The organism is Paenibacillus sp. P32E, from assembly GCF_001909085.1.
GTDB lineage: Bacteria > Bacillota > Bacilli > Paenibacillales > Paenibacillaceae > Paenibacillus_AQ > Paenibacillus_AQ helianthi.
This window is the reverse complement of the sequence record NZ_LVYY01000020.1, coordinates 1-57,671: the sequence shown is the minus strand read 5'-3', so window position 1 is coordinate 57,671 and position 57,671 is coordinate 1. Positions and strand designations below refer to the sequence as shown.

At 49.9% G+C, this 57,671-nt stretch carries 36 protein-coding genes and 2 rRNA genes (1 of these 38 running past the window's edge); 8 read left to right on the top strand and 30 right to left on the bottom strand.

Annotation, left to right across the window (positions count from 1 at the left end):
* Positions 1–843, bottom strand: partial view of an amino acid permease gene (locus tag A3848_RS18730; protein ID WP_074086426.1) — the 5' portion only. Its footprint begins 615 nt before the window's first position; the window shows 843 of its 1,458 coding nt (coding positions 1–843); its start codon is at positions 841–843; its stop codon lies beyond the left edge, outside the window.
* A 141-nt stretch (positions 844–984) separates the two neighbouring features.
* Between A3848_RS18730 and A3848_RS18725 the strand changes: the two genes are divergently transcribed.
* Positions 985–1,764, top strand: a complete 780-nt coding sequence (locus A3848_RS18725) for an AraC family transcriptional regulator (RefSeq protein ID WP_074086425.1) — start codon at positions 985–987, stop codon at positions 1,762–1,764.
* Between the two features lie 56 nt (positions 1,765–1,820).
* Here A3848_RS18725 and A3848_RS18720 read toward each other — a convergent pair whose 3' ends face one another.
* The 5 genes from A3848_RS18720 to A3848_RS18705 all read right to left on the bottom strand — a co-directional run bounded on the left by A3848_RS18720 (position 1,821) and on the right by A3848_RS18705 (position 7,591).
* Positions 1,821–4,682, bottom strand: coding sequence for a glycosyl hydrolase 115 family protein (locus A3848_RS18720; protein ID WP_074086424.1), 2,862 nt, complete (start codon positions 4,680–4,682; stop codon positions 1,821–1,823).
* Positions 4,683–4,879: 197 nt separating this feature from the next.
* The gene (locus tag A3848_RS32410) at positions 4,880–5,062 is read right to left on the bottom strand and encodes a hypothetical protein (RefSeq protein ID WP_178382040.1); all 183 of its coding nucleotides are present in this window, start codon (positions 5,060–5,062) and stop codon (positions 4,880–4,882) included.
* A gap of 259 nt (positions 5,063–5,321) precedes the next feature.
* Positions 5,322–6,002 (bottom strand): helix-turn-helix domain-containing protein, encoded by a 681-nt coding sequence (locus tag A3848_RS18715; protein ID WP_074086423.1) that lies wholly within the window; start codon positions 6,000–6,002, stop codon positions 5,322–5,324.
* A 146-nt stretch (positions 6,003–6,148) separates the two neighbouring features.
* Entirely contained in the window at positions 6,149–6,964 is an 816-nt protein-coding gene (locus A3848_RS18710; protein WP_074086422.1) for a DegV family protein, read from the bottom strand.
* Positions 6,965–7,006: 42 nt separating this feature from the next.
* On the bottom strand, positions 7,007–7,591 hold the full coding sequence (locus A3848_RS18705; protein ID WP_074086421.1) for a TetR/AcrR family transcriptional regulator: 585 nt from the start codon (positions 7,589–7,591) through the stop codon (positions 7,007–7,009).
* A 233-nt stretch (positions 7,592–7,824) separates the two neighbouring features.
* Here A3848_RS18705 and A3848_RS18700 point away from each other — a divergent pair, with 233 nt between their 5' ends.
* The gene (locus A3848_RS18700; RefSeq protein WP_074086420.1) at positions 7,825–9,318 is read left to right on the top strand and encodes a DHA2 family efflux MFS transporter permease subunit; all 1,494 of its coding nucleotides are present in this window, start codon (positions 7,825–7,827) and stop codon (positions 9,316–9,318) included.
* A 119-nt stretch (positions 9,319–9,437) separates the two neighbouring features.
* On the opposite strand, the gene A3848_RS18695 is transcribed toward A3848_RS18700, so the two are convergent.
* The 6 genes from A3848_RS18695 to A3848_RS18670 form a co-directional block, all read right to left on the bottom strand.
* Positions 9,438–13,247: a GH32 C-terminal domain-containing protein gene (locus tag A3848_RS18695; protein WP_074086419.1), complete on the bottom strand. Its 3,810-nt coding sequence runs from the start codon at positions 13,245–13,247 to the stop codon at positions 9,438–9,440.
* A gap of 103 nt (positions 13,248–13,350) precedes the next feature.
* Positions 13,351–14,241, bottom strand: coding sequence for an ROK family protein (locus A3848_RS18690; protein WP_074086418.1), 891 nt, complete (start codon positions 14,239–14,241; stop codon positions 13,351–13,353).
* Between the two features lie 4 nt (positions 14,242–14,245).
* Positions 14,246–15,742: a glycoside hydrolase family 32 protein gene (locus A3848_RS18685; protein WP_074086417.1), complete on the bottom strand. Its 1,497-nt coding sequence runs from the start codon at positions 15,740–15,742 to the stop codon at positions 14,246–14,248.
* Between the two features lie 33 nt (positions 15,743–15,775).
* Positions 15,776–17,389 (bottom strand): ABC transporter substrate-binding protein, encoded by a 1,614-nt coding sequence (locus tag A3848_RS18680; protein WP_074086416.1) that lies wholly within the window; start codon positions 17,387–17,389, stop codon positions 15,776–15,778.
* 60 nt (positions 17,390–17,449) lie between these two features.
* Entirely contained in the window at positions 17,450–18,331 is an 882-nt protein-coding gene (locus tag A3848_RS18675) for a carbohydrate ABC transporter permease (protein WP_074086415.1), read from the bottom strand.
* Between the two features lie 17 nt (positions 18,332–18,348).
* Entirely contained in the window at positions 18,349–19,290 is a 942-nt protein-coding gene (locus A3848_RS18670; RefSeq protein ID WP_143186272.1) for an ABC transporter permease, read from the bottom strand.
* Between the two features lie 424 nt (positions 19,291–19,714).
* Between A3848_RS18670 and A3848_RS18665 the strand changes: the two genes are divergently transcribed.
* Positions 19,715–20,755 carry a LacI family DNA-binding transcriptional regulator gene (locus A3848_RS18665; RefSeq protein WP_074086413.1) on the top strand — a complete coding sequence of 347 codons (1,041 nt, stop codon included), beginning with the start codon at positions 19,715–19,717 and terminating at the stop codon, positions 20,753–20,755.
* 147 nt (positions 20,756–20,902) lie between these two features.
* Here the strand turns inward: A3848_RS18665 and A3848_RS18660 are convergent, their stop codons facing one another.
* Together A3848_RS18660 and A3848_RS18655 are read right to left on the bottom strand one after the other, a co-directional pair.
* Positions 20,903–22,036, bottom strand: a complete 1,134-nt coding sequence (locus tag A3848_RS18660) for a serine hydrolase domain-containing protein (RefSeq protein WP_074086441.1) — start codon at positions 22,034–22,036, stop codon at positions 20,903–20,905.
* Positions 22,037–22,055: 19 nt separating this feature from the next.
* Positions 22,056–24,035 (bottom strand): alpha-amylase family protein, encoded by a 1,980-nt coding sequence (locus tag A3848_RS18655; RefSeq protein WP_074086412.1) that lies wholly within the window; start codon positions 24,033–24,035, stop codon positions 22,056–22,058.
* A 159-nt stretch (positions 24,036–24,194) separates the two neighbouring features.
* On the opposite strand from A3848_RS18655, the gene A3848_RS18650 reads away from it, so the two are divergent.
* The gene (locus tag A3848_RS18650; protein WP_074086411.1) at positions 24,195–25,064 is read left to right on the top strand and encodes an AraC family transcriptional regulator; all 870 of its coding nucleotides are present in this window, start codon (positions 24,195–24,197) and stop codon (positions 25,062–25,064) included.
* A gap of 74 nt (positions 25,065–25,138) precedes the next feature.
* Here A3848_RS18650 and A3848_RS18645 read toward each other — a convergent pair whose 3' ends face one another.
* On the bottom strand, positions 25,139–26,023 hold the full coding sequence (locus A3848_RS18645; RefSeq protein WP_074086410.1) for a helix-turn-helix transcriptional regulator: 885 nt from the start codon (positions 26,021–26,023) through the stop codon (positions 25,139–25,141).
* A 109-nt stretch (positions 26,024–26,132) separates the two neighbouring features.
* Here A3848_RS18645 and A3848_RS18640 point away from each other — a divergent pair, with 109 nt between their 5' ends.
* Both A3848_RS18640 and A3848_RS18635 read left to right on the top strand, forming a co-directional pair.
* Complete coding sequence (locus A3848_RS18640) at positions 26,133–27,266, top strand: glycoside hydrolase family 88 protein (protein ID WP_074086409.1); 1,134 nt, start codon at positions 26,133–26,135, stop codon at positions 27,264–27,266.
* 32 nt (positions 27,267–27,298) lie between these two features.
* Complete coding sequence (locus A3848_RS18635; protein ID WP_074086408.1) at positions 27,299–28,267, top strand: alginate lyase family protein; 969 nt, start codon at positions 27,299–27,301, stop codon at positions 28,265–28,267.
* Between the two features lie 378 nt (positions 28,268–28,645).
* Here the strand turns inward: A3848_RS18635 and A3848_RS18630 are convergent, their stop codons facing one another.
* From A3848_RS18630 to A3848_RS18615, 4 genes are all read right to left on the bottom strand, one after another.
* On the bottom strand, positions 28,646–33,169 hold the full coding sequence (locus A3848_RS18630; protein WP_074086407.1) for an OmpL47-type beta-barrel domain-containing protein: 4,524 nt from the start codon (positions 33,167–33,169) through the stop codon (positions 28,646–28,648).
* 67 nt (positions 33,170–33,236) lie between these two features.
* Positions 33,237–34,106: a carbohydrate ABC transporter permease gene (locus A3848_RS18625; RefSeq protein WP_074086406.1), complete on the bottom strand. Its 870-nt coding sequence runs from the start codon at positions 34,104–34,106 to the stop codon at positions 33,237–33,239.
* Positions 34,107–34,125: 19 nt separating this feature from the next.
* The gene (locus A3848_RS18620) at positions 34,126–35,025 is read right to left on the bottom strand and encodes an ABC transporter permease (RefSeq protein WP_074086405.1); all 900 of its coding nucleotides are present in this window, start codon (positions 35,023–35,025) and stop codon (positions 34,126–34,128) included.
* Positions 35,026–35,048: 23 nt separating this feature from the next.
* Positions 35,049–36,623: an extracellular solute-binding protein gene (locus A3848_RS18615; protein WP_178382039.1), complete on the bottom strand. Its 1,575-nt coding sequence runs from the start codon at positions 36,621–36,623 to the stop codon at positions 35,049–35,051.
* 321 nt (positions 36,624–36,944) lie between these two features.
* Here A3848_RS18615 and A3848_RS18610 point away from each other — a divergent pair, with 321 nt between their 5' ends.
* Positions 36,945–39,266: a helix-turn-helix domain-containing protein gene (locus A3848_RS18610; protein WP_074086403.1), complete on the top strand. Its 2,322-nt coding sequence runs from the start codon at positions 36,945–36,947 to the stop codon at positions 39,264–39,266.
* A gap of 63 nt (positions 39,267–39,329) precedes the next feature.
* Here A3848_RS18610 and A3848_RS18605 read toward each other — a convergent pair whose 3' ends face one another.
* The 7 genes from A3848_RS18605 to A3848_RS18575 all read right to left on the bottom strand — a co-directional run bounded on the left by A3848_RS18605 (position 39,330) and on the right by A3848_RS18575 (position 51,641).
* A complete protein-coding gene (locus A3848_RS18605) occupies positions 39,330–40,997 on the bottom strand; it encodes a response regulator transcription factor (RefSeq protein WP_074086402.1) in 1,668 nt (555 codons plus the stop codon).
* The gene (locus tag A3848_RS18600; protein ID WP_074086401.1) at positions 40,975–42,741 is read right to left on the bottom strand and encodes a sensor histidine kinase; all 1,767 of its coding nucleotides are present in this window, start codon (positions 42,739–42,741) and stop codon (positions 40,975–40,977) included. The genes A3848_RS18605 and A3848_RS18600 overlap by 23 nt, the downstream gene beginning before the upstream one ends.
* Positions 42,742–42,837: 96 nt before the next feature.
* Positions 42,838–43,725, bottom strand: a complete 888-nt coding sequence (locus A3848_RS18595; protein ID WP_074086400.1) for a carbohydrate ABC transporter permease — start codon at positions 43,723–43,725, stop codon at positions 42,838–42,840.
* Between the two features lie 17 nt (positions 43,726–43,742).
* The gene (locus tag A3848_RS18590) at positions 43,743–44,648 is read right to left on the bottom strand and encodes an ABC transporter permease (RefSeq protein ID WP_074086399.1); all 906 of its coding nucleotides are present in this window, start codon (positions 44,646–44,648) and stop codon (positions 43,743–43,745) included.
* Positions 44,649–44,850: 202 nt separating this feature from the next.
* Positions 44,851–46,512, bottom strand: a complete 1,662-nt coding sequence (locus A3848_RS18585; protein WP_074086398.1) for an extracellular solute-binding protein — start codon at positions 46,510–46,512, stop codon at positions 44,851–44,853.
* A gap of 196 nt (positions 46,513–46,708) precedes the next feature.
* Positions 46,709–50,449 carry an alpha-L-arabinofuranosidase C-terminal domain-containing protein gene (locus A3848_RS18580; protein ID WP_074086397.1) on the bottom strand — a complete coding sequence of 1,247 codons (3,741 nt, stop codon included), beginning with the start codon at positions 50,447–50,449 and terminating at the stop codon, positions 46,709–46,711.
* A gap of 229 nt (positions 50,450–50,678) precedes the next feature.
* Positions 50,679–51,641, bottom strand: coding sequence for a glycoside hydrolase family 43 protein (locus A3848_RS18575; protein ID WP_074086396.1), 963 nt, complete (start codon positions 51,639–51,641; stop codon positions 50,679–50,681).
* A gap of 425 nt (positions 51,642–52,066) precedes the next feature.
* On the opposite strand from A3848_RS18575, the gene A3848_RS18570 reads away from it, so the two are divergent.
* On the top strand, positions 52,067–54,655 hold the full coding sequence (locus tag A3848_RS18570; protein WP_074086395.1) for a beta-L-arabinofuranosidase domain-containing protein: 2,589 nt from the start codon (positions 52,067–52,069) through the stop codon (positions 54,653–54,655).
* A gap of 364 nt (positions 54,656–55,019) precedes the next feature.
* On the opposite strand, the gene A3848_RS18565 is transcribed toward A3848_RS18570, so the two are convergent.
* The 4 genes from A3848_RS18565 to A3848_RS18550 all read right to left on the bottom strand — a co-directional run.
* Complete coding sequence (locus tag A3848_RS18565; RefSeq protein WP_074086394.1) at positions 55,020–55,511, bottom strand: pyridoxamine 5'-phosphate oxidase family protein; 492 nt, start codon at positions 55,509–55,511, stop codon at positions 55,020–55,022.
* 133 nt (positions 55,512–55,644) lie between these two features.
* A complete protein-coding gene (locus A3848_RS18560) occupies positions 55,645–56,997 on the bottom strand; it encodes a sodium-dependent transporter (RefSeq protein ID WP_074086393.1) in 1,353 nt (450 codons plus the stop codon).
* A 187-nt stretch (positions 56,998–57,184) separates the two neighbouring features.
* Positions 57,185–57,301: ribosomal RNA gene (gene rrf, locus A3848_RS18555) — 5S ribosomal RNA — on the bottom strand.
* Between the two features lie 145 nt (positions 57,302–57,446).
* A 23S ribosomal RNA gene (locus tag A3848_RS18550) occupies positions 57,447–57,671 on the bottom strand; the annotation flags it as partial.

Here is a 57,671-nt window from a genome sequence, read left to right as displayed (position 1 = left end):
AAAAGCCAGATGATCACTGGCCAAGGCAAGCACAAACGGACTTTCCTTGGGATTAAAAGCATTTAGGGGCACCATGGTCACTACGAGGCCAATCGATACAACATATACCGCAGTCAGCAGCAGCAGCATCACTTTTCCTGCTTTTGGCGCTTCTTCAGGCTTGTTCAACCGGTAAGACATAATACCCAGTACCTCAATACCGCCGTAAGCATAGAAAGCAAAGATAAAAGCAGACCACAGGCCAATGCCCCCGGCCGGAAACAATGCCGCGTACGTAAGCGGAAGTTTAGGTGTATATTTACCGCCCCCGATCCATCCCGCCAGCAAAGCCGCCGCCAGCACCATAAACATCAGAATGGCGGCCACCTTGATGACAGCCAGCACATTTTCAACACGGTCAAAGCCCTTATTTCCGAAGAAAACAATTAGCAGACCCGTTAAACCAAAACCTGCAGCAAAGATCCACATCGGCACGTCCGGAAACCAGAACCGGGCAAAGATCGACAAAGCCGTAAGCTGGCTCCCCATAATCAGCAGCTCCGAGAACCAGTATACCCAGCCGCTGGCAAAACCCGCCCAGCCTCCAAAGGCTTTTTTGGCATAGGAACGGAATGATCCTTGCTCTGGATGATCTGCCGTCATGCGTGATAACGCATCAAAGACTACATAAGTTCCGGCAGCAGCTAGAAGGTAAGCCAGTAAAACTGCGGGTCCTCCTATGGAGATTGCCAGACCGGAACCCAGAAAGTAACCGGTACCAATGGTACCCGCAACGCCGAGCAGGCTAAGCTGCCACCATTTCAGTTTTTTGTCGTCTTTAGCATCACCGGAAGCTTTGTCCAAATGAATTCAGTCCTCACCTGTTTGGAATTTTGAGACGCTTACCGTCTTTAGGCTACCCACACCTTTTCAATTTCATTAGGTGGACAGGCATTTATCATTCCAAACCATGATGCTATGATGTACGCAGGAGGAATAGCTCTAATGGACACTAGCAAATATGAGAACCTTGTTCCGAAAGTCTTTCTGTTCGTTGACCGGAGATGCTTCCCGGACTGGGAGATTGGCCGCAGCCTAATTGATTTTCATGATCTGACATTCATTCTGGAAGGCCAGGCAGATTATTATATCAACGGAGAGAAATTCACTGTAAAAGCGGGCGACATGCTCTATGCACCTCCCGGCAGTATCCGGGAAGCCCGAACCAGTAAGGAATCTCCGATGCATTCCTATGCCTTTAATTTTTTCTGGGAAGGCCCGGATAATCCTATCCGGCTTCCCTTTGAGACGGTAACCAGGAACTGGAGGACCAAAGAGATCCTGGAAGATATCAGGGAATTCTCGCATGTGTGGATGGGCAAGCAGCCTTTGTACCGGATGAAAAGCCGGGCTATCTTCCAGCTGATCGTATACCGGCTGCTCAGCATCGCCCACCATCATCAGACGCCAATTCTTGATCCTAGAGTACATAAAGTAATGGCCTATATCATGGATCACTATGCTGAGGATGTGACGATTGCAGATTTGGCTCAGGGGGTCGGCCTCAATCCTGTCTACCTGGGCAAGCTGTTCAAGCAGAACACGGGCTTAACCTGCAAAGAATTTATGAATAAGGTGCGGGTGAATAACGCGGAGATGATATTGTCGGCAGGTGGTTTTAATGTGTCGGAAGTTGCGGAGCATTGCGGATATCATGATGTCGCTTATTTCAGCAATGTCTTCAAGAACATCAAGGGCTATCCTCCGTCATCCGCCTTAAAATAACGGAGGACCCCGGGCCGGCCGGGTATCCTCCCATGGCTCCGGTCAGCCCTGCAAGACTAATGTCTGCGCTGTCCTGTATAAAAGCTCTCTTCCGGCCCCAGATACGAATAGGGCAGCGGAGAAGCGGACAACACCAGCTTTTGCAGCACCAGACCGGCATCCAGTCCGTAGAAACGGAGGGTATGCATGCCTTTTGACAAGGTATGACGGGTGGCTGTGGTATGAATGTTATCCATCACGGCGCGGCACCACGGCTCATTATCATGATTGCCGCCCTCATAGCCCACCGGCAGGGTATCTGCAATCACCGGCTTTTCCCCATCAAAGCCTGCCGCATATGTCAGTCTGCTGGTCATGGACAGGTTGTTCGTCGGCGCGGTATAGGCGGTCAGGGTGTACTCCCCGTCCTGACAGAGCAGAATCCGGTACTCCAGATAAGGTGCCTGCTCCGGCTGGGCAAAAGATATACCGTCCGGATACATTTTTACCGAAGATAAAGTGCGTCCGTAGTTCCCGATAATCTTCCACTCGGCCCCGGACTTCGATACGCGGCTTATCGCATGCTCCGCTTCTATCGACACGACATGATGGGCTTCAATAAAAGTCATGGGCGGCACATCCTGAATGTCGGTCCACTCCGTGGATGCCTTCACCTTCACGGTTTCTCCGGCACCTGAAAGAGTGATTTCACCGGAGGCTGCCCCGTTTACCCGGTCCCAGTCCACAGAAATTCTAAGTGTCTCCCCGGTAACAATCCAACCTTCGGTCTTCTCCAGCCTGATCCAGTCCGCGCTGCTCTTTGCTTCAAAGGCAAAGCCTTCTGCTCCGCCATTACTGATAGTAATGTCATAGCTCTCTTGCAGCAGATTTGTAAATACCGGAAGGCTGGCCATCCCCGAAACATAGGCCCGCTCAGTACCCTCCACATCAACGATCATCTGAGGTCCAGTAGCAGGAACGATGGTGCTCACATCCGGGTACTTCCACCCTTCCGCATCCCAGTTGACATATCCCACATGAGCCGAGCTCATCATCCCCTGCCATTTCCCGCTTGCCATACCGCTGTTATAGGCCCGTTCCAGCTCCTTGTCCCGCCCGGTCGCTTCATGAACGAGCTTCGCATAGATATTGGCAAGCACACTGCCCCGCTTAAGGTAAAGGCTGTTCAGTCCCGCATAAATGTTCATCTTCACCACATTAGCCGATGCTGCAGCAGGATAATAGACAAGCTGATAGTACGCATCCTTATGCGGTTCCGGGATCCGTTCATAAATGGCTTCTGCCGCCTGCTCAAGCTCTATGGCCTGTTTCAGGACCCGCCCGGCCTCATGGTAATGGTGCAGACTAAAGGTTGCAGGGGTTATGATTTCCGGTTTGCGCCGGCCGTTCATCCGGGTGTAATCCGATAATATCTGCGTAATTCCTTCCACCGTTTCTGCTTCCAGGGCATGGCCGAACTGCTGCTTCACCCACCGCCCTGTGTATTCTGCAGTTCGGTTGATTGCCCCGGTTCCCCAAGCGTCGAAGTCATACGCCAAATCCAGAAAGTACGATATCGGCAGCTCCATAGGCTTCAAATCCCCAACATTGACGATCCACACCTCACGGATGCCGTAATCGAATGCCATGGACATTTGCTCCCAGACCTTATCCAGCGGAGTCGTATTCACCCACTCATAGGAATGGGGACCCCCGTGATAGTCGAAATGGTAGTACATGCCCCAGCCTGCACTGCGGTGATGCTCGTGTACCGCAGGGATTTTGCGGAGATTGCCGAAATTATCGTCAGCCAGTAGAATTGTAACACCCTTCAGAACATCCCAGTCCTTCAGGCCTTCCACATCGGGTGTACCGTACCAATATTTTTCCACTTCTTTGTAGACCGCCAGAATTTGCGGGGCATACTCCAGATGATATTTCTTCAATAATCCTTTCTGCGTACGGATAATGTCCTTAAGCAACTCGATATTCTCCGCATCGGAGCCCTCTAGCGCAGAGTCGCTCTCCCCCCGCATGCCTAGCGTGATCAGGTTATGAAAGTTTTGGTTGCGCTTGATTCCGTCTTCCCAGAAATCTGTGATGGCCTGTCTATTCCGGGCAAAATCCCACAGGTTACTTGTTCCGTACTCCTTGTATACCTTCTGCCATTCACTGCCTGCCCGGAACAGCGGTTCATGATGGGAGGTTCCCATGATGATGCCGTATTCTTCGGCATGCAGGGCACTCGCGATTGGGCTGCTTTTACCGTTCAGGCTGAATTCAGCGCTCCACATGGCCGGCCATAGATAATTCCCCTTCAGCCGGAGGATCAGCTCAAATACCTTGTCGTAGAACTCTTCATTAAAGTCGCCAAAAGCCTGAGTCACCCAGGAACCCAGAGACGGCCAGTCGTCATTCAAAAAGATGCCTCTGTATTTTACAGAGGGTTCCTTGGAGGTAGTATGGAGCAGACGGGTTGAAAGCGCCAGCAGCGGCTTCTTCTCCGGGACCACATCTGCCCAGTATACCCACGGACTGACACCTATCTTTTCAGAAACCGAGTAGATGCCGTAGATCGTCCCCCGCTTATCGCTGCCCGCAATAACGAGCGCCTGCTCCACGCCCTGAACCGGGTGTTCTATCACCTGAATCCGGTAGCATTCCCGCTTGCCCTGAATGGAGGATACATCCAAGGTTCCGTCTGCAATCAACTGGTCAATCAGCCCATTTGTGCCGATCGATCCAGCGATGATGGCGGTTCCAGCCAGCTCTCTGATTTCTGTACAGATGTCCGGCTCCAGTCCGCACACCAGTGCAATATCAGCGGCAAAAGACCCGGCCACCCGGCGCAATCCGGCATAATCCTCTCCGCTGGGGTCAAGGTATATCTTGGCTGCGTTCCCCTCCTTCACAAAGGTAAATTCCTCAACAGTTATCATTACAATGTCTCCCCTTTTATCATGAGCTATCGCTTCCATTTTTATATAGGCACATTATATAGGGAAAGCGATTTCAGGCTCCATGGGCAAACTAGCAACTTTTTGTAATTACTAGACAGAAGTTTACACAAAAAAACGGAGAACCCCCACAAGCACATCTCTCTTGTCAGGGTTCCCCGTATAGCTGAGCTTCACGCCTATATATCCATATCTTTGCCTGTATAATCCACGAACATGAAGCGGCCTTGCGGTGCAACGCGCTGCTCGATCAGGCGGATAATCGCCCGGATACGCATGAGTGAGGCTGCCCGCTTCAGATGAAATATTGATAATGGAAGGCTGACATACCTCAACCCTCCCTGTGTTTGTAATGTTTCCACCATAGTTTGTGACCAGTCTACCATACCCGTACTGTGAAAAGGCTGTCAAGCGTGAGAGGGTAACGCTATCAGAGGTATTTATACCTCTCATTCCGACTGGTAGCCCATTTTTGGCCAGATCAGAGGTATTTATACCTCTCATTCCGACTGGTAGCCCATTTTTGGCCAGATCAGAGGTATTTATACCTCTCATTCCGGCCGGTAGCCCATTTTTGGCCAGATCAGAGGTAGTTATACCTCTCATTCCGACTGGCAGCCATTACCATAGCTCGTTATCTATAAATGAATGAATATATTCGTAACGGCAAACTCTATTGCTGCCATGGGCCACCACGGGTCTGAACTTCCCTTTTTCACATAAAGAATTCATGTGTTTTTTGACTGTGCGCGGATTCACTCCAAGTTCATTCACCAAGTCAACGGGTCGCAAGAAACCGTTCCAACGGCTTGCCAACCGCAGAATCTCCCTCTCCAGCCTAGTATACTGGCGGCCTTCCTCATCAGTACTCTTCAATAAACATGGAGTAAGCAACGATTTGAATAAAGAGATAGTCAGCTCCGGCATCGATTCCAAATCATCGTAGGGAACCGCGACTACACGATAACCCGCAATTTGCAGATAAGTCTCTCTATTTATTTCCTGCCGGTATCGGGTACGGTCCGTATTTTGCACATGAGGCCCGTACCCTTTTATCTCAATGGCAAACTTCACCTGCCCCGGCTTCCATACCAGATCAACAAAATAAGGCCGGCCGCGCCAATCCAAGACCTCATACTCCGGATGAAGATTATCCATATGACCAAATATGGGCCACCATACCCTCTCCACAAACATTTGCTCTCCATGCCGATGCCCGCGCTCCAACCGGTCCAGACGTTCCCCTGTTCTCCGGTTTTTATGGTACTCCAGCCATTTATGATGTTCTTCGGCAAATCCCATTTTCTGACCTCCACCTCTGCACAAAAAAATCCCGCACCCCAATATGCCATGGAGTACGGGACGTTCTTCGTCCGTTTTTTTAGATTATAGCGTTTCGTGTTTTCCCTCGTCAATGACCTCCAACGTTGTGCTATTTTTTATTTTATTTACTTTTTCAGCAAATAGCTCAGCTCTATACTTCGCGGGGTAGTGCGGCATAATAATCCATTAATATTGGAGAGGAGTATCACCTTTTTGAACCCATAGCTTTCATACAATATGTTCTTCATATACTCCGCCGGTTCTCTGGCCATTGTCTGTGAGATCACTATGAATTCGCGGTCAATTTGTGGATGGTGCCGCAAGTTGCCGAGAAGGGTGTCCTCCAGATTACTGGATATTCCATTCTGGATATGGAGCTTGGGTTTGAGCTTCAGCGGACTTATGATCCTGTTAGGCAAACCATATATATTCCCGGTTGGATTGACTTTTTTCATCCGATCCAGAATCAGCTCTTCCCTGACTGCAGCGCGGTGTTCGTCCAGCTTCTGCCCGAAGGAAGCCCACGTTCTCACCTTCTTGGCAATCCTTGCTGCCTGCACCGTCATCATTGCTGTTCCTGAAGAAAAACATCCGGAATCCACCACAGTGACCTTTCCCTTGGGGAAATGTTTGGCCGCCGCTTCAGCATTTCTATAAGAAGGAGAAATTTCAGCAGACATGCTTATATACACCACCTGATCAATCCCGCCAACGGATGGAGTAAAGAGCTGTATGAAATCTTCTACCGCTGGAGCGGCAATACCCGGCACTTTCCCTGTCTCCATGACGAGACTGAGAATATCTTCGGTCTGAATATCCACAGTATGCCTATAAATCTGAGCGTTGTTAAAAACAACATAAACCGGAGCGATGCCTATATTCAATTGTTCGATCATGCCTGGTGGTAGTGTGGTCAGACTATCCGTGAAAAGATGTAACATGTTTCCCCTGCAATCCCCTTCTCATGTCTATATTTGTCCGCCTTATTGAGCGCGGAGTGAGGTAATCTGTCTCGCTAAATAGGCAGGCGTATACGGCATATCATTGCGCAGCCAGGCAACGATAGTACCAATCAAGGCAGCTGAGCCATACCAGACGGCGATATCCTTTTGAATCGTTACATTCGTTTGGCTGACACCGATCTCTTTTTCGTTCACACGTGCTGAAATCATTTCGGCCATCAGACTGAACAGGCGGTCCGTAAAAATCGTACTCCGCCTTGATGTAAAGACCACTTTGTAGAATTTTGCATTCTCCGCGATATGCTTCAGAAGACTTTCCAGAACCGGCCAATCCTCCTGGATTCCCGTCTCCGATTTCCTCTTGTAGTTGCTGTGCACTACCTGATTAATGTCCTCGACCATATCATCTGCCAGCTTTTCCAGCATGTCCGGAATATCCCGATAATGCAGATAAAAAGTAACACGATTAATTTTGGCCCGCTCTGCAATGCGGTTTACCGAGATTTTCTGGACATCCATCTCTTCCAGAAGTTCAATAAGGGCATTTCTAAGCAATTCACGGGTGCGGAGTACACGGGGATCTGTCCGGGGGGTTGTATTTTCCATCTGCTAATCTCCATCCTTTACCTTTGAATAGGCAAACTACACTTTTTAATAAACTGTAGTTTTTCATTCCGAAAAGCTACAGTTGGCTCGAAATCGTAAACTAATGAACACTTTTCCGGAAATCGTTGCTTGCTTGCATGAAAATTTCATCTATAATCATCTTTATACACTGTAAACTATACAACACTTTGTAAATTTAGTCTATGACCGGCGATTTGAAAGGATGGAGTAAAATGAGTAGAGCGACAGAAGCAATAGGCAGTTCCGTGAAAAAAGGACCCATTTTATTCATTATGATCTTGGGTGCCTTTCTCGCGACACTGAACCAGACGATCATGAGCGTTGCTGTGCCCGAATTGATGCATGATTTCAATATCACAGCTGCAACGGCTCAGTGGCTAACCACCGGTTATATGCTCGTTAATGGTGTTTTGATTCCGATTACGGCCTATTTGATGCAGCGGTTCACGACCCGTGAGCTTTTCCAGGCCTCGATGTTTATATTCTTAGCCGGAACGGTCGTATCCGCCCTCGCGACGAGCTTCCCGGTTCTGCTGACCGGGCGTATGATTCAGGCAGCCGGTGCCGGCATTATAATGCCGCTGCTCACCAATGTTATTTTAGCCCTTTTCCCGCGTGAAAAGCGGGGAGCTGCCATGGGAATGGTGGGATTGGCGATTATTTTCGCTCCAGCGATAGGCCCCACTCTGGCCGGATATATCCTGGAGCACTACTCCTGGGAAACCATGTTCTACGGAATGCTGCCGCTCACAGCAATTGTCATCATCTGCGGGTTCATTTATTTGAAGAATGTATCGACACGCTCGTATCCCAAAATTGACATGGTCAGTGTCATTCTCTCCACCATCGGCTTCGGAACCTTACTGTACGGCTTCAGCCGTGCCGCCAGCGCTGGATGGTCAAGCGTGGAAGTCCTCCTGTCTTTAGCTGCAGGCGTCATATCGCTGGGCTTGTTCACCTGGCGCCAGCTGGCTTCGAAGGACCCGCTGCTTGATCTGCGGGCTTTCAAATACAACATGTTCTCCTTGACTACGGTTATTAGTATCGCGGTTACTATCATCATGTATGCGGATATGATGCTGCTGCCTCTGTATCTGCAGAATGCACGCGGCTACACAGCGATGGAGTCCGGTTTGCTGCTGCTTCCCGGCGCACTTATCATGGGACTGCTTATGCCGGTCACCGGCAAGCTGTTCGACCGGTTCGGGGCCAAATGGCTTGCCGTCATCGGTCTGCTGATCACCATTCTGACAACCTTGAGCTTTGTGAACCTGACGGATTCGACCAGTTACATGTACCTGGTGTTCATGTCCACCGGACGCCGGATCGGGATGGCGCTGCTGCTCATGCCTATCCAAACTTTAGGGTTGAATCAATTGCCATCCAAGCTTAACGCGCACGGCACCGCTATCTCCAATACCGTAAGACAAGTGGCCGGCGCTGTCGGGACTTCACTACTCGTCACCGTGATGACCAGCCGAACCACAACACACATGATGGATATGATGGCCGCTGGTGGTAAAGGCGCCACTAAGGAGCAAATGATTACTGAAGCTTCCATCCAGGGTATCAATGATGCCTATCTCGTCATTGTGGGCATTGGTATCATCGGCTTACTGCTCGCCTTCTTCATCAAACGTGTGGGGCAGGAATCCGGTCAAGAACCTGAAGTACAGCGGAACAAGGCTGTTGCCGGGAAAGCCTGAGCAGAGTAGATATCGATCAAATCTGTACGCCTCAATTTTAAGCGGATTCGATCCGCCCATTCGCAAAAACCCCTTCCGCCATGCTTGGCGGAAGGGGTTTTTGCTACAGAATTGTACTGTTAAAAGCCAGAGCTTAATTTCCACTTTTGACGCATTTTATCCGTTTGAAAATCCTCCAATGTAAGTTTAGAGCCATCCTCGGATATAGCCAAAGCCATATTATGACGGACAGAGAGTATGGCAACCGATCCATCCTCATTCTTGTTGACTATCCAGCGCTGATTATTATAGCCCAGATAAGGATAGAGCTGTAACGTATTATGCTCCGTGTCCAGATCAAGCGCCTGTCCCGAGGTCGTACGGATGGAATAGGAGCCTGCTTCATCTCCGGTTGGCACAAATACCCATTTCTGGTCTAAGGCTTCATTTGCACCCTGTACATTCACTGCTTCTCCATTCACCAGATTCGCTGTATAAATAGATTTCTGGAATGCTGCATTCACCAGGCTTGATGTCATCAGGTTCGCCGGTTCTCCCCCGGTCATATTCACATTCTGATATGATGCATATCCGCCAAACACATGAAGTCCAAAATGGCCTTCCGCAAATGTTCCGTCCTTCAGATCCATTATTTTCAGCCCTCCCACATATACCACGATATGGGGACCTTCTGCCTGTATCTTTATTTTATAGGTTTGACCCGGCTGGATGAATGTCGGAACTTTCGCCAGTACCTGCCGCTCTTCGAATCGTCCATCGATTTTGTAGAACAGGCGGACAGCTTTCATGTTAGGGTCCAGATTCAAGTAATAGCCACTGCGGCCATCCTCACTGGCACGGAACAGAAGTGAGCCTGCACCACCGGATTCGCCAAGCTTCATGTCGGCTTCATACGTAAAATTACCCGCCTGCTCTTGGGCAATATCATTCGCATCGCTGGAATATTTGCCGCGGATTCCATCCCGGCCTACGATCCATGACGCCATGGACATGTCCTTGCTCCAGCCACTGAGATTGGTATGAAACTCGCCGCCGAAGACTTTTACCACAAGGCTGGCAGATGCCTTTCCATTCGGAGTGGATACCGTAATGACGGCCTCCCCTTCTTTCTTCGCCTGAAGGGTTGCTTGGGAATAGCCTGCTGCATGAATGCCAGCCACCTCTTCATTGCTCGACATCCACTTCAGCGGGTGAACACCGTTGCCCGGCCCGTTCTCTACTGTCGCCTGCAGCATCCTGTTTTGCCCGATCTCCATTTCAAGGTCACCCGTATCCATTGCAATCCGAGTAGCCGAAACGCTGTCTGAATTCCATACCGATCCAAGCTTATTCACTTTCAGCGAAACCACCTTCACCATGCCGCCATGGGTATAGAAGCTCATTGCCCTGCTGGCCGGATCAGGAAAAATGACTTCAGAGAAAACCACCTTTCCCCCATTAGCAAAAACCTCAATAGAGGATTCATCCACCAAAATCCGCAGCTTGATCCGCTTGTTCTCCGGTGTCATTGCCGCTTGATGCCTTGTACTAAAGAGACTGGAGAAATCCGTTACCCCGGAGGCCGACCGGTCAACGAATAATTGGCCTTCACCCACCCTGTAGCCGACAATCGTCTTCTGATTTGCCCCCTCGCGCACGTTAAAACCAAACTCCGATACTTCACTGCCGTCCGGAATCTCCAGTTCAGCTTCAATTTCATACGCACCTGACACCAAGCCTTTCAGCAGGTTGGGAGAAGAAGAACTGACCATCTTATCAGCTGTAGTGAACAGACCGCTGCGCAGAAGCTCCATTTCCTTGACCGGACTCTGGGCGAGGCGAAGCCCCTCATGAGTCATGACCAGGGTAACCTCTCTTGGAACCGTCAGCTCTCCCTTCCAGCCTGAAGTCGGGAAAGCGAACGGATAATCCCAGTTGGACATCCACGCCAGCATCACTCTGCGTCCATCCGGCATGTCCGAGAAAGACATGGATGCATAATACTCTTTGCCAAAGTCTGTCCTCAGCACTTTTCCTGCCGGATTATCATTCACGAATTTACCCTCAGCAGTCAGATTCCCTACAAAATATTCCGAATCCGAACCTCCTGTTGCCGGATTTGCACCTGTACTGATCATGAGAACCCATTTCTTCTCTGACGTTCCCTGTACGGTCAGCGGGAATAAGTCAGGGCATTCCCATACACCGCCGCGAACATAATTCCCATAACCCCAATTATCGGTCAAGGTCCAGTCCAGCAGGTTGGTTGATGTGAAAAAACGGATATGATCGCCACCGGACACCACCATCACCCAGCGATTATTCCCGTCATCTCGGATCACCTTGGGATCGCGGAAATCCCAGCCTCCCGGGTCCTCTCCGTTCTTGCCGGGGTTCTCAATCACAATCGGCCGGTCCTTGGCATATTCCCACGTGCGTCCCTGATCCATGCTGTAGGCAAGACCAATACGCTGGTTGCCATTCGGGCCATCCGGATTATAGGAGGTATAAAAGGCAATCAAGCCTTTACCGCCCGAATCCGTGAACAAGCCTGATGCATTGGTTACATCCGCTATTGCAGCTCCCGACCAGACATGCCCGTAATCATTCCATGGAAGTGCAACCGGCAGGCGTTTCCAGTTCAGCATATCCTTGCTGACGGCGTGAGCCCATGTGCCTCCATCCTGATGGAAAAGATGGTATTCCCCTTCGAAGTAGACCAGCCCGTTCGGGTCGCTGGCGGAACCGCGGTTCGGCGAATAATGATATTGGGGACGGTAGGTTTCATTATAATAACTGTTAGCCTCCGTAAGATACGTATTCTGAAAGTAAGCGCTTCCCATTCGTACAGTAAGTCCGGCGTTTCCGGTTGAATACGAATTATCCGATATATCGATTGCTGCCGGAGTATATCCGTCCAGGAAAATTTGAATCCGGCTGCCCTTTGCCTTGACTTCCACTTCATGCTTCGCGCCCGTTTGGCTCGAATAAGCACGATCTGAGCTTGCAATTGCAGTTCCGTCAGCTTTCGTCAGCTTTACACGGACCTGATTTCCTTCCTTCACAAGTGTGGCTTCATAGCCACGGGTTCCATCGGCAGAGGAGCGGAAAGCAAGCGCTGCAACCGCATCAGAACCCAAAGAGATTGTTCCTTCGTATACAAAATCAGCGGCTTGGTTGCTATAGATTCGCTGTGCCTTGCCTTGGTCCATAGACGTTCCTTTTAAGCCTCTAAGGTCAGGCTGCCACTGTCCTTTATTTACAAGCACTGTACCCAGGTTTCCTTTCAGATCGCTAACGGTTATATTTTGGAACAAGGCAGACCCATTCCGGACGTGCAGTCCAAGACGGCCTGTATGGTATGCACTGTCCTGAATATCAATCACAGGCTTGTACTGATCCCCCCAATACACCTTTAGCGAGGTCCCTTCGGCCTTTACCTTGAGATGATAAATCTCTCCTTCCTTGCGGGAAACCTGATGTTCTTCATTTAATCTGCCTGCCCCACCCGCCGCATCTTTTATACGGATCGTACCGGACTCTGGTGCAATTTGCAGCATATATGAATTCGATCCATCTTCATTCGAACGGAAGATCAAACTAGCCTCCGCTTTCATATCCTTGATCATGACGTCGGCTTCATACAGAAAATCATCTGCCACCGTTTCAGAGATGGCCATCACGTTTTCCTGCGGATCAGATGTCAGCAGAAGTCCATCTGCGGGTTCTTCCCACTTACCGGTTCCTTTTACTTGCCAACCCGTCAGATTTGTATTTACATTGGTAGCGTTCTCAAAAATAGCAAGACCCCCCTTTTCCGCTTTTCCTGTGCCACTCTCTGCCAGTGCAGCCCCGCCTATATCAGGACTAGCAGCGTAAACTTCGGATGAAGTCATAATGATTCCTATAACCATCAGAATGCATAGAAATGCTCTGGGTTTCTTCTTCATCTGTTGCCCTCCATTTCTACTCTACGTATTCTTCCACCTTCCATTCATAAGTAAAAAGCTGGCCAGCTACAGAGCATAACTGGCCAGGATACCTATTGAGTTGTTATAAAGTGGAAGCCTCATTATTCCATGCTGCAAACCCCAAGGCCAGAGCCCCGCATAATCCCGCCTGCTGGCCAAGACCCGGTGACACAATATACTCATCGATGTGTTGCAGAATAGTACTTGAACTGACATAACCGTTCAGATTGCGGAGCACAGCCTGCCGGATCAGCGGGAGCAGCTGCAGCTGCTGCATCACGCCGCCGCCCAAAATAATTTTGTGGGGAGACAGAAGTAAAATGGCATTGGTTATCGACTGGGCGATATAGAAGGCTTCCATTTCCCAAGCGATATGGCCGGGAGGCAGCTCGTGGCCCTTTTTCCCCCATCTGGCTTCTATGGCAGGACCTGCCGCCATCCCTTCGAGGCAGTCCCCATGGTAAGGGCACACGCCTGCGAATTCATCTTCAGGATGCCGTCTGGTCAGTACATGCCCTCCCTCAGGATGTACAAGACCATGTATGGTTTTACCTTCCGAATACACGCCGACACCGACACCCGTGCCCACGGTATAGTACAAACAGCTGGATAATCCTTGCGCAGCACCCCATTTAGCCTCACCATATGCGGCTGCATTGACATCGGTATCCCAGCCGTACGGAACTGGAAAGGCCCGCCGTAAAGTCCCCAGCATATCGTAATTCTCCCAACCCCGTTTAGGGGTTGTCGTAACGTAGCCGTAAGTCGGACTCTCCGGGTTGATATCGATCGGACCAAAGGACCCAACCCCGATCGCCTCTACCTGTTTGTCTTGAAAATATTGAATCACCTGAGGGAGGGTTTGATCTGGATGCCCGGTTGGAAGGCTGAGCCGGTTCAGAATTTTCCCGCTTTCATCCCCAATCCCGCACACGAATTTGGTTCCACCTGCTTCAATTGCTCCTATACGCATCCTGTTAACCCTCCGATTGCTGGTTATCGCCATCCGCGGCAGGCAGATTCAACTTGTAGATTTCCAGTGAAAGGAACGGGGTCTCTTCATTTTCTGCAAATGCAGCAACGCCCGCTGATTCAGGCTTAGGAAAAATAAGATCCGTAATGACCGCCTGACCTCCATTACTGAACACTTCAACCGAAGTACGGTCCACAAAAATGCGCAGATCATTGATCTCACCCGGTGCCTGTAGTTCCGCCGAATGACGTCCGGGGAACCACTCATGGAAATCTAGCCGTCCTGAAGTCTGACGGTCTACATAAAGCTCTTCTGCCTTCGCATCAATTCCGATAACGGTTTGTTCTCCAACCCCGGCTCTTACCTTGAAGCCTGCAGACATACCGCGGGTGAACCTCGCAGCGATCTCGTAAGCATCAAGCTGGAGATCGGCTAATGAAGCGTTGATTTCCTGCACAGTAACATCTTTGAGTGAAAGAACAGGGGTACGGACCACCTCCAGTTCTTTGACCGGCTTCTGAACGAGCAGGATTTTTCCTTCTCTGGATTCAAGGTACAACTCTCTTGGAAGGGTCATCGCCCCACGGAACTCTTCTGCGGGTGTCTGTCTGGCATACATCCAGTTGCTCATCCAGCCGATAAACAGACGTCTTCCGTCTTCTTCAGGCACATCCGACCAGCTTACCCCTGCGTAATTGTCCCTTCCATAATCAAGCCAGCGGACATGCTCGGAATCCTCATCCGGAGTAAACACTGCTCCATCGAAATCGCCGGTGAAGTATTGTGTTCTTGAGCCTTCCACAAAAGCGGGGTCTGCTCCAATACTCACAAGCATCACCCATTTGGTGTTCGCTGTGTCTCCATCCACGTGCAGCGGGAACAAGTCAGGGCATTCCCACACACCGTCATGTGACCCGGTGCCCTCACCGAATTCACTGGCAAAGGTCCAATGGATCAGATCTGGAGAATGATACAGGCAGACCGTTTGACCGCAAGCGACGATCATTACCCATTGCTTAGTCTCCTGGTGCCAGAACACTTTTGGATCACGGAAATCAATGAAAGTAGCATGTTCAATCACCGGATTGCCTTCGTATTTGGTCCAGGTTCTGCCGTTGTCATGGCTGTAAGCGAGGCTTTGACGCTGAACGGCCGGTTTCCCTTCCGGCATGTCAAGGTGATGCGTAAAGATGGCTACCAGCCCTGGCTTATCTTCAAAAAATCCGGTCGTATTGTTCCAGTCCACAACAGCACTTCCCGAGAAAATCATGCCCAGCTCATCCGGAAAGAGTGCGATAGGCAGCTCCTCCCAAGTAATAAGGTCCTTGCTGACGGCATGGCCCCAGTGCATGCTACCCATGGTCATTCCACCCGGATGGTGTTGGAAGAACAAATGATATTCTCCTTCAAAAAAGACCATTCCGTTCGGGTCGTTCATCCATTTGGCTTGGGGCGAGAAATGATAGACACCCCGGTATTTTTGTTTTGTAATAGCTGACATTATGGCTCTCTCCTCTACTCCACTATCTATTTTTTATTTCTTCGTTGCTCTGTCATAACCGCCTTGTTTAATTTTCAGCCATTCCTGCAGGCCAAGTCGGTCCAATTCCTTCAGATAATCATTCCACTGCGCATCCACTTTGCCGTTCTGGTACCACTCTGTACGCATTCTGAGAACGTAGGCGAACAGATCCGTTTCAATCGTCGTCAGGCGGTCCAGCTCTTCAATCGAATTAAATACGCTTGGCATTACGTTCTCTGCCTTCATCTTCGGCGCCATGATGTTTTTGATAATATCCAATCTGCCCTTGGCATCATCCGGCATGGTTGTATATTTGCCATAGTAGGAATCAAGAACGGCCAGAGGCCCGCCGATACTTGTTTTCTCGCGAAGCTCAACAGGAGCGGCACCTTCGAGCGGCAGATGCGTCAGCATGCCTTTGGCTTCATCAAATTTGAAGATGTTCTGCTGTGTTTTATCCCCATAGGTGCCCCAGTTGTCCTGCACGGACTGGACCGGATCATACAGCTGATCCACCCATTTCGCCGTCGTTTCCAGGTTTTTATTGGAGCTCGTAAGGACCATTTTACCGCGGCCAAGGCCAAGACCATTGGTTCTCGTTACATTCACTTCGCCATCCGGGCCAGCGAGCGGCGGCATCACTTCATAGGTATCGTTGGCCCCAGAGATGTTAGCCTTATCCCAGGAGAAGTACAATCCGTATCGTTGATCCTTCCCTTTGGCAAGATACGTACTCCAGTCCTGCGTATAAGCCTCAATATCAATAAGTCCTTCCTTATACAGCTCATTGATAAAAGAAACAGCCTTCTTGTAGCCTTCATCCGCCGCTGTAAATATCACTTTTCCTTCATTGCTTACCACCGCATGATCGGGATTCTCCCCCAGTCCGAAGGAAGCAAAGAGGAAGGCCAGATCTTCCGCGCCCGGCTTGTTAATAAAGGACAGCGGGATTTCATCCGCCTGGCCGTTGCCATTCGGGTCCTGCGTCTTGAACGCGATCAGCACTTTTTTCAGCTCATCCGTCGTTTTTGGCATCTCAAGGCCCAGCTTTTTCAGCCATTTGACATTGATCCAGGGCATGCTGTCTACAGCCTGAATTCTTTCTTTTCCGTTACCAAGCTCTTCAATCCAGGGAAAGGCATAAATATTGCCGTCCGGCGCCGTGATCATGCTCTTGTATTCAGGAGCTTGTTCCAACACCTTTTTAAAATTGGGCATATTCTTCTCGATCAGATCGTTCAATGGAATAATGGTACCGTCTTTAGCAAGTTTGAGCAGCTCATAATCACTATAGTCAGCATTGAAGATAGCATCAGGGAGATCACCGCTTGCAACAGCCAGGTTTCTTTTTTCCACAAACACGTCTTTGGTGAAGTTTTTCCAGTTGATATGAACATTTGTTTTTTCTTCGAGACGTTTATTGATCAGCTTTTCGTTCGGGTCGGCCGGTGCCAGGGGGGAGCTTTGCGTAATAAAGTTCAGGGTAACTTTGCCGCTTGGGTCCTGTTCTTTACTAGCCGCATTTCCTCCGCCGCCACCGCTGCATGCCGTAAGCAACAGGATAGAGGCAAGTACAGAGGCAGAAGCTGCTTGGGTTACCACTTTTGATTTTGTCAGTTTTTTCATGGGAACATGACCTCCTGAGTAGGATGAATGCAAATCTGTATCTATGTTCAAGTCCATCCCCTATTTCAGGGAACCGAGCATGACACCTTTTTCAAAGTACTTCTGGAAGAAAGGATACATAATGATGAGCGGCAAACTGGAAACAACGATTGCAGCATATTTGATGATTTCAGACAACCGTTTCATTTCTGCCATCGCCAGCTGATCACTGATCATACCAGGATCTACCTGGTTCTGAATCAGGATGGAACGCAGAACGAGCTGCAGCGGATGAAGGTTCGGATTATCCAGATAAATCATGGCATCAAAGTAGGAATTCCACTGGCCCACAAAGGCATAAAGAGCAAGCACAAAGATAATGGGTTTCGAGAGCGGCAATACAATCCCGATGAAAATTCTCATCTCCGATGCCCCGTCCACATTGGCCGCCTCCCTCAATTCATTGGGTACGCTCTTGAAAAAGGTTCTGGAAAGGATAATGTTCCATACGTTGACTGCTCCGGGAATGATCACTGCCCATACCGTGTCAAGCAGCCCCAGGTTTTTGACCAGCAGATAAGTTGGAATAAGTCCCCCGCCAAAAAACATCGTGATAATGAACAAGGTCATAAAAAACCCTCTACCTTTCAGCCTGTCATCCGACAGGGCATAGCCTGCACAGATCGAGACCAGAACGGTAAGTGTGGCAAATGCCACGGAGTAAAAAACAGCGTTTCCAAACCCGCGGATCATAGCCGGATTTGTAAGGATCATTTTGTAGCCGTCTAATGACCAGTCCGAAACTTTGAATGATAATCCATGACTGAGCAATACCGATGGGTCCATGAAGGATGCAATCACCACATAAACGAGCGGAAGCACCACTACCAATACAGCGAGCGTCAAGAACGTGGCATTCAGCGCGAGAATAAAGCGGTCCAGCCGGGAATGTCTTATGAACATGAACAGGTACTCCTTTCTTAGTAAAGGCCGTCGCCCTCATTCAGCTTCTTCACAATAAAGTTCACCGTAATGAGCAAAACAACGTTGATGAGAGAGTTGAACAAACCCACTGCGGCTGAGTATGCGTAATCGCCTGACTGCAAGCCTATTTTGTAAACATAAGTCGGAATGATCTCGGAGGACGGCAGGTTGGTTGCCGTTTGCATGAGATAAGCCTTTTCAAATCCGATCGACATGATGCCCCCCGCCGCAAGAATAAACACAATAGCCATTATCGGGCGAATGGTTGGAAGATCAATATGGCGTATTCTTTGCAGAAGATTAGCTCCATCCAGATTCGCAGCATTATGTAACTCAGGGTCAACGTTGGCAAGAGCCGCCACATAGATAATTGAAGCCCAGCCTGCACTTGTCCAGATATCCGAAAGAATGTAGATCCAGCGGAAATACTCAGGACGGGACATGAACATTACAGGTTCACCTGTAGCCCAGGTAAAGATCTGGTTAATTGGCCCTGTCGGAGACAAGAAGATAAACAGCATACCCACCACAACCACTACGGAAATGAAGTTAGGCGCGTACAGAAACAACTGTATATTCTTTTTGACAGCAGACCTCCTGATCTGATTCAGCATCAAGGCCAGCAGAATGGGAACGGGAAAGCTCAAAATCAGACCGAAAAAACTTAATTTAAGCGTATTCATAAAAATCTCTTCAAAATTGGGGGAAGAAAGAAACTTGTTGAAGTTGTAAAAACCTACCCATTCACTGCCCATGATTCCTTTGATCGGGCTGAAATCCTTAAAGGCGATGATCGCGCCATACATTGGACCATATTTAAAAATCAGGGTCAGGATTAGCGCCGGTGCGAGCATTAAATAAAGAAAGTAATGTTTCTTCATAAAATTTAATAAGGAGCTCGAAGATTTGGGCACCGTACTTCTAGCATCCGCTTTCATTGTGTTTTGCAATGCCTTTGCCTCCATTCTTTTACACATTTAATTTGTGATGCACATATGAGCCCAACGTTTCAGCTGAACTTAAGTCCTGCTGCATTTACAATTTATCAGAGAGTTCACCATGCGTCAATACAATATGTAAAATTATTTTTGTTCATTTGACAATAAAAGGACTCCAAAAAGGTCCTTTTCGCATTAAAAAATTATATAAAGAGGAATTCAGGCAGTAAAAATGCAATTTTAATCACGATATACTCATAATTAGTTATTATTTTCACGTTATTTTTGAACATGGATTAGTTTACAAATGTAAAATTATTTGTTCATTTGTAAATTTGAATATTGCTATTTTTAGAAAACTATTATACATTTAAGGAAGTTAAGACGATGAAAAGAACACGACATAGAGGTGAATGTACAATACATGGCTAGAGATAGGGTAACCATACAAGACATCGCTGATGCTTTGGGAATCTCCAGAAACACGGCCTCCAAAGCCTTAAACGGAACGATAGGCATTCCCGATGAAACCAGAAATAAAGTCATTAAACAAGCGAGAGAAATGAAATACAAGCAGTTTTCCTTTATGGAGGACGAAAGCAAGTTGTCTAAGAGCTCCAGAAACATCGCTTTATTAACAGAGAACTTGCCAAACACTTCCCATTTTGGATCGACCCTGATCAGCGGTTTGGAAAAATGCATCAGCGACGAAGGGTATAATTTATCCATTCACATCATCCGGGATATCGATCAGCAATCGCTATCCCTTCCCAATAATTTTGATGTGTCCAATGTGGACGGGATCATCTGTATTGAGCTGTTCAATCTGGAATACAGCAGGCTGATTACAAGCCTTGAACTTCCAACCATCTTCATCGATTGTTCTGCTCATGTCTGCTACCCTGAATTTCAAGCGGATGTGCTGTTGATGGAGAACGAGCACAGTACTTATCTGCTTACGAGGAAGTTAATTGATGGAGGTTACAAAACGTTCGGGTTTGTCGGGGACTTTAATCATTGCCGGAGCTTTAACGAAAGATGGGTGGGGTTCAATCGCGCTTTAACGGAGGCCGGCATCCGGTTGGATCTCTCACAGTGTGTTCTGGATGAGGATCGGTACTTTTTCTCCACTCCCGGTTGGGCGGATGAAAGGCTGCAGGGTATTACCCAGCTTCCATCAGCTTTTATATGTGCCAACGATTTCATCGCCGTCAGCTTTATGAAAGCACTTAAAAATCAAAACCATTCCATTCCCGGGGATATTGTTGTCTGCGGTTTTGATAACAGTCCAGAATCAAAGATCATCGAGCCTCATCTGACCACCGTCCATATTTACAGTAACGAAATGGGGGGCACCGCTGCCCAAATGCTGCTGTCACGGATCAGTCATCCCGAACAGCCTTATCAGGTCTCTCATATCTATACAACCCCCATATTTAGAGACTCTACACCAGATATGATATAGAATGGACCGAACCCTATTTCAGGTTGAATCCCATTCTTCACTCACTAAGCAGTAGATTACAATCAAAAAGCAGCGACTCCCATAACGGCAGAGTCGCTGCTTTTTTTGACTTTTTGGTGGCTTCTTAGATCAAGAGGTGCGGTTTAGTTATAGGCAGGCGTACACGATATTTCTCAAGCGTGGATGTACAAAAGGCTCCTGGTTGTTCAGCAAATGCTGCGCATACATGACCGTCAGCTGTGAAGCCGGATCAATAATGGCCAGGCATCCTGCTGCACCGCTCCAGCCGAATTCACCGCGGGGGCTGAGCGAACCGCTCTCCGCTTGCGAGATGTGGGTTCTCACACCCAGCCCATAGCCGTAACCTTTCAACTGCTCCCAGCAAAAATCCCCGCGCATATTGCCCGCCAAATGATCGGTCCGCATCAGATCCACCGTCGCCGGGGACAGAATACGCACGCCGTCCGGGCTTGTGCCCTGATTCGTCAGCGCGTTCAAAAACAGAGCATAGTCGCTAACGGTAGACAGCAGTCCCGCCCCGCCGCTCTCATATTCGCTTCCGAGCCGGTATCCGTTCCCATCCTTGCGTACGGGCTTGCCAAGCGCATCACTATATTCGTACTGCGGGGCCAGACGGACCCGCTGCTCGTCCGAAAGATCAAAACCCGTGTCCGTCATGCCCAGCGGTCCGGTAATTTCATCCCGGATATATGTGCCGAACCGTCTGCCGTCCACAGCCTCGACGAGAGCGGCAAGGACATCATGACACAAACTGTAATTCCACCGGGTACCCGGCTCGAACTGCAGGGGCTCCTTGGCGATCGCCTCCGCGAAGGCGCGTGTCGGCATCTTCCCGTCCGTGCTTCTCACTGCATCCCGGATAGACGGAGCTTCGAGATCATAGGAGAAGCCAGCCGACATCGTGAACAGATCGCGCACGGTGATCGGCTTCACCGCCTTCTCGAATGCAAGTTCACCATCCGGCTGTCTCTTCTTCACGGTCATATCAGCGAATTCCGGCAGGTAGTCTGACAGCGGATCATTCAGATGAACGGCTCCCTTTTCAACGAGCTGAAGGGCTGCCGTACATGTCATAATCTTCGTTAGTGAGTAGAGGTTGATCAACTGCCGGTCAGTGACAGGCGTCTTCTCTTCCAGATTGGCGTAGCCCTGACGGTAACGGAAAACTGTTTCATTCCGGTGCATAACGAGCACCTCCGCCCAAGGAATACGCCAGGAAGTGATGCGGTCCATAAATGAAGCTAGAGGTTCAAAGTTCATCATTTGCCATCCTTTCAATTCAATCCGATTCATAATCGAGGACCACCATTTGATGGCCCTCCAGCACGGGTACTGTGTAACGAACAGTCCGGCCCTCACAGCTAAAAGGGAGCGGTGTCATCTGAGGTGCCAGATACACCTTGGTGACGAGGCCCTCCGTCTGAACGGAAACCTCGACATTGTATACAGGGATAATGTCCTCAATCACTTCGATGCTCTCGCCTCTGCGGACTGGTGCCGCGTACAGCAGGTGATTGACCAGGCGGTTCTCGGCCCTCTGCTCCTGCAGCGTAACAATGCCCTGCGCCGGCAGATTCGTATGCAGCGTCTTGCCGGGAAGCAGCCGATTCAGCGCGTAAAGAATCGTTTCCTTCACAATGAGGCTCCCTTTGGCAGCGTAATCTTCAAATACGTTCCACGCGATATAGATTCCATTGCCGTTCTCCACCATTCCCGGTCCTCCGCTAACATAGCTGCTAGGCGTATGCTGATGGGAGCAGAACGTAAAGCCATCGCGGTTAAAATAAGGATCTTCGCGGCGTCCAAGCTCAGTTCCGCCGTTAAGCCCGATCTTCTGTCCCTCCCCATAAAACACGAAGGAGGCCTCCTGCAGGCTTCCGGGCTTGAACAGAGGACGGAAATAATCGGGACGGAACGGATTGACTCCCGAATACTGTACTCCGAGATCCATCATGAACCGCGTCCCTTCGGGATCCAGACCGGACCAGCCCGTCGCGAGAATTTTACCGCCGCTTTGCAGGAACTGCAATAATTTGCTGCACAGCCCGTCATCCACCGCCACATAATCGGGCATAATCAACACTTTATAAGCCGTAAAATCATGCTCTTTATCGATAACATCGAACAGGATTTTCCCCTCCAGCAGAATGCGAACGGCTCCGGCATCCGATGGCGGCCTGCGCCCCTCCGTCTTTGCCTTGGGATGCACACCGGTCGACTCAAGCGACAAAAGTGCCACATCCGCTACATTCTTAGCTAGAGTACACCAGGCTTCCTTGTCCGCAACCTCGCGGTAAGCTTCTCCGATCAGGGCATAAGTGGCTTCATCCATATGGCCGTCGGGATGCAGCTGATCGCCGATCGAACATCCGGCGCCATTGGCGATGCTGAGCGCAGTTTCATAACGGAGCGCATTCGGGTGCTTATACCCGCCGAATTCCCCCCAGGACGTATGGAATTTCCCGGTCATCCCGAGAAAATCGAGACCCAGCGTCTGCGCATACCTGGCCGACAGCGGGAAATGATCATAGCCCCAGCCGCCTGTAGGCAATGATTCCAGCTCTAAATGGTCGTTCATGTATGCCAAATCGCGGCGGCCGCGCGCGATGTGTCCGCCGTTATGGAAGATCGGCAGCCCCGGCTTGATCGCCTCAACCGCTTCTTTCACTCTTGCCGTATAATTCGCGTAGGTTTTCTCCCAGAGTGTACGCATCGCCTTTTCATCCCGGGGATCAACGCCTTCCCGCCGCATGCTCTCTATACAGCTATGGCAGTAGCATTTGCGCACACCGACAATATCGAAAAACAAGCCGTCCAGATCATAGCGGGACACGACTTCACGGGTTTGTGCAATCAGGATATCCAGGTAAGGCGTGTTCATGCAGAACTGGTGATAGCCCGGTTCCATGAAGCCTTTTACCCAGTTCGTTTGGTCATTCTCATCGCGGATCAGCCACTCCGGGTGCAGTCTGGCCAGTCTTTCATCCAGTCCGGCTGACAGATATACGGGCGTCTTCACATGGATCTCATGTGCAGCCTCGATCTGGGCTCCAAGTAAATCAAAGCTCAGCCCGGGATGAATCACCCCCGCCTCCGACGGATGATAAGTCCAGCCGTGATGGCATTTAGAGAACACTGTAACGGAATCTACGCAGCCCAGCTTTAGCATCTCCTGAAACTGCTGTTGGTCAAAACGGGCTCCGATCGGCGTTATCGCTTCGGAGGTGTGATAATCGAGATGGACCTGGCGGAATCGCATATATACCCTTCCTTTCCGAATTCATATACGTTAAGTATATAAATATTCCTCTGGATCAGACAGGTTCTGTACCGACTTAAAGTAGCACATTTTCTACCTTATCGGTTTCTGGCGTGATACAATGAGGCAACGATATCAAAGGGAAAGGTGAAACCTGTGATGAACTGTCTGGAGCTTACCATCCCCCCGCTGCCGCAGCTGGTAACTATCGGCCATACCTTCTGGCCCCCGGGACAAAAGCATGAAGCCCGTTCGTTCGATGTATACGACCTGTTGTTTGTCTTGAAAGGCACCTTGTATATGATGGAAGATGATGTCCCCTACGAAATCAAAGAAGGCTCCATGCTTGTGCTGGAACCCAACCGTATGCATACCGGGTATCGTCCTTGCGAAGAAATCACCGAAATTTACTGGATTCACTTTGTCCATCCGGCGCCTGTCCGGACGATCGAAAGCGGGAAAATCCCCTGGTCCTTTCCATACGTCAAAGGAACCAATCTGGATGTGGAGCCGAACCTGCAAGTGATGTATCTTCCGAAATTCGCCACCTTGCATGTCCCTGACATCCTTCCATTCCTGGAGCGGATGATGGAGCTCCATCACAGTTTATCGCCTGCGCACTCCTTGCCGCTGCAGATGCAGCTGGCCGGCTTGCTGGTACAATTGCAGGCTGCGGCACGGCTGCAGAATGCCTCCCGCGCAAGACAGCTCTGCGATCACACCATCGCCTATCTTCAGCAGCATCTAACCCGGCCCTTCGACGCAAAGCATATGGAACAGACGCTTCATTACCGGTTCGACTATCTCGCCCGGTGCCTCAAAACGTACACGGGCATGAGTCCGCTTCAATATCTGCATGATCTGCAAATCAAGACAGCCAAATCACTGCTGGAGAACATGGAGCTGTCCGTATCCGAAGTCGGCCAGCAGGTCGGTATTGATAATCCCAATTATTTTATACGCCTGTTCCGCAAACAAACGGGAATAACGCCTGGAAAGTACCGCAATATCAGAATTGGCAAAGCCTAAAAAACAGCAGGGCATGAAATCATTCGTAGCCTGCTGTCTAAGGTTTTATAAGACCTGAGGAACGCACATGCCCGTTATTTGGCCGTATGATGAAGCGCCGAGCGGTAGTCCAGAGGTGTCATACCTTTGTGTTTTTTGAACAGCTTGCAAAAATATGGGGGGCTTAGCCTTCCGATCTCATGGGCGATTCGCTGCACCGGTTTACCGGAATTCGCGAGCAGCACGCAGGCTTCACGGATTCTTCTGGCTGTGACGTAATCCGTTAGTGTTACTCCAGTGTATTGCTTGAACAAATGGGATACATAGTAGGAAGACAGATGCAGCTCCCCGGCCAGCAGTTCCAGGCTGAAGGGCTGTCTGAAATGACTTTCGATCCAATCCATAATCGATTCAATATGGGCGGTTTTTTTGACAGACCAGCCTTCCGGTGATAGCTCCTCATATGTAATAACCGCCAGCTGGAGATGGCGCAGCAAGGAAATCAGAAACAAAATACGGGCCTCTTCCTGATCCTCCCCTGCTTCCGTCACCGCCTGAACATGGCTCTCCATCACTCCCGTCAGCTGGCTTTCTGTGAATGTGAACTTGGGTGAAGTCAGAGCTCCTTTGGACAAAAAGCGGAGAAACGCCTGAAGCTTGGGATACGGCTCCAGAAACGGCTCCAGATACCTTGGATCGAACGTCAGATTCGTCCGGACATACCGGGTATCCCTACGGCCGGGAACCTCCACCTTGTGCAGCTGGTAAGGCTGGAAGCAGAAGAGCGCTCCTCCTTCCAGTTCGTAGGATGCGCCCTCCACCTCCACAAGCCCATCCCCTTCATGGATAAATAACAATTCCAGACCTTGATGCGCATGAAATTTAAGAAAATGATCATCCAGCCACTCATCCCGGTAGGCCAGAAAAAAGCTGCTGTGACCCGGATCTACATGTTCAATATGTCCCGCCAATACGTCCACCCCCATATCTCCATAACCGCAATCTGGTTATATTTTAGCACAACAAGGAATTACTGTTCCGGATATATAATAGAGGCAGCCTTTCTATCAAAGAATGGAGGATGCCGCCATGTGGGCACAAGCCATTGAGGACGCCTTAAGTGTGATTTCACAAAATATTGACCGTTTCGGAGAGGAGTTTCCCCTCACAAGCACCCAAGGAAACCGGATCTACCGGTTAACGCCTAATAATGATTGGACCGAAGGTTTTTGGTCCGGACTTCTCTGGCTGTCTTACGAGTATACTCAGGATAGCCGTTATCGGGATGCTGCTATGAGAGCGTTGGACAACTTCCGGGAGCGTCTGGAACAGCGGGTGAACCTGGATCATCATGACATCGGATTCCTATATTCCCTCTCCACCAAAGCCCATTGGATTCTGGAAAGGGACGAAAACTCCCGGTCTGCCACTTTGCAGGCTGCGGATGTTTTGCTGGAGAGATGGCGCGACACTCCAGGAATTCTGCAAGCTTGGGGTCCTAAGGACGATCCGGAGAACGGCGGGCGTATTATCATAGATTGTCTGATGAATTTGCCTTTACTGCATTGGGCTTACCAGCAGACCGGCAGCGAATGCTACCGCCAGGCCGCCGAGAAGCAGACGGCTATCAGCCGCCGTTTTCTGGTCCGCGGAGATGACTCCACGTACCACACTTTCTATTTCGATCCGGTGACCGGGGACTCGATCCGCGGCGGCACCCACCAGGGCAGCCGGGATGGCTCGACCTGGACCCGGGGGCAAGCCTGGGGCATTTACGGATTTGCCCTTGCCTACCGTTATCTGCGGCAGCCTGAACTACTGGAAACCTCTAAGCGGTTAGCCCGCTATTTTGTGAACCGGCTCCCTGAGGATGGGGTGGTGTACTGGGACTTTGATGTACCGCAGGTGCCGGCGACTCAGCGGGACAGCTCCGCAGCAGCCATTGCCGCATCGGGAATGCTCGAGCTGGCCTCACTGCTGTCGGAACGGGACGTTGACCGGGAATGGCTGTCAGCCGCAGCCGAGCGAATCGTTGCCTCCCTGGCCGTTAACTACTCCACGAAGGATGAGCCCGCGGCCCAAGGACTCCTGAACCGTGGCTCCTACGCCGTACGGCTCGATATTTCACCCGACGATTATGTCATCTGGGGGGATTATTTCTATCTGGAGGCTCTGATGCGGCTAGAGCGCGGAGTACCCGGCTATTGGTATGAGCGCCAATGACATAAGCCCGAAAATGAAAGGATTGATGCCCGATGATCAGCCAGACGGCACAAAACCAGCTTCTGCACGTTGCAAATGAAGGGATGTCGGTCAGCTGTCACGCTGTTCCTTCATGGCATATCCCCGGCTTCTATTTCGATACGACCGGCCATCAGACAGCCAAACGGCTGATGGAGGCGGATGCCCAGTCCGCCTGCACGGCAGCGTTAGCCTACCGGTTCACGGGCGAAGCCATTTATGCGGATAAGGCAGCCGAACTGATTGATGGCTGGGCAACCGTGAATAAGGAGCTGGCCGGGGACGACGGCCCCCTTGTCTCCGCCTACCTGGGAACCGGCTTGCTTCAAGCGGCTGAGCTCATCAAGCACTATCCGGGGTGGCCCAAGGAGAATAAAGATCAATTCATCTCCTGGATGAGCGAGGTTTTCTTACCGGCATGGGTGACAATCCCGCTTAGAAACAACTGGTGGAGCTGGAGTCTTTATGCCCGGTTGTCCCTCTTCCGCTTCATGGATGACCAAGCCCGTTTTGCAGAAGCAGCGGCCCATCTCAAAGAACATATCGATAACTCTCTTGCACCTTCGGGATTGATTCCGGAAGAGACCATGCGGGGATCGAATTCAATCTGGTATCATTATTTCTCTCTCGCTCCCATCACCGCAGCCATGAAGCTGATCCATGACACAACCGGCGAAAATTTGTTCCACCGGACCTCTCCTGGCGGAGCAAACATCAAGACAGCGCTCGATACGTTATTCTATTATGCCGATGGGCACATCGAGGAGTGGCCGTACGATAAAGATCAGAAATTTCCGAAGCCGCTGGCTTCCGATTCGTGGCCGCTGGACCTATTTGAAGCCATGTCCAAGGTTTACAAGGAACCCGAATATGAACGTTTCGTCGCCCCTTATCGTCCGATAACCGGCAATAAAAATCTGAACAGCGGGTATTATCAGTCCTATGCCTGGATTTTCCCCGTGCTGCAATTCATGGATGAATAGGCAGGTGCTCCTGAGGAGCGAAGTGGAATTAGTGAACTTAATTGTGCCGGGAAGCGTTCTCACAGAGCTGTTAGGTGGAATCAGTAGACTTAAACTAGGCATATTCAGCTATAAATAGACGAATGTGCCGAATGAAGTCTACTTTTTCCAACAAGCGCTTGCGAGGAGTGGGAACGGTAGATTTAAGTTCACTTTTTCCACTTGATCCTGCCGCCAACTAGGGTTCTCCGAGGAAGAAGAGACAGAGGAAGCAAAGGTTTATCGGCAAGCAGAGGCAGTACCTTTCCCCCACGTCTCAACCAAAACGGCTGTACTGTCCAGTGAAGGACGGCACAGCCGTTTTGCTTATTCCAATTCATCCGCAGATCCAAATATGAGTTAGCCCTGCGTCCCCGCCCTTGCCAGAATATCAACCGCATCCCGCTGCAGGTAAGCCGCGGCTACAGCCTGGATATGCTTGCCGCTTTGGGCCTGCACCTGTTGGAGGAATGCTTCCACCTGGCCGTGATCGAGCTTGGTGCTCAGACTGTTTGCAATGCCATGGTTGTCTATCCAGGACATCTCTCTGAACAGGCTAACGAGTGCTTTCAGGGAGTTCATATCTGCATAGGTTGAGAAAGTCACTGTACGCTCCTGCGTATTCCCCGCCTCATCGCTGGCGGATACAGTGAAGGTGTGGGCGCCAAGACCCAGCGTATACAGCGGAACCGAAGCCCCCTGCTCTATAGCTCCACCATCCAGCAGCGCAGCGGTCTTGCTGTCGTCTACTCCGGACATAACATCGGCAGCGGTCCACGACAGGGTCAGGGTTTCCGTACCTGTGTAAGCTCTCGCAGCTGGCACTGCGACGGATACCTCAGGGGCGTTAATGTCCAGCTTGAAGCTCAAGGTTTTCGCATCCTCGCTGTTCCCGGCCCTGTCCGCTGACCGGTAAGCCACCGAATAATGACCATCCTGGCTAAAAATCAGCGGCCCCTGGTAGGGCAGCCAGGTCTCTCCGCCATTCATGCTGTATACAGTATCCGTTACGCCGGAGCCCATATCCGCAGCATTCAACTGAACCGTTACGGGGCTTACATACCAGCCGTCCGGGCCATCCGGCAGCGACGGGGTAATGACAGCCGTGGTTACCGGGGCAGTCCGGTCAATCATTGTAAACTTGACGTCGTCGAACCACAATTCACTGAAACCACCTACATAAAAACCTACCGTTCCCGTCAGATTATGCTTGGGATCAGAGCCATCCAGCCTCAGTTCACCGTTCACATATACGCGGATGCTGGCGCCATCAACCAGAATACGAAGGCTGTATTCCGTATTTGGCTGCAAATCCATAGTTGGAACATTCTTCGTTTGAAGCACCGTCCAAGTCGGGCCGTAGAGAATCCACTGTGAGGTCCCGTCCGTCAATTTCTTGTAGGCGATCTTCCCGGAATTGCCAGAGGCGGTACGGTCATACACATACAATGTGCCCGTATCGGGCATCACGGCAGGAGTTCTCAGCTTGAAGGTCAGGTCATAATCCGTGAAAAGCTTCGGATGAAGCGCGGAAGCCCCCTTCAATATTTTATACATTTTGTTTCCATTCACCGTCACGATGCTGCGATTGGGGTCCACCGGCCATCCGTTCGCCCCGGAATCGTAATCCGTAAAGTGAAGAATATCCGAAACCACAATCCGGGCAGAGGTTGTCGCCGCCGGATTGGCAGCCGAGGAAACAGTGATCACCGTCTCCCCTAAGCCCTGGGCAGTGACCGTCCCGTTCTCGCTGACAGAGGCCACCTCCGGGTGGCTGGACTGCCAGGCCACGGAACGATTCTCGGCGTCCGACGGATCGAACTGGACCTGCAGCTGCAGCTGTTCATCCATCACCATGTTAACGCTGCTCTTATCGAGCAGCAAACCGGCCACATTCTTCGTCGGTACCGTAAATCTGATATCGTCGAACAAAAGGTAGTCGAATCCGCCGGCATAGAATCCGACTTTACCGGAAGGATTAAAGGTGGGATCGTTGGCCTTCAGCTTGAGCTTGCCATCCGCATAGACACTGATCTCCTGTCCTTTGACGATAATCTTCATATTGTAGACTGTATCCGGCTGCAGATCCTGAGCAGCCAGCACATTCTGCTTCACCGTACCCCAGGCCGCATTATACAGAATCCAGGCAGAAGTTCCGTCAGCATACTTCTTGTACCCGATTCTGCCTCCGCTGCCGCTCGGATTCAGTCTGTCGAACACGTAGAACGTGGCCGACTCCGGAATCGCCGGAGGCGTCTTCAGCTTGAAGGTCAGTTCATAATTGCTGAAGTCGTTCTCATTCAGCGTCGTCGCACCTTTTAGCAGCTTATACATATGGTTGCCGCCATCGACTTCTACGATGTTCCGGTTCGAATCGCTCGGCCAGCTGTTGCGGCCGTTTTCGAAATTCGTATCATCCATAATCCCGTCACCGACTTCAACAGTCACCTGGACCTCGTCTTTGAGCAGCGGGTTGTCTTCAGAGACGGCTGTTACAACCGCACTTCCCAGATTTACACCCTTCAGCTTACCCGTCGCATCCACCTTTACCACGGAAGGATCGCTGGAGCTATACTGTAGTTTATTGTTGGTGGCATTCCAGGGAAGAACCGCCGAATTCAGGGTGTACGATTTCCCGATGCCCATGGTGAGGGTATCATCATACAATACAACACCTCGTACAGGGACCCTGTCGGGAGTCAGGTATGGGCCTATCTTGCCTACGGTGCCCATTTCGCTGAAAGGCACCGTTTGGAAGCCCGGAATCTGCTGGAACACCTCAGCGTTCGCCTTCAGATTCAGATCGCCTCCCGCCAAATTCACGAAGCCCGGATCATGGTCGGTTACCCAGTTGTTCGCATACTGGACCAGATTGAGTTTATCGTATGCTCCGTTCGCATTCGTGCCGCTTCTTGGTTTGGTTGGATTGTAGATGACATTATTCTGGAATGTGTTCGTGTCAGGATAATAGCGGTTCTCTGTGAAGAAATCCGCCAGCTCCGGATACTTGACCAGATGCGGCATGCCGGTAAAATTGTTGTATTTTTCGAACAAAGCATGCCATGGCTGCATATAGTTTTTGGAGATTTGCTGCTCGGGTCCGTCACCCAAATACATATCGGAGTAGTCATATGGAACCTTGGCATCAATAAAAAGGTTGTTCCGGGTGCGGATATGGGCACCGCCGTTATTCAGAATGGCAGAGTTGCCCATCCGGTAGAAAATATTTTTTTCGATCGTAATCCCCATAGTGAAGTTATCAGGGTACACGCCTTGAACCCCGGCCTTGCCTTCCCCTATATTGTGAAAGTAATTCCCACGGATGACCGATCCCCGTTCCTGCGGCGCAGCCCCCAGATTCATGTAGATGGCACCGAGATCTGCGAATGTTTTGCAGACATCATAGATGTTGTTGTATTCCACGACATGGTCGTTGCCAAAGATCAGAATACCGGGATGAGGGGCATCATGAATTTCATTATGGGAGATACGATTGCCTGCTCCAGTCAGAATCACAGCAGGGTTATACGCTTTATGGTAATAGGCAAAATCATGGATGTGGCTGTTCTCGACCACATTATTGCCTGGCGCAAGCGTCAGCCGGTCTCCGCCATTCAGAATCACTCCTGTCCCCCCGACATGATGAATATGCGTGCTGACGACAGCATGGTTAACCCCTGTCCCCTTCGCAAAGTCATTGTACAGCCAGCGGCTCTGGGTATTGATCCGTACACCACCTTCGGTGAAATTACGGATTTCGCAATGCACGAGCCGGACACCGTCACCGCCCATGATCACTGCTCCTGAATCCCGGCCATTCTCCAGAATCAGGTCCTCAAAGGTGACATGAGATGTATTAACGGTGCTGATCATTGGAGTCTTAAGCATGGAGACGGTAATTTCGGGGTTGTTCTCCCCGAAGGCGGCTGTAGGCATGAAGTACAGAATACCTTGGGTCCGGTCGATATAATACTCCCCGGGCATATCGATCTCTTCCAACAGATTCTGGGCGAAATGGAAGTCAGGATACCAGGTCTTCATAAGACCGCTCATTTCCCCGTAAGCTAATGTGATGGACTTGTTAACCGTATCAATAGAGGCGATTTTGTTGTACGACCATTCCCAGCTATAGCCGAAGATCCCGTCGAGCCAAATATCATCTGCCTGGGTCCAAAGCTCAGGCCGCTCATAGGTGTAGGTGAAGGTACCTCCGCGGGTCTGCAGATCGGCATCCTTGCGGGTCGGCCCCGGGTCAATAATATTGCCCATCTGGACTGTACCTTTGTTGGGCCATCTGGCCAGAGTCATCCCTTCACCTTCGATGTACAGCTCCATCGGCGGAGTCTGGCTGACATCGTTGGCTTTGTAGTAGCCATGACGGCTCATAACTCCATAATCAGAGATGCCATGGCTCATCAGATCTACCTGAAGAACCTTCGATCTTGCACCGGTGCTGATGATCCGGTTCAGAACCGTCGGGTCCGTCACCGGGGTGAACCAACTCTTCTTCAGCTCTTGGCCACCGCTCAGCCGGACGGATTCGCCCGGATAAGCCTTGTAGGTAACCGGTTTGTCTGCCGTCCCGGAATCCTGCTCTTCCAGCAGGAAGCTTCCGGTCCGGTTGTATATTCCGCCCCTCAGATATACGGTAACACCGCCTTCAGGCAATCCTCCGCCCTGCTTAAGCTGGCGTATGGCATCTCTGGCCTTTTCCAGGGTAAGGAAGGGACTTCCCACTGTTCCCGGATTGGAATCGCTTCCATTTTCAGATACATAATAGACTGCTTCGGAACTGTGTGACTCCTCTGCCTGAATCGCCGCGGCCGGGAAACATCCTACTATTAATGCAATGATCGATAAGACAATAAACGTTCTTCTTCCCATGTTATATGAAGCCTCCTTATCGATTGGAGTATCTGAAAGGGAACCGTGGAGTCCCCCGAAGCGAAGCTTACCCTTTTACTGAACCAATCATCGTTCCTTTCTCGAAGTATTTAAGCAAAAACGGGTACAGCACAAGCACGGGCAAGGAGCATACGATCACTGACGCCATCTTCAGACTCTCCGGTGCAGGAGGGATCAAATTGGTTGCCGTAGTGAACGGGTCCAGCTTATTTTCGATAAGAATCTGCCGGACGACTTGCTGGAGCACGAACTTCGACTGGTCGGTGACATACAACAGATTATCCATAAAGGCATTGATATGATGTACCAGCGACCAGAGTCCGATCGTCACCAGGGATGGAATAGAGAGAGGCAGTACGATGCGGAACAGAATCCGCATGTCCCTGGCCCCATCGATGCGGGCCGCTTCGATCAGTGCATCGGGAATGGACCGGAAGAATGAGAGCATCACCAGAACCTGAAAGGCGTTAGCTGCTGTTGGCAGCACATAGACCCAGCGTGAGTCCAGCAGATGCAGCTCTTTGATGAGCAGATAATTCGGTACGATGCCCCCGTCGAAGATCATGGTGAACAGTATGAGCATGATCAGCACGCGCTTCATAGGAAAATCCGGACGTGACAGAGGATAGGCGGCGCAGACGGTAACGAGCAGCGTCAAGAGCGTTCCCACCACCATGCGGAACACTGTATTTGCATAACCCGACCAGATGAACGGATACTCCAGCAGCTCCCGGTACGCCCTCCATTCGAAGTCCCGCGGGAAAAAGTGAAATCCGCTCCGGAGCGCCTCTCCGCGCCCACTGAAAGAAACCGCCGTAACATGGATGAACGGATATACGACGATCAGTGCGAGCAACGATAGCACAAAATAGATGATAGCGGGTGTAATATGATCCTGCCATTTTCTCGTCTTCATGACTGAATTCCTCCTGCTCCTACCATAATCCATTATCCCCCTTGCTCAGTTTCCTCACGGTCAGATTGGCACCCAGAATGAGCACAAGTCCCACGAGTGACTTGAACAAGCCGATAGCTGCTGTGTAGCTATACTGGAACTGCTGCAGACCGACACGGTAGACATAAGTATCGATGACGTCGCCTGTTTCAAAGGTGACCGGATTTAGCAGATTGATGATTTGTTCAAAATTTGCGCTTAAGAACCCGCCGAGACTGAGAATGAACATAATCGATATGGTCGGCATGATCGAGGGAACATTGATCCGGATGATCCGCTGCCAGCGGTTCGCTCCATCTATGATGGCCGATTCCTGAATCTCCGGGTTGATCCCCGACAAAGCGGCGAAATAGATGATGGAACCCCAGCCCAGATCCTTCAGTATGGAGGAGCCTACGACTATGGACCGGAAATATTCCTTTTTGCCCATGAAGAAGATAGGCTCCTTTCCGAACCAGCCCATGATGTCAGCCATAATCCCTGTAGTCGGCGACAGAAAATAGATGAGCAGACCCGACATGATTACCCAGGATACGAAATGGGGTAAATACATCGTCGTCTGAATGAATCTCTGGAAATACCGGGAGCGGACCTCGTTCAGCAGAATCGCCAGAATAATCGGAGCCGGAAATGCAAAGAGCAGCTGATAAAAGTTCAAAAGCAGGGTGTTTTTAAGAAGACGGTAAAAGTCGCTGCTCTGAAACAAATCCTGAAAATGCTGAAATCCCACCCACGGACTTCCCCAAATTCCATCCACAACCTTGAAATCCTTAAATGCAATGACCACGCCATACAGCGGACCATATTTAAAAACAATGAAAAACGCAAAGGCAAACAGAAACAGCGCCAATAATTCTCCATGCTTTCGTATGGTTTTCATCTTACACTCCCCTGAAACCCTGTTTATTTTTTGAATTGAGCCTGATACATCTCGTTGGCTTCCTTGGTCAATTCATCGCCGCCTCTGGATTTCCATTCTGCAACGAACTTATCGAAATCATCGAGTGGAATTTCTCCGCTGATGATTTGAGCAAAATATTTCTGCATCAGTGAAGTCAGGTCGTTTTTGTATTTCCCGTCAGAAGGCAATGCCGAGAACAACAACGCATCCGTCTGTCTTGGAGCGGATGAATAAGTTTTGATCGCTTCATTCAGAGCCGGATTGGAATATTTCTCACGGTATGCCTGGGTCGTGATATTGCCAAGCGAGAAGAGCCGGATACCAGCCTGATCGCGTTCTTCCGCTTTCTCGAATCCAGCAAGGAACTTGGTGGCTCCTGCGGTTGCCCCACTCTCCGTAAAGTCCCAATGAGTCCCCTTTACTCCGAGATTGGTCATGTTGATGGTTTCCTCATCGCTACTCTCTGCCTTCAGGATCTCGAACAGCTTGTCGAGCTTCTCCGGCTGATCCTTCACTTTGTTGCTGATGACGACAAAATTGCTCTTGACTCCCCAATCCCAAGAGCCGTCACCGCCTGGGCCCTTCGGATTCTTGGCAAATACCAGCTCCGAATTGGGATTCAAGGACTTCATTTCCGTCACAGTTGCCGCATCCGGGAGTGCGCCCTTGGCAATCTGCTCCTCGATGACCCCGATCCGGTTATTGTAGAGCTTTTTACGGTACGAGTCCTGGGTATCGGTGATAAATTCAGGGTCGATCACTCCGTCTGCGTACCACTGCCGCAGCTTCGCCAGTGCTTCCTTCGTCTCCGGCATGACAGAGCCGTTCATAATTTCCCCGTTCTTCTCATGCCACATGGTCGGCTCCACACCGTAAGCACCAAAGATCGAATAGAAGCCGGATGACCAGGTAGAGGTCGCTGTCCCTGTCAGGCCGAAGGTATCTTTTTTGCCATTTCCGTCCGGATCCTTCTGTGCGAAGGCATAGACGGCCTTCTCGAATTCATCCAGCGTCTCCGGAGCCTTGGTTATGCCTACTTTATCAAGCCAATCCTTGCGCCAGAGCATCGCCAGATCATAAGGCTTCAGGTCGATAAACATTGGAATGGCCCAGAGCTTATCATCAATAGTAACGGTTTGGAACAGTGCTTTATTTTTCTCAATATCCTTGGAATACTCGGGCATCTTTTCCTTCAGCATGTTCGGATCCAGGCTCATCAGGACGCCTTGACTCTGGTACGCTGCTACATTCGCGGGATCACCCAGCATGAAGATGTCCGGTACTTCACCGGAAGCAATGCTGGCATCGGTCACTTTCACTGGCTTAATCTTTACATTGAACTTCTCTTCCAGCCACTTCTGGACCTGAGAGTTTTCCACCACTCCAGGAGCCTGGAAATGGATGCCCCATGTAATTTCCACCGGACTTGGTGCTGCTGATTCCTTTGTATTTGCGCTTGCACTGGCATCCGGTGCTGCCGCATTATTCCCGCCGTTACCGCTATTGCCACAGCCAGCCAGCAGACCAGCTGCCAGCATCGCCGGCAGAACCGCATTGCCTATTTTCTTGAGCTTCATCTGCACATGTACTCCCCCTATATGAAAGAAATTTGTTGACCGCTTTCTGCTTCGGCTCCGAAGATGCTAACAGCCTCGAATGGTAGCGGTTACAACTTTTACGATAGCCTCCTCTGCTGCGGGATACAATCCTCTCTTTCAATTCTTTTTATGTTTTGGCCGCTTCTGTGGTTTGGAACGCGTTATGTTTTTCTCTTTTTTTAATGTTTTTCGGGCTTCCGCTTACCAAAATACTCATCTGTGATATAATCCCTCTATTAATGCATGTGTATCACGCACATTTTTGTAAGCGCAACCATTCTGAAAAGTGGAGTGAGACCTTTGCAGGGATACCGTTCAATCAAACATAATACGATGTTCGTCAAGCTGCTGCTTTCCTTGACCGCCATTGCCGTGATCACCGTCATTCTCATCTCCACGGTCACTTACTCGATTTCGGCAGACAACAGTATCCAGAACGCCATCGCATACAACGAATCGATCCTGACGCAGCAGCAGGAGCTGATTCACAAGGAACTGACCGCTATCAAATATGCTGCCACCGGCATGATCACGACCCAATCGTACCTGTACCAGACGAAGGGCAGCAAGTTAAGTGTCAGCTCCCTGATTGATTTATCAAGCTTTGTGGAGCAGCAGAAAAAGATCAGTCCCTACATCGATTCCATCTATTTATATTATGACCCTCTGGAGCTTATCCTGACATCGCGTCCCGAGATCAAGACCTCTCCCATCTCGACCTTTGCGGACAACTCCTGGCTGAACGTATGGAAGCAGCAGTCTGACAGCCGCACGATTTGGATTACCGGAAGACAAGACGCCTTCGCACCGGACCACCCTGCAACCAGCCTGCTTCAAAAGATGCCATTAATCGGTCATGTGAACGGCGCCATCGTCATGAATTTGAAGCTGCAGCTGCTTTTCGACGACTATTTAAGCCATTACCATAATAAAAAAGGCGCCACCCTTGTATTGGGGCCGGATTCAGAGTTGCTCTATTCCGATTCGGAGGCCGGAGCGTCCCTGCTGAAGCAGTTGGACTTCTCTAAGCTGACCGGCGGAAGCGGCTTCTATATGGATGACTCCGACCGGATCGTCTCCTATACCACTTCAGAGCTGACAGGATGGAGATTTGTTGACATTACTGAACGCTCCGTGCTCCTGCAAGGGATGGACCGGATCAAGTTCATTGTCATGATTGTAGCAGCGGTATACCTGTCTGCGGCAATCGCTATCTCCTTTTATTTGTCCAGAAGGTTGTACCGGCCTCTCCAGAGTGTGATCACCTATATCGGCGGTTCAGCAGCCGGTCAGCGGGACGGAGCAGGCAGCCCTCTGCCTGAAGGTGATGAAGCCGGCTTCATCCGTCACATCTTTGATCAGCTTGGCCGAAACTGGGAGACACTGATGACAGAGAAGCGGAAGGTAGATTCCCTTCTCCTGGATAACCGTACAGCCATCAAGGAGAAGTATCTGAACGACCTCATCCAGGGCGGCAGTACGGATCAGGCGGCGGAGCTGTTGGGGCTACGTCTGGATTTTAAACGCTTTGCCGTGCTGACTCTGGAACTGGAGGAGCCTTATCCCGTGAAAGGACCGGACAGCAGCCTTCAATTCCATCTGTTGCGTTACGGGCTTATGGAGGAGCTGGGAGCCGATATCGACGGCGAGATCTTCGCCAAGGATGACAAGAGAACGGTGATTCTCTTTTCGGTTCCTCCGGAGGAGGACGATTTCCCGCTGGAGCAAGCCAAGAAGCTGAAGCAGCTTATGCTGACCCGCTACAGTATGAATGCGACCATTGCGGTCAGCCGGATCTACAGCGGTGCAGAAGGGGTTCGTTCGGCTTATGAGGATACCCTGGAAGCTCTGAGTCTGAAGATGTATATCGGCAAAGGCGAGATCCTGCCTTACGACATCCTCGGCGAATGGAAGTCAGAGGAGGAGGCTTATTATTATCCGTATGAACTGGAAACGAAGCTGCTGCAGGCACTGCTGCAGACGGACAAGGAGGAATGCTTCAGTGTCGTCCGGCAGATCACCCGGACCGCGTTGGTTAAGAAGCTGAGCAAAGCGAATATCCAGCAGCAGTTCTTCCAGCTGGGCGGGGAGATCATGAAGACTCTTGTCCAGTCACGGGGCGATATACACGCCGTGTTCGGGGACAGACCCTCTTACGCGGATGTGCTGGCGGGTGCGGAGACACTGCCGGATATGGAGGAGTGCCTGCTGGATATGTGCGATAAGATCATCGCCTACCACAAGGAGAAGCGTTCCAGGATAACGGATGTGACCCTGCAGCTGGCAACGGATTATATGGATGAGAACTTCAATAAAAATATTTCCGTGGACACGGTTGCTGAGTATGTGCAGCGCAGCTCCTCTTACTTAAGCCGCATCTTCAAGGAGTCAACGGGGATGACCGTCAACGATTATTTGATCCAGCTGCGAATCAAACGTGCCATGGAGCTATTGAAACAGCTAGACCTTTCCATTGAGGTGATCTGCAAGGAGATCGGATATGCAAATGTAAGCTACTTCAATAAGATCTTTAAAGCCCGGACAGGGCTGACTCCCGGACAATACCGGCAGCAGGAGGCGGCAGACAGGCTGCTTGCCCAGGGAAAAGAGCAGGCGGAATAATTACAGGATTAGGCACAACAGAGGTGTTCCAAATGGTCTGTTTGGAACACCTCTTATTCATCCTTAGATCCTTATTTTCCGTTGCTCCCGGAACTCCTGCGGCGTGCAGCCGGTTGTTTTTTTGAAGAAACGAAAGAAATAGTGCTGGTCGCTGAAGCCAAGCCGGGCTGAGATTTCATGCATTTTCAAAGCTGTACCCAGCAGCAATTCCTTGCTTAACTCCAGCTTCTTCTCCGCGATATAATCAGAAAGGCTCTTTCCGGTTGCTCTTTTGTACCAGCGTGACAGATAAGACGGATTAAGCGATACTTCCTGGGCAATCCGGGTCAGGGACAGGTCATCGGATAAATGGAGTTTGATGTATTGATGAATCATCGACTGGATACTGGACTCATCCTGCCTGAAGGTGGCACTGCGATTGGCGACGATCCATTCAAAAAAAGAATGGAAGAAGGCGGTGACGGCAGTCCAGGGTGTGTTGATATTAAAATGCAGGATTTGTGACAAGTCCTGTGCACTTAAAGCCTGTTCCATCAAACCCAGCTCCTGTACAAGCTCCAGCAGGGTGTTGCTGATCCCCGACAGCATTCTCCATTTTATTAAAGGATCTTCCGGGCCGTCCTCTCCGGCCAGATCCACCCACTTGCGAAATGAAGTACTCCAATCCGAATTTCCTTCCAGCAGCCGTTGCTTCAAATATTCCAGCAGCAGCCCCGTAGACGCAAGCCGGGTCTGCATCAGATTCTGGATCGGCTCCGGTTCCATCGTGTCGACTTTCAACAGCTTTTCCATGCCCAGCCCCAGACTGTCGTAACCGGCCAGCCTTAAACGGTTGAGAGTATAGTTCAGCTCATGCCAATCCACAGTATGAGTACTGACAATGACGGATGTGGACAACTGAAGGCAGGTGTTACAAGCCTGCTGAATGGATTCCATCATGCCATGAACGAAGCGGTGTGTCTTCAACCATGTCTCTTGACCTGACAAAGTCGGCAACTGGCCTGACTTGGGCTGGACGAAACAGGCAATGGTCACGGGATCAAGATCGACCGCCTTGATTTCAGCCTTGTCCCCTAGCAGCTCCTCCGAGATGTTAGCCACCGCATAGCGGATCAATGTCCGGTCTGAGGGGGTTTCGTAATTCCCCCAGGCTTCAATCCTGATGATGATGGCCAGGATCGGGTCTGAAGCCTGAAACGGTAACTGAATCGTATCGAATTCGTCCTGTAAAGACCTGTAATCGATCTTTTCAGTACGTCTCAGAATGTCATGCAGCAGCTGTTGCTGCAATTGGGGTAACGTGCGGGGCAGCTTGTCGCGAAACCATTGCTCCCTGTAATTGTACTCCTCTTCTGAAGAGATCCGCTCCAATGCCACGGCTACAGAAGAGCGGATCTTGTCCATTCCTTCAGTTTTTAACAAATAGTCAACAACACAAGGATTTCGAATGGCCTGGTGGGCATAATCAAATTCGTCATGTCCTGTGAGCAAAATGACTTTGCAGCGCGGCCAACGGTCCACGATCTCCCGGATCAGCTCCATTCCATCCATTCCCGGCATACAAATATCGCTGAGCACAATATCTATCCTGAGTGTGTTCAGCCATCCTATCGCACTGTCCGCCGAATGCACTTTTATAATCTCCAAATCGGCAATATCAGCTTTCAAAAAAAACTCAGCCAATCCATCCAAAATCACCGGTTCATCATCAACGATCATCATCCGCCGCATCGGTTGTCTCCCCTTCTCTCGGTATCTTGACTTTTACGCATAATCCGCCCAGCGTGCTTCGTTCAACCTGCAGTCCGTAAGGAGCTCCAAACCTGATGCGCAGTCTCTGATTTACATTTAACAACCCGGTGATCTCACTTTTGGTGATTTCTTGCCGGGACAGCTGCTGCTGCAAACGGGACAGCGCTTCTTCAGTCAATGCATCGCCGTTATCTTCAATGCGAATAGTCAGGGTGTCATTCGTTTGTTCATATTTCATTCGAAGCAGGCCCCCGCTTGGCTTCTGCTGGAGAGCATGTTCGAATACATTTTCTATAATTGGCTGCAGCAGTACACGGGGGACATGGATGCGGCTGCAATCCGGTTCTATTTCATCAACTTCAGCCTGGATTCGGGGACCAAAACGGATTCCCTGTATGGCGAGATACACCAGCGCGTGGTCAAGCTCCTGCCGCAGCGTAACCTCTTGGGCAAAATCGCGCGTCATATAGCGGAAATACTGCCCCAGATAGTCGGAGAACTCTTTTATGAGCTCCACATTTTCCACTTCGGCCATCTGCTTAATGCTGAACAGGCTGTTATACAAAAAATGAGGGGTGATCTGGGATTGCAAATGCTTCAACTCTGCTTCCCCGGTGCGGATACGCTGTACATAATTTTCTTCAATCAATGTATGCAGGCGCCGGAGCATATCGTTGAACCGCGTATACAAATATCCGAATTCATCTTTGCGGGAATGGGTAATATGCAGCCCAGTCTGCCCCTGCTCTGCCTTCTCAAACCCCCGGATCAATATGGATATTGGACGATGGATCGCTCTGAACGACCATACTGAGAACATGAGGACAATGATCAGTGACAAGAGCGTCAAGAGCCACATCATCACGGTAAATATGCGGATCGGCTTCCGCAGAATCGAATTAGGAATACTGGCAGTCAGCCTGAAATGATCACTGCGGTCATACAGAGAATAATGAAAAGAATCATTCATCTGATAGCGCTGTACACTGACTGTTTCTTCTTCAGGAAGCCGTTCCGGATTTGGCATAAGCTCAGGTGCGGGCTCCGATGTCGAAAGAACATACTCGTTATTGTCGCCGAACACCAGGGTGATATTGCTTCCTCCGGACACTGCGAACTCCTTCAGCCGCAGCTCCAGCTCGGGATTGGACAGCTTAATGCCCAACAAAAAATTAGGCGGCACCTTTGGATCCAGATTAAACGGATTTCGGCGCAGCACATACAACTCGTCCTTATAGACAGAGACCTGACCGCCCAAATTGCCCATAGTGTCGGCGAGCCCCTGCCAATCCTGCTGTGTGACATCCCGGACGCCCTCCTGAACACTGACTTCTTTATTGATCTCAGGAAGAAAATATACCACATCAGCTATATATGGGCTGGTTTCCCTGATCTGCCTCAGCTTCGTGAAGATATTGTTCAAGTTATTGTCCACTTCATACTGGCTCATGATTGGCAGGCGGGCACTTAAGGAAGCCAGAGTATCATCAATAGAATATTCCGCAACCAGACGGGTGATTCTTTGAAGCTCAAATTCAAGATGACTGTAATAAAAGCGCAGCTTCGACTCATTTGCCCTTTCCACTTCCGCCTGCATTTGATTAGAACTGTAGAAGGTAATGGATACACCCAGAACATACAACGGCAGCACAACCAGCAAAAAGGCAACCAGGAGCTTATGAACAATAGAGTGGCGGTTCCAACGGAGTATACTTGATTTCATTTAATAATAATCCTTTACAGTAAAGTGTGATGCAGGTACTCCCTGACATTCCAAAGAAGGAGCCGGCAGCGGCTCCCTCGATGATCTAAATACACTTTAACCCTTAACACTGCCAACGACCAGCCCGTGCACAAAATATCTCTGTAAAAACGGATAAATCGCCATAATCGGCAGAATGGATAAAAATATCTGAGCAGCCTGCGTTGTACGGTCCGATACCTGATTCAGCAGGGCTGCTTCTTCAAGCGTTACATTCTCCATCGAAGCCGTTACCTGCTGAAGAATAGACTGCAGATAGGTGGCCAGCGGATAATGCTCCGGGCTCCGCATATAGATCATTCCGTCAAACCAGGCATTCCAGTGGCCAACGAGTGCAAACAGCGTCACTGTAGCAATGCTGGGCATAGACACCGGCAGATAGATGTTCCACAAGGTCCGCAGGTGGCCGGCGCCATCCATCCAGGCCGCTTCTTCCAGCTCTTTCGGCAGCCCCCTGAAGAAATTCAGCATCAGCAGCACATTGAAGATCGGGACGGCTCCGGGAATGACAAGTGCCCATACACTGTCCAGCAGATGCATCTCCTTAACGATCAGATAACCGGGAATCAAGCCGCCGCTGAACAGCATGGTGAATACAAAAATCCATGCGTAAACGGTCCGCGAGCGGAACACCGAAGCTTCTTTTGACAAGGGGTAGGCTACCAGAACCGTAAACAACAAGTTAACAGACACGCCCAGTACCACTCTAAGCAGGCTGGTTCCGAAGGAATGGATGAACTGGTTGTTTTCCAGCATATATCGATAAGAAGAGAATGTGAAATCAATCGGCCAAAAGGTGACCCGCCCGGCGCTGACCGCCGTACTTGAACTGAAGGAAATTGCCAGCACGTTGACGATCGGAAAAAAGCAAAGGACCGCGAGCAAAGCCAGAAACACATAATTCATACGGAGAAACCAACGATACGGTTTAGATGTGAATTGCATAGGTTGTACTCCTTCTCCTAAAATATCCGGTATTTAGCGAAACGGTATGCCAAGTAATAGCCCAGGCCGATAAAAACAAACGAAACTACGGATTTAATTAAGCCAAGGGCCGTAGATACTGAATACTGTGCATCCTGAAGGCCGATCCGGTAAATCATCGTATCCAGAATGTCTCCCGATGAGTAAACCAGCGGATTATAGAGATTGAACACTTGATCAAATCCCCCATTCAGGACATTCCCCAAGCTAAGGGTCAACATCAGAATCATAATCGGGCGGATCCCGGGCAGCGTAATATGCCAAGTCTGCTTCCACCTGCCGGCACCATCGATAATTGACGCTTCGTACAATGAGGTGTCAATGCTGGTCAACGCGGCCAGATAGATGATGGTTCCGAAGCCGAATTCCTTCCATTGGTCTGTGATGACCAGAATATATGGAAACCAGTGATTGTCCGCCAAAAATTGAATCGGCTGCATCCCCAGGCTCTTGAGCAGCATATTAACGATCCCGGAGCTGGGGGACAGCACATCCACAACGATGCCGCCAAGAATGACCCAGGAGAAAAAGTGCGGCATATATATAATCGTCTGTATGGAACGCTTGAATCCGTTAACGCGGACTTCGTTGAGCAGCAATGCGGTGATCACCGGTACCGTCAGGCCGGCAAAGATTTTCATGACGGAGATGAACACCGTGTTCCATACCACCGTGCTGAACCCAGGCAGATCAAACAAGTATCTGAAATTGTCCAACCCGTTCCATGTAATATGTTTAAAGCCTGCAATCGGGGAAAAATCCTGAAACGCAATGACAAGTCCCGCCATCGGGATATAGCTGAAGATAATGACTACAATGAGTGCCGGCAATATCATGACATGCAGCGGGATGTTGCGTATGAACTTTTTGGTATTAAAATGCATCTCTGTCTCCTCCTTATATTCTAAATTATAGAACACTCTAAAAGGACGCTGACAGTGGAGCCTGTTGACCTTTGGTATCTTTTGTTGACCTGTTCACAGCGATTTCAGGGCGCCGGAAGAGTCCATACAAATGACGGGACCGCCGCATCGCCATTCTCATGACTAATGGACAGTCCCGTCATTCGCAGCCACGCAGGCCAGATTAGTTGCCTTTTACTACTTCATTCACTTCTTTGGTAATTTCATCGCCGCCAAGCTTTTTCCAGTCGGCCACAAATTTGTCAAAGGCATCAACCGGCAGATTGCCATAGATGATCTTCACAAAGGTTTCTGCACGCAGCTTATCCAGTGTTGCCTGTTTGCTGTTCATCGTTTTGGTTGGTGCATAGATGAACTCATTCATGACGATCAGGTTATGATCACGATAGTACTTAATAACCGACTGTGAGCTAAGCGGTCCAAAGATACGCTCCATATTCCATTTATCGAGATTGCCACTTCGGTAATCCAAGATATCCTGGTAGAACAATTTGGCTTCCAGCCCCATTTTGGAAGTATCCTTTGTTTTCAGCGCCTGCTCTACTTCATCCTGTGCCTTCACATTTTTGTTCGGAGGCAGGTTAGACACGGTTGCGTTTTGGAACCCGAGACCAGTCTCACCGTTCAGATAGCTGGCACGTTCCTTGGTAGCCGACTCGCCGAACATTTTTTCCGCCTGGAAGTTAAGCAATTTGATTAACGCCTCGGGATGCTCATACCCTTTGCGGATAGCGAATACACCGCCGATGCCCAGGTGATTCTGTGTTTTGGCCGGTTGATCGTCAATGGATTGCACAGGGTATGGAACCCAGTTCACATTTTTATCTTTTTTGACCATATTCATAACCTGGAAAGGAGCCCATTGCGGTAAAAACATCATTCCGGTTTTACCCGCATTGACATCCTCTATGGCCTTGGCGAATTCTTTCACGCCGAATTCGGGATCCAGGACGCCTTCTTTGTACAGCCGCTGCAGCTCAGCCAGGCCTGCCTTCACCTCAGGCTGGATCGTACCGTTGACAATCTCGCCCTTGTCATTTTTGATCCAGGTTTCCAGATAGGCATGGTAGCCAAGCAAGAATGCATTGATCGGAAGATCCTTGTTCATAAATATGCCGTATGTGTCCTTTTTACCGTTGCCATCGGGATCTTTAAGGGTGAAGTCTTCTGCGATCTTGATAATATCCTGCATCGACTTTGGTTCCGCCAGGCCGAGTTTATCAAGCCAGTCTTTACGGATCCACACCATATCCGAAGAGTCTAGAGAACCGCCGAAGCTGGTTAATGCATACAGCTTATTATCCTTCGTAACCGGCTTCAGACCCGCTCCGCCTTCTTCCTGATAATAACCCTTGACCAGGTCAGAAGCATATTTATCAAAGTACGGAGTCAAATCCTCCAGCATCCCCGCTTCATGCAATTGCTCAAACTGCACCATATTAACCTTTAACAGATCGGGCAAGTCCCCGCTTGCCATGGTAACATTCATTTTCTCATCATAGTTGGCGCCGGGTACAATCCAGTCATAGGATACCTTGATACCAAGCTCCTTCTCGTAACCTCTTGTCCAGACATTGTTGGAGTATGTATCGCCCTGGCCCAGGGTTTCTTTTCCGGTCTCAGCCATTGTGGAACGCAGCTTGATCGGCGGATCATATTTGGTTAACGGCCCGCCCTGCATTTCGGTCGGGGCCGCATTGTCCGGTTTGGCTGCAGCACTATTTTTGCTGCTGTTATCACTGTTTCCACCGGAGCATGCACTGAGAACCAGCGAGAAAACAATCGCTGTGGCCAGCACCGGCAATGCTTTACTATTTTTTTTCATCTGATGAACCTCCCTTGTTATTTACAATCTCATTATAGTAAGAAAGCGTTAACAACGGCGAGTGGTATCCTTTTACATTCTGTATCTTTTCTTTACCTGTTCCTAAGACTTTTTAGATCATCCTATAGCAAACATGAAAAAGGAGCCGCCCTTCCGTCAATAATGACAGGAGGACAGCTCCCCGTTGGAATCAGTCTTACCCTTTCAGATGGAGCACCAGTACATTTACCGAGTTGGCCGGCAAATTCAGGACGATGCCATTGTTGTCCAAGGAGACCTTGCGCTCGCCAGGTATCACCCGCTCATCGTCTCTTTTGTTGACATTAGGCAGATGCACAAGCGAAGCATCCCCTGTCAGGCTAACCAGCTTCGCTGCCTTCTCCACGTGCACGTCATGCAAGCTAATCTGCGTTGTCTTGTCCACATTGTCGGCGTTAACAAGCTTCACATAGATATGCTCTGCGTCTTTCGTCACCGAGCTGAATATCTCTCTATTATAGGCTTCCAGCTTATAATCCAATATTCTGCTGGTCACCTTGCCATCCGTATAGGAGCAAATCAGCCGGTCACCGGTACCGCCGCCATAATTCAGTGTAATGGTATACTCAGTGTTGTCTGCAAGCTTTTCATATTGGGCCGCTCTTAAATTGCCTGCCGCCGTGCTGGAAGAATAATCACCCAAGGTGTAGCCTTCTATCCCTTGCTTGTACACCTTGACACCGGTGGCATCGCCCCCATAACCGATTGCATATTCAATGACATCTTTGTTACCCGGAGCGATATCCGTCAGGCCGGCCCCCACATAGAAGCCATCTTCACCTGCAAGCCTTGAAGCAACAACCTCCACTTTGTAGTCGGTCCATTCATCATTCAGAATGTATAATCCGTTCAGCCCGCCCGTTTGAGCTTTCAGTACAAGTCCCTCTCCCGCCCGGATGGCAGAACCCGCAGAACCGGGAATGACCTGCCATGCCGGGTCCAGCTGCTGCGTAAAGTCCTGGTCCAAAAGCAGGCTGCTGTCCTGGTTGGAGGTTACAGTCACACGTTTTACGACGATTTCGGCGTTGCCTGTAGCAATCTCGATTCCGCCGCGGGGAACAAGCTCTGTAGGCTTCCCGTTTTTGTATGTGGAAAAGGAGGTTTTCAGCACCTTGTCGCCCAAATATTTGGCAAATAGCTGTTGTACATAGTAGTTCGGAGTAAACCATACGGTCTCATCGTCGAACCAGATACAGTCTGGAGTCCATCTGTAGGTTCCATCCGTCAGCACCTTATTGAACAGCGGCGCGTAAGCGGAGAGCAGCACGACATCGGCGTTGTTCTCAAAGCCGGTCATGATTGCCGCCTCTGCTACTGCGCCAGCCAATGTATTTTTATCCGTGGAAGCATACTCCCCGACAAAAACCTTTGAGGTTTCTTTCCAGTTCGTGCTTCCGTCCGGATTGGTTGCTCTGTAGTAGTAATTGTAACGGTCCACATTGTTCAGCAGATACTCATTGGAGCGGTAGTAGTGCTCATCTGCGATGGTATCCATATAGTTCTGTTGTTGTTCATACCAGGTGACGGTTTCTTCAATCACTTCATGACCATCGGCAAAAGCGACCTTGGCTGACCCTTCCAGATTTCCGCTCAAAAATTCCCAGCCCTGCTGATAGGCATCATCATCCGCCTGAGCGCCGACTGTCGAGATAATGTGCAGCTTATGGCCCGGATAGTTCTGCTCCATATATTCGTCGATAGAGGTTTTGAACACTTCAAAGTTGGCAAAAAACTCTGTGCCCCAGTTTTCGTTGCCCACGCCCAGATAGCGCAGATCAAACGGCGCCTCATGGCCCATTTTTTGGCGCATGGCGGCCCATTCGTTGCCCGCAAAATCCATACTGATAGCAAAATCGATCAAATCCGTAAAGTTCTTAATGAAATACTCCCGCAACTTACCACCGGCCGGATGGGCATAATCCGAGCGGGCCTGACACAGCACACCGCAAGCCATGACCGGGAGCGGAGTTGCATTCAGGTCTTCAGCCAATTGGAAATATTCCATATAGCCCAGCCCCATAGTCATCATGTAGCCCCAGACGTTATAGTTCTCTTTGCGAAGCTCGATATCTCCCACGGAATCCTTCCAGTCATACACGTTCTCCCAAATGAAGGAGCCTTCCGAGATACAGCCGCCCGGAAAGCGCAGGAATTTCGGATGCATCTCAACCAGCGCGTGGACCAGATCTTTTCTTAACCGGTAATTCGGGTTGCCCAGATAATTCGCATGTGCCGAAGCAGACTTTGCCTCTTCCCCCGCGCCCCACACATCCTGCGGCATCAAAGAGACCATATCAATGGAGATTTCACCGGCAAAAGTGAGGGCGAGCTGGCCTAGAACCGTAGCTGATCCCGTCAGTACCAGCTTGGTCTTCACTCCATATTTCTTCCATATGCCGCCGCCTACCACTTGCACGGTTACAGTGTCACTGACAGCCTCCCCGTCCGGTGCTTGCAATTGTACCGTTATTGCACCCGCAGTTTCAGCCTTGGCCCATAGGGTGAATTCATATTTGGCACCCGTCCGGATAGCCATCGCACAGTGCTGATTGGAATCGGCAAAACCTCTGTTCCGAATGGTCGCCCCGTCAGCCACCTTCACATAATAGGAATTGACATCCTTGTCCGGAGCCTTCAGGAATTCATTGAGACCGCCGCTGCTCTGAGGAATCATCTGTTCTACGTCTCCGGACCAGGCGAATAATGGCTCCCGGTTCCGGCCGGTAGAGCAGCCGCATTCGCCCGAAGCATGGGAATAGGTATCAAAAGCAAAAGACTCGAAGGACCGGTTCTGCACCAGCTCCGCGTAAATCCCGCCGTCGGCTGCATTGTTGATATCCTCATAGAACAAGCCGTACAGCACTTCGCTGACATCCAATATTTCCTGGTTGCCGTGCACATTCAAGGTGTAGGGCGGCAGATTCGGCGGAATAACAGATACCTCAAATGTCTTCCGGACAGAGCTTGAGCCTTTGCTTAATGTGGCGGTAAGTGTTACTCCATAGGCAGAGTTAATGTTCTGTATACGGCCCTGGTTAGAGAGCACCTCCGGGTGGCTGGATTCCCATGCCGCTTCTACCGTTCCACCCAGCAAGCGCGAGGGTAGAGCAAGGTCGTGGGCGACAATAGTTGTCGGCAAGAACAGGTACTTTCCGGCGGCTAGCTTCACAATCTCTTCATCCGTTAATGAATCGCACATCACTTCGATCACTTTGTCTGCGGACAAACCCGCCTTATAGATTCTGAAATCTGCCAGGGAACCGGCAAAATCGTCATCTGCAGCATACTGGGAACGGCCGATAAAATTGCTGCTGTAATTGGACGAATCGGTTAACGTCCCGAACCAGCGGCGAAGCTGAGCATAATTACCGCTGGTGGTCTGGCTAATAGAGCCGTCTGCAACCGTTTCACCGTTCACATATACAACGGGTCCTGCACTGCTTAGCTTGCCGTCCTCCGTACCGATGATGGACAGAGCGATGTGGATCCATTCGCCTCCGGCAAACCCCCGGCCCGGATCAGCGACCAGGTCCATGCCCGCAGACAACGTTCCGCGCAATTGGCGGGTCAGGAATACAGACGGTCCCGTCTCCCCGTTACCAAAGTCAAAAATCCGTTCCCACACGCTCGTGCCCTTGCCGAAGTTCACCCAAGCCGCAACTGTTATACCGGTGTTGTCGTTCACTCCTTCAAGCAGATCAGATGGCAACTGGATAAAAGATGAACCATTACGTCCTCCTGCAAAGGTCACCGCGCTTCTTCCGCCAACTATAGATACCACTGGCGGCAGCGTGCCGCTAGCCAACCCGTGATTATCCTGACCCGAGCTGTCATGGCTGACATTCTCTGCATCCTCGAATCTGTAATGGGCAATTATTTGCTCATGAAAGGCAGTCATATTTTGCATTCTCCTATTCCTTTAATTAATAAAAATATAAATAATTTAATAGATATATAAACTATACCTATCCTACCTTGTTTGACCTCTATTTATCAAGTTTTTCTTGCAAATAGAATGTTGCAACCGTAACAACGCCAATAAGGCTGCCGAGATGTTCTCGACAGCCTTACCGGCCCTGCGGATACATTGATGCGGTTTGCTCATTCTGGCTTGAAGCCGATAGACGTTAGCTCCTGTTATCCTTCACAGGCACCTCAAAATCAGGTGTGCCGTCTTCATTCCACCGGAATTGTTGTACCCGTGTATGGCGGTTCGGATCATATAACGGATCGCCCTTGATTTCCTTGTAATTCCGCGCGTGGTAGACGATAAGATCCCGGCCTTCCTCATCTACCGTAAAACTGTTGTGCCCCGGTCCATATTGTCCGTTCTCCTCCGTAGTATGGAATACCGGTTCAGGATGCTTCGTCCATGAAGCAGCATCCAGCAGATCCCTGTCCTCGTCTGCCTCCAGCAGCCCCATACAATAATTGTGATCGGTGGCACTGGCCGAGAAGCTGATGAAAATCCGGCCGTTCCGCTTGAGAACGGCTGCTCCTTCGTTGACTTTGAAGCCGACAATCTCCCACGGATGCTCAGGAGTTGATATCATGGTCTGCTTGCCGCGCAGTGTCCACGGATTGCTCATTTCAGAGATGTACAGGTTGGAGTTGCCTTCAATTCCGGGATCCTTCTGCGCCCACACATAGTACAATACACCCTTATGCTGGAACGTTGTGGCATCCAGGGCAAAGGATTCCCAGGCTGTCTTCACCTGCCCTTTTTCCACCCAATCCCCTTCCAGAGGACTTACTGATTCATTCTCCAGCACGTACATGCGGTGGTCGAACAGACCTTCGTTCGTTTCTGTTGTATGAGCCGCCGCGAAATAGATGTACCACTTGCCGGCAATGTAATGAATTTCAGGTGCCCAGATATTGGCGCTGAGTGATCCTGAAGCATACTTGCGCCAGGCCACAACCGGCTGTGCTTCAGCCAGGCCTTCCAATGTCCTTGAACCTCTCACTTCGATCCGGTCATATTCAGGAACCGAAGCTGTGAAATAATACCATCCGTCGGTATGCTTGTACACCCAAGGATCGGCACGCTGCTCCACCAGCGGATTGGTGAACGTTCTGTTTGCAGGCATATGATCTCTCCTCTTTGCTATGAGCTAGCCGCTGCAGTTATAACTGTCTTACCCCTGACCTCTTCGACGGGGCGTTCCTGTGTAGCGTACTGCCATTTATGCAATTACCAAATTAGCACAGCAATACTTTTATGTAAATATGAATTTATTTAGTTTTATATATAATTAAATATAAAAAAGCATGATAATGCCAAATAAATCATCTAAATAATGACCCATCACCTGAAATGAGTGCATATTAGTATAATGTATTTATATATACATTTTTTAATTCAATAAAGATTAAACATAATCAGTTTGCAATTTTGAGAAATCTACCCTTTTGACACATATTCAAACCTTGCTCTATTTACGTCTGGCGCCTATAAATTATAAGCTTTAAGTGCAAAACGGCCTGAATAATCTAATTCTAGGAGAGCAAAAATATGACCTTAGGCAACAACCCGCTCCTGACAACGGAACAATCACCTATCCATCCTTTTCCCATGAATCAGGTCACGCTTACCGACCCTTACATGGTTAATGCCTTATCCAAAGAAATTCTTTATCTCAAAAGCTATGATCCCGACCGTTTGCTTGCCGGCTTCCGCGAAAATCGGGGACTCCCTCCCAAAGGAGAAAAGTACCCCGGCTGGGAAAATACCGAAATCAGAGGACATACACTGGGACATTATCTGACCGCAACGGCCCAGGCTTATGAGAATACCAGCAGCAGCGGACTTCTGGAACGTCTGGAATACATCATCGGTGAGCTGGGGGAATGCCAACTGGAGAACGGTTATCTGTCCGCTTTTCCGGAGACATTATTTGATCATGTGGAAAACAAGCAGCCCGCCTGGGTTCCCTGGTACACCATGCACAAAATCATCGCCGGTCTGGTCGCAGTCTACCGTTCAACCCATAACACTGCAGCTTACCGCATAGTATCCGGGCTCGGCGAATGGGTGTACCGGCGTGTCTCTGCCTGGTCGCCTGAAATTCAGGAACGGGTACTCTCGGTTGAATACGGAGGGATGAATGATTGCCTGTATGATCTGTACAAGATTACGCAGGACGGTCATCATTTGTATGCGGCACATATGTTCGATGAACTTGCATTGTTTACCCCTGTCCGTGAAGGTCGGGATATTCTCAAAGGCAAACATGCCAATACGACGATTCCCAAGTTTCTCGGGGCATTGAACCGCTATCTCGTGCTGGGAGAAGGAGAGCGCTTTTATCTGGAAGCTGCGGTGCAGTTCTGGGATATGGTTGTCAATCACCACAGCTATATTACAGGCGGGAATAGCGAATGGGAGCATTTCGGCGATCCGGATATTCTGGACGGAGAACGCTCCAACTTTACGGCCGAAACCTGCAACACCTACAATATGCTGAAGCTTACCAAAGAACTGTTCAAGCTTACGGGAGACATCAAATATGCCGATTTCTACGAAAACACGTTCATCAACGCCATTCTTTCTTCACAGCATCCGCATACCGGCATGACGATGTATTTTCAACCCATGGCGACGGGTTATTTCAAGGTGTACAGTTCTCCGTTCGACCACTTCTGGTGTTGTACCGGCACCGGCATGGAGAGCTTCACCAAGCTGAATGACAGCCTTTATTTCCACCGGAGCAACAGCCTCTACGTTAATCAATATGTCAGTTCTACCCTGGTATCGGAAGCGCACCGGATCGAGCTGGAGCAGGAGGCCAACCTCCCATATAAGGATACAGTCACATTCAATCTGCGTACCTTGGACAGTCAGGCGACCACACTAGAGCTGCGTATACGTATACCAGATTGGATCGCCGGGACGATGAACATTCATTTGAATGGAAATACAGTAGCCTTCCGGACAGAAGGCCGGTATGCTGTCCTGGAGAATGTCTGGAAGGACGGTGACAAGCTAAGCATTCAATTCCCGATGAAGCCTTTCTACTGTACACTGCCTGACGCCCCGAATGTGGTAGCTTTCAAATATGGACCGGTGGTGCTAAGCGCCGCATTGGGAAAAGATGATCTTACACAGTCGGCAACAGGAGTAGCTGTCAGCGTGCCAACGAAAAATATGCTGGTAAAGGATTTCATCACACCGTCTCACGGGAGCATCAGCGATTGGCTGGATCACTTCGAGGAGCATTTCATACGTAAAAATGGAGATCTAGTCTTCGTATTACGTGGAACGGATGAGGACGGACGGCTGGAATTCACACCCCATTACAAGCAGCATGAAGAACGCTACGGCATCTATTGGAAGCTTGTCGAAACGGATTCCAGGGAGTTACAGGAGCATATTTGGCATGGGAAACAGGATCAGACGATCCGGGAAGCTACTATTGACAGTCTGCCGGTTGGCAATGATCAATACGAGCTTGAGCATGGCATCCAAGGGGAGAACACTACGGTTGCCGTCTGGGATGGCTATACCCTTAGACAAGCGGAGAATAACGGCTGGTTCAGCTACCGGCTGAAAGTACTCCCTGAGCAGGATAACTATTTATCTGTCACCTACTTCTCCGGCAACAACGGCAAAGCGATTGATATTTATGTAGACGGCAAACTGCTCGCCAGCGATACATTGATAACTGATAAAGTGCGGACCTTCTATAATAAGCGATACCTCATTCCGGCAGAGCGGATAAAAACAGCCACTGAGGTAGAGATCAAATTTGTTATTCCGGGGCAGATGAATGGAATTTTCGATCAATTGCGGATGATGACAAGCTACAGCAGTAATGCCGAGCTGGCCGAGCTAATCTTTGACGCAGGCAGCCTTTCGGGGGCATTTACCGCCGATCAGTCTGACTACACTCTGACTGTGAGCGCGGGTATACCGGCTGTGCGGATGCATGCCAACCCTTCGCACAAAAATGCCCTGGTCTATGTCAATGACATTCTGATCGAGGATACATTGCCTAGAACTGTGTTTCTTTCCAGTCCAATTACGAATGTGCAAATCAGTGTCACAGCGGAAGATCTGGAAGTGGTGAAGAAATACAAAATTACGATTATTAAACCCGCCTAGAGAATACACATTGCAAGTAGAAACGGCAACGTCGTCCTTTTAAAAGCTTATGCTTCCAAAGCAGCGTACTACAAATCGTTTTCAGGTATCCGGTTCAGCGAAAAAAAGAAGGATAATACATTGTGCACAGCATATACATTCCTATCTTGTAATCAAAGAAACAAACCGGCAAGCCAGGCAGCTTTACGGAGATCATTAATATAGTTTTAGGATACCGCTATGCAACAGGGAACTTCTCTTGCATAAAGTCCGTATTCGCTCATACCTGTATAAAAAGCCACCAGGACAAGTCCTGGTGGCTGATTGGTTGATTGGTTGATTGGCTCATTCGCCCAACTTTGATATTTAGATGTCGGGTCGGCAGCTACTTTAATTCGATAGTCTGGTTGAGATTCGACTGTTCCGTATCCTGGTTCGTTATTCGTTTAAACAAATAAGTCGCCTTCTCGGCCAGGTTACCGCTCTTCCAGTATTCAGCCGCTTCGGCTTGCACCTGAATCAGAATTACCTCAGGGTCATCATAGCTGGTTTGCAAAAAAGCATCATACCCCGCATTCCAAAATTCTTTTTTCTTGTCCAGATCCTGAACAAGCTTGGCCGTCCCACGGACAGAGACATAGGATTTATCGGCATATACGACGTTAACCCTCGGATCATGGAGGATTTCCCCGAACTTGCTAGTGTCCTTCTTGGTAAGGAACCATAAATCTCCGTCGAACTCAACCTCCTGGGTCTTCATGGGGCGGGATACCAGTCCCTCTGCTGATATCGTAGTGAACATCGCGGTATCAATACCTTTGATCAGCTCTCTCACCGTCTCAACTGCTTCCTTGTGACTTTTGTTCAAATCTGACATGCTTATCGCCTCGTTTCTTCCGGGTTATGGAATAGGTTATCCAAACAGATACCAATTATTAACCGAAATACACATAAAAACCCTACAACCCAAGGGGTCGTAGAGTTTATTGTCTATTCTGCAGATGGTTGAATTAGAATTTAAGAATCCCTGAGGTATGGAGCAGCACCAAAAACACCAGAATCGGCGCAACATACCGGAGCATGAACAGCCAGATACGGAACCAGCGCGCCTGTAATCCGGCTGCTTCCGCCGCCCCTTTCCAGAAATATCCTGCAAAAATAGTGATCAGCAGACCGCCGAGCGGAAGCATAATGTTAGAAGTGATGAAATCCATCCAGTCAAACAAAGCTTTGCCCCCAAAAGTAAGCTCAGGGAACATGCCCAGCGACATCGCTGAAGGAATACCCAGCAGGAAAAGGACCAAAGACAAGATCCAAACCGAGCGTTGACGGCTCCAGTTCCAGCGCTCCATCGCAAAAGATACGGGCACTTCAAGCAGAGATACGGCCGAGGTCAGAGCGGCAATGGCCAGCAGGATAAAGAATAGACCGCCGAAGAACGAACCGAAGGGCATCGCAGAGAATGCCGCCGGCAGAGCGATAAAAATCAGCGAAGGCCCTTGATCGGGGGCAATGCCAAACGAGAACGTCGTCGGGAAAATAATCAACCCGGCTATAAATGCATATAGCAAATCTCCGGCGCCTATGGCAAGTGCAGCGGTACCCAGCGACTGTTTTTTATCCACATATGAACCGTAAGTCAGAAGAATCCCCATCCCGAGTGACAACGAGAAGAAAGCATGTCCCAAAGCGACCAGCGCGGATTCCGCCGTCAGCACCGAGAAGTCTGGTTTGAGGAAGAAGGACACTCCTGCGTTTGCCCCCGGAAGGGTTACGGCGCGAATCATGAGTACAATAAGGAGAACGACCAGGCCGGGAATCAATACTTTGTTAAATTTCTCAATCCCTCCTGACACCCCTAGGATGACTACACTCGCGGTAATCAGGATAGCCACACCCTGCCAGACAATCGGCATATACCCTGAGATAAAGGAACCAAATTCACCTGCATAGTCACTAGTGCTGAACAGTTGTCCGTTGAAAGAAATCAACGCGTAATTCAGCGTCCAGCCTGCAACGATAATATAAAAAGAAAGGATTAGAAAAGGCGCCACTACTTGCAGAATTCCGGCTGCTTTCCAGCCTCTCCCGCCTCCGGCACGTATGAACGATGTCGCCGCACTTCCCCGTCCGCTGCGTCCGATAGCCAGCTCGGCCAACAAAACCGGCAAGCCAATTAGCACCAAACAGACGATGAAAAGAAGAAAAAAAGCCGCCCCGCCATTTTCTCCTGTAATATAAGGAAATTTCCACATATTCCCCAGACCAACAGAACTGCCGATGGCTGCGAAAATAAAACCGCTCGAAGAAAATCGTTCTTCCTTCTCCGTAAGCAGGCTTTTTTCACCTTTAGATTGATTCATTTACTTATGCCCCTTTTTCTCTTTTAGCCTTCATTATAGCTTAAGTCACCCTGCGAGTCTTATGGGAATTTCTGAATTTCCTAATCATTATCCTTTTTTCTGTATAAAAACTCTGATTTTTCAAAGGTGTTCCTCTGTTTCATTAAAACAAAAAAACCACTGCTAATTATTCAGCAGTGGTCCATGTGCTTGGCGGCGTCCTACTCTCCCAGGACCCTTCGGTCCAAGTACCATCGGCGCTGGAGGGCTTAACGGTCGTGTTCGGGATGGGTACGCGTGGAACCCCTCCGCTATCGCCACCAAACGGGCATTTGCGGTGCAAATGCATCATTCAGGTCTCAGCATCGCCAAATGCTGAAAACAAATCTTTTTCACTTAACCTCTTGGGCCTCATGAATCAGAACTTGATTCCTGAAAACTGAATCCGAAACGAATCTGCGTTTTATGATTTGGATAAGCCCTCGACCGATTAGTATTGGTCAGCTCCATGCATTGCTGCACTTCCACCTCCAACCTATCTACCTCGTCGTCTTCAAGGGGTCTTACATACTGGGAAATCTCATCTTGAGGGGGGCTTCACGCTTAGATGCTTTCAGCGCTTATCCCGTCCGTACGTAGCTACTCAGCCATGCTCCTGGCGGAACAACTGATGCACCAGCGGTACGTCCATCCCG

Excerpts from the sequence above, each read along its gene's own strand:
- A3848_RS18655 (WP_074086412.1), bottom strand. The coding sequence starts at position 24,035 with ATGCGATTCCGCCAGGTCCATCTCGATTATCACACCTCCGAAGCGATA.
- A3848_RS18585 (WP_074086398.1), bottom strand. The coding sequence starts at position 46,512 with ATGAAAAAAAATAGTAAAGCATTGCCGGTGCTGGCCACAGCGATTGTT.
- A3848_RS18600 (WP_074086401.1), bottom strand. The coding sequence starts at position 42,741 with ATGAAATCAAGTATACTCCGTTGGAACCGCCACTCTATTGTTCATAAG.
- A3848_RS18580 (WP_074086397.1), bottom strand. The coding sequence starts at position 50,449 with ATGACTGCCTTTCATGAGCAAATAATTGCCCATTACAGATTCGAGGAT.
- A3848_RS18685 (WP_074086417.1), bottom strand. The coding sequence starts at position 15,742 with ATGTCAGCTATTACAAAACAAAAATACCGGGGTGTCTATCATTTCTCG.
- A3848_RS18640 (WP_074086409.1), top strand. The coding sequence starts at position 26,133 with ATGTGGGCACAAGCCATTGAGGACGCCTTAAGTGTGATTTCACAAAAT.
- A3848_RS18690 (WP_074086418.1), bottom strand. The coding sequence starts at position 14,241 with ATGCGTATAGGAGCAATTGAAGCAGGTGGAACCAAATTCGTGTGCGGG.
- A3848_RS18680 (WP_074086416.1), bottom strand. The coding sequence starts at position 17,389 with ATGAAAAAACTGACAAAATCAAAAGTGGTAACCCAAGCAGCTTCTGCC.
- A3848_RS18595 (WP_074086400.1), bottom strand. The coding sequence starts at position 43,725 with ATGCAATTCACATCTAAACCGTATCGTTGGTTTCTCCGTATGAATTAT.
- A3848_RS18715 (WP_074086423.1), bottom strand. The coding sequence starts at position 6,002 with ATGGGATTTGCCGAAGAACATCATAAATGGCTGGAGTACCATAAAAAC.
- A3848_RS18705 (WP_074086421.1), bottom strand. The coding sequence starts at position 7,591 with ATGGAAAATACAACCCCCCGGACAGATCCCCGTGTACTCCGCACCCGT.
- A3848_RS18650 (WP_074086411.1), top strand. The coding sequence starts at position 24,195 with ATGAACTGTCTGGAGCTTACCATCCCCCCGCTGCCGCAGCTGGTAACT.
- A3848_RS18565 (WP_074086394.1), bottom strand. The coding sequence starts at position 55,511 with ATGTCAGATTTGAACAAAAGTCACAAGGAAGCAGTTGAGACGGTGAGA.
- A3848_RS18590 (WP_074086399.1), bottom strand. The coding sequence starts at position 44,648 with ATGCATTTTAATACCAAAAAGTTCATACGCAACATCCCGCTGCATGTC.
- A3848_RS18695 (WP_074086419.1), bottom strand. The coding sequence starts at position 13,247 with ATGAAGAAGAAACCCAGAGCATTTCTATGCATTCTGATGGTTATAGGA.
- A3848_RS18570 (WP_074086395.1), top strand. The coding sequence starts at position 52,067 with ATGACCTTAGGCAACAACCCGCTCCTGACAACGGAACAATCACCTATC.
- A3848_RS18720 (WP_074086424.1), bottom strand. The coding sequence starts at position 4,682 with ATGATAACTGTTGAGGAATTTACCTTTGTGAAGGAGGGGAACGCAGCC.
- A3848_RS18625 (WP_074086406.1), bottom strand. The coding sequence starts at position 34,106 with ATGAAGACGAGAAAATGGCAGGATCATATTACACCCGCTATCATCTAT.
- A3848_RS18620 (WP_074086405.1), bottom strand. The coding sequence starts at position 35,025 with ATGAAAACCATACGAAAGCATGGAGAATTATTGGCGCTGTTTCTGTTT.
- A3848_RS18660 (WP_074086441.1), bottom strand. The coding sequence starts at position 22,036 with ATGAACTTTGAACCTCTAGCTTCATTTATGGACCGCATCACTTCCTGG.
- A3848_RS18665 (WP_074086413.1), top strand. The coding sequence starts at position 19,715 with ATGGCTAGAGATAGGGTAACCATACAAGACATCGCTGATGCTTTGGGA.
- A3848_RS18710 (WP_074086422.1), bottom strand. The coding sequence starts at position 6,964 with ATGTTACATCTTTTCACGGATAGTCTGACCACACTACCACCAGGCATG.
- A3848_RS18670 (WP_143186272.1), bottom strand. The coding sequence starts at position 19,290 with ATGAAAGCGGATGCTAGAAGTACGGTGCCCAAATCTTCGAGCTCCTTA.
- A3848_RS18605 (WP_074086402.1), bottom strand. The coding sequence starts at position 40,997 with ATGCGGCGGATGATGATCGTTGATGATGAACCGGTGATTTTGGATGGA.
- A3848_RS18700 (WP_074086420.1), top strand. The coding sequence starts at position 7,825 with ATGAGTAGAGCGACAGAAGCAATAGGCAGTTCCGTGAAAAAAGGACCC.
- A3848_RS18615 (WP_178382039.1), bottom strand. The coding sequence starts at position 36,623 with ATGAAGCTCAAGAAAATAGGCAATGCGGTTCTGCCGGCGATGCTGGCA.
- A3848_RS18635 (WP_074086408.1), top strand. The coding sequence starts at position 27,299 with ATGATCAGCCAGACGGCACAAAACCAGCTTCTGCACGTTGCAAATGAA.
- A3848_RS18725 (WP_074086425.1), top strand. The coding sequence starts at position 985 with ATGGACACTAGCAAATATGAGAACCTTGTTCCGAAAGTCTTTCTGTTC.
- A3848_RS18675 (WP_074086415.1), bottom strand. The coding sequence starts at position 18,331 with ATGTTCATAAGACATTCCCGGCTGGACCGCTTTATTCTCGCGCTGAAT.
- A3848_RS18630 (WP_074086407.1), bottom strand. The coding sequence starts at position 33,169 with ATGGGAAGAAGAACGTTTATTGTCTTATCGATCATTGCATTAATAGTA.
- A3848_RS18575 (WP_074086396.1), bottom strand. The coding sequence starts at position 51,641 with ATGCCTGCAAACAGAACGTTCACCAATCCGCTGGTGGAGCAGCGTGCC.
- A3848_RS18560 (WP_074086393.1), bottom strand. The coding sequence starts at position 56,997 with ATGAATCAATCTAAAGGTGAAAAAAGCCTGCTTACGGAGAAGGAAGAA.